We start from the raw sequence: 56278 nt of genomic DNA on the forward strand, positions 1-56278 counted from the left end.
GGTCAGGTTAGGGCGGTCAGGGTTTTGGCGTAGGGGGGCGGGACGAAGTTCGGGCCGGCGGGGGTGAACACGTCGGAAGTGGCGGCCGCCTGCCAGGCGGTGTCGGGCAGGGCCGCGACCAGGGCGCGTACCACCGGGGCGTCGCGCCACTGGTCCTGCTGGGCGAGCAGGCTCAGCGCGACCACCGACTCCTCCACCTCGCCGACGCACTCGAACGGCTTGTGCCCGTCGACGCCGAGCAGCTCCCGGTAGCCGGGCACCTGGGACTCGTCGGCCAGCAGGTCGCCGCCGAAGATGCCGGTCAGCCGTTCCCGGGGCATGAACGGGGCCATGGCGAGGAACACGAAGCGGCACTTCGGGCAGTCGCGGCACCAGCGCTCGCTCGCGTCGCGCAGCTTGAACGCGGCGTTGCAGCTGGTCACCACCGCGTCGTACCGGTCGATCTCGGCGAACAGCCGGGCGATGTGCAGCTCGGACAGGGAACGCAGCAGCGAGAAGTACGGCTCGGTGAGCCCGGCGTGCTCGGCCAGCGCCGCGCGCAGCAGCCCTTCCGCCTCGACGCCCTTGGACCACTGGTGGTTGATCTCGTGGCCGTTCCAGATCAGGTTCGGGTCGGACGCCGAGCGCTCGTTCGACATCACCACCGGGCCGAGCCCGTGCAGGACGGCGGTGGCCACGGCGATCAGCGAGTTGATCGCGGTGACCGGGATGTGCCCGTTGCGCGCGCCGGCCGCGTTCAGCTCGAACAGCACCGGGTCCAGCCGCCGCCGGGCGGCCAGCGGCACCAGGTCCGACGCCTCGTTCACCGCCACGATCACGTGGTTCGGGTTGACCGAGAAGGGCACCGGGTCGAGGCCGGCGCGGCGCAGCGCCTCCAGCGTGACGATGGAGTCCTTGCCGCCGCCCACGGCCGACAGCGGCGGCCGGTCGGAGTTGTCCAGCGCCGGCGCCGGATCCACCGTCCCGGCGGGCACCTCGGGACGCAGCTCCAGCACGTGCGGCAGCTCGTTGCGGTACGCGTACTCGGCGAGGCCCTTGGTGTAGACGGCGGTGACCAGCTCGACGGCGGCGGCGCCCAGCGGCGCGGGCAGCACCAGCCGGGGTGGCGCGGCGGCCTTGTAGTAGCTGACACCGGCGACCACGTGCAGCAGCTCCAGCACCCGCGCCAGGGTGGCCGCCGTGGTGTCGGAGACCGGCTCGGCCGGCAGCGGGAGCGTGATCACCTCGGTGAATCGCTGCTCGCCGTCGGGACCGGTCAGGGCGTAGTCGAACAGGACCTCGCCGGTGGCGAAGTCGATCGAGTAGGACGGGAAGGTGAAGGCGTCCATCCGCCGCAGCTGCTCGTTGGGCACACGCCATACTAGGCCCTGGTTCGTCCGCCCGTGTCCGGCTGGGCCGACCCCCACCGCCGTGCACCGACCGAGTCCGAGGAGAGCCCGTGCGCCTGTCTGATCTGCGCGGACGTCATGTCGCCGTCTGGGGCGCCGGCCGCGAGGGCCGGGCCGCGGTGACCGCGATCGCCGCGCACGGGCCGGCCGGCCTGGTCGTCGTCGACGACAGCGCCAACTTCCTCACGCTGCCCTGGGAGGGTCCGCTGGCCGACGCGGCGCCGCTGGTGACCGGCGAGGCGGGCTTCGACCGGCTGGCCGCCGCGGACGTGGTGGTCCGCTCGCCGGGCGTGCCGAACACGCACCCGTGGATGGTGGAGCTGCGCCGCCGGTCCGTGCCCGTCACGCAGGGCAGCGCGCTGTGGATGGCCGACCACGCGGACCGGACCGTCGGGGTGACCGGCAGCAAGGGCAAGAGCACCACGTCCAGCCTGATCAGCCACCTGCTCACCGCGATGGACCGGCCGAACGTGTTCGGCGGCAACATCGGGGTGCCGCTGCTGGACCTGCCGGAGGCGGAGCTGTACGTGCTGGAGCTGTCCAGCTACCAGTGCGCCGACCTGACCGACTCGCCCCGGGTGGCGGTGGTGACCGCGCTGTTCCCCGAGCACCTGGACGCGCACGGCGGTGAGCGGGAGTACTACCGGGACAAGCTGAACCTGGTCGCGCACGGCCCGCACGCCGTGGTGGTCAACGGCGCCGACCCGCGCCTGGCCGCGGAGCTGGGCGACCGGGCCGCGATCCGGGCCGGCTCGCCGGACACCACGCACGTGTCCTCCGGCCCGGACGGCACGCAGTGGTTCCACCTGCGGGACACGCCGCTGTTCCCGCGCGCGGTGCTGCCGCTGGTCGGGCGGCACAACGAGGGCAACCTCTGCGTCGCGCTCGCCGTGCTGGACGCGCTCGGCGTCGACGTGGTGGCGCGCAAGGACAGCCTCGCCGTCGCGGTCGCCGAGTTCCAGGGCCTGGCGCACCGGCTCACCGAGATCGCCGACCCGTCCGGGCTCACGTTCGTCGACGACACGCTCGCCACCAGCCCGTACGCGGCCATGCACGCGATCGACGCGTACGAGGGGCGGCCGTTGACGGTGATCGTCGGCGGCGCCGACCGGGGGCTGGACTACAGCCCGCTGCGCGCGCACCTGGCCGACCGGGAGATCACCGTGATCGGCGTGCCGGACAGCGGCCCCCGCATCGTGGAGGCGCTGTCCGGGCTGCCGTCGGTGCGTACCGAGCTGGCCGACGACCTGGTCGCCGCCGTCGGGCTGTCCCGCAAGCTCACCCCGGCCGGCGGGGTGGTGCTGCTGTCCCCGGCCGCGCCGAGCTACGGCCGGTTCCGCAACTTCGAGCACCGCTCCGAGGTGTTCGCGCAGGCGGTGGCGGACACCGCCCGCTGAGTCAGCCGCGTTCCGCCCGGGCGTCCCGCGACGGCCCCGGCTCGGCCGACAGGAGCGCGTCGAGCGACTCGGTGGGCGCCGAGCTGTCCACCGGTCCACGCGGCCCGGGCGCGGTGGCGGCGACCGCCGTGCCGGCGGCGGGTGTCGCCTCGGCGCGGGCCGGCCGCTGCTTGACCGGGGTCCAGGCGAACGCGAGCGCCCCGCCCACCAGCGCCAGCAGCATGCCGACCAGGAACCCGCCCAGGTTCGAGGTCAGCCAGGAGACCAGCCCGAGCACCAGGGAGAGCACCGCGTAGAAGACCCGTTGCTGCGGGGTGGTGATCAGCAGCACGCCGCAGATCACCAGGATCGCCGGGACCAGGTACGCGGCCAGGCCCTGCGGCCCGACGTGCAGCAGGACGCCGAGCGGCGCGCGCAGCGTCACCAGCATCTCCGCGCCGCCGAGCGCGATGAGCAGCCCGGCGGTGAACGGTCGCGCGCGCCGCCAGCGCCGCCAGCGTGCGCGGACGCCGGCAGCCGTGTGCTGTCCCGGGCTCATGTCAGCACCCGTCGGAGCTGAAGCCCATGCGCAGGTTGGGCAGCGTGAAGATCGCGGCGGTGGTGGCGTAGTTGTTCTGCCGCAGGTTGGTGATGGTCACCGTGTCGGCCTGCTGGGCGAACACGCCCGGGTTGCCCTTGACCCCGGGGACCTTGTCGACGGTGCTGGCGTCCTGCCCGACGTCGATGTTCTTGAAGGAGGCGTTGCCGGCGATCTCGTCGCCGTCGACCACGAGCGTGCGGGCGGTCACCGGCTTGCCGGAATTGCCGGCGGTGATCCGCAGGTTGGTTCCGCCGAGGTTGATGCTCTGGCAGAGGTTGGTCAGTTCGGCCTTGTCGATGGCCGAGACGATCACGAGCACCTGCCCGCCGGTGTCGCCCTGGTTGGGGCTGTCCGGGATCATCTGGTCGAGCGTGGCGAACTGTTCGAACCCGGTCCCCTCCAGCTTGTCGGCGGTGACGGTGAACGGCATGCCCGAGATGGCGAACTGCGCGCCGAGGACACCCTGCGCGGTGAGCATCACCATGCCGGCCGCGCCGACGGTCACGGTGCCGAGCGTGACGGCGAACCGGCGCCAGCGTACGCCGCTTCTCGGTTGATCGATCTGCTCCGACATGCTGGCTCCCTTTCGAGATCAATTCATCCGCGACGATGTGAATTGGATTCGCGGGGCGTCCGCGCCGGGTGGGCGCAGGCCGAAGTTACCGCTGAGTAAAGGGCCGGTCAACTGCCTGTAGCAGATCATTGGACGGCATTTGCCAAAAGCGGCCAAAGTGAAAAACCGCTGCGGTTTCTGATCGGTCAGGGATGAGCGGGCGGCGCGCACGGCGCCGTGGCGGCCGGTCCGTCGTCCGGTCGGGCGGCCCGGGCGGCGCGCCGGGCGCCCTCGGGACCGAGGAACGGCGCGGTGGCCGCGTACGTGAGCACCGGCAGCAGCGCCGGCAGCTCGTCGGGCCGCCCCTGCGCCACCCGCTCACGGATGGTGGCGTGGATGCCGCCGACCACAGTGGACACCAGCGCGTCGCGATCGACCTCCGCCGGCTCCGGACCGGTGCCGGCGAAGAACCGGCGGAAGCTGCGCAGCAGCGCGTCGCGTTCCCGGCGCGCGTCCGGGCCGGCCGCGTCCACCTCGACGAGTGCCATCCGGGCGAACGCGGGCACGCTCGCCAGCACGTCGAGCAGCGTGCGCAGCGCCGCGCGTGCCGCGTCCGGCCAGGCCGGGCCGGCGTCGCGGTAGGCGTCCTCCATCAGGTGCGACACCACGGCGATGCCGTGCCGGTACGCGGCCAGGAACGCGTCCTGCTTGCCGTTGAACAGCGCGTAGAACGCGGGCCGGGTGACTCCGGCCGCGTGGCAGATGTCGCTGACCCGGGCGTTGTCGTACCCCCGGGCGGCGACCTCCCGGACCAGCCCGTCGAAGAGGCGGTCGCGCTGGGTCGCCGCCACCTCCTCGGCCGGCACCCGGCGCGGGCCGCGCTTGATGGCGCGGTCCGGGTCGCGGCCGTGGCGGGCGCCCGGCAGGGGTGCGGGTGCCGGTGACGGCGGGCTCGGGATGGTCACCTGTCGACCTCTCTCGATGCGTTGACTTTACGACCCTCCGGGGTTTATAACTTTCGACACGCTCAGTTCACGCCCCGTCACCGCTGGTGATCTCTCCTCGTCGGTCACCCCGTACGTGTCGAAGGAGGGCCGGATGGCTGCCATTATCGCCGCGCGCACCCGTCCCCCCAAGGCCGGAAAGACCGAGGTGACGCGGCGTCGCCGCACTGCGCCACGCCGCCCGGCCCGCTGAGGCCGCAACGGCGCACCACCACCATCGGCGGCCCGGCCGCCGCACCCACCGGCTCCGTCCATCCCGGACGCCGCCGGAACCGTTTCCTGTCCCACCGCCGGAAGGAACAACCATGCCCAGGTACGGACGCATCGGCGCGGGTCTCGCCGCCCTGGCGCTGCTGACCGGTCTGGTCGGCGCCGCCCCCGCCACCGCCGCACCCACCACCTCGCTGGCCAGCAACGTGCTGACCTACCCGACCGTCGCCGGCACCGCCGTGTCGGTGGGCGACGTCATCCAGGCCAGCCTGCGCAGCGGCACGAACGCCACGTTCTACTCCTCGTCCAGCGGCACCACCGGCATCAAGTGCGCCGCGTCCAGCTTCAGCGCCAAGGTGCTGACCAACCCGACCGCCCCCGGCACCGCGACCGAGAGCCTGACCGCGCAGTCGTTCTCCAGCTGCACCACGAACGTCTTCGGCACCACCGGCGTGCAGAGCATCACCGTCAACAACCTGCCCTACACCACGTCGGTGACCAGCGCCGGCGTGGTCACCATCGCCGGCACGGCGGCCGCGCCGATCCAGAGCACCGTCGTGCTCAACTCGCTGCTCGGCGCGATCACCTGCGTCTACCGCACCAGCACGAACACGCTGACCGGTACGGCGTCCAACGGCACCAACTCGATCACCTTCACCAACCAGACCCTGACCAAGTTCTCCGGCCCGTCGCTGTGCTTCGGCACCGCGTACTTCACCGCCTCGTACTCGCCGGTGAAGGACACCAGCAAGACCGGCAGCCCGGCGGTCTACGTCAACTGACACCCGCTCCCGGGCCGGTGCGCGGCGGTACGCCGGGCGCCGGCCCGCACGCCGGTTCAGCCGGCCGTCAACGTGGCGTGCAGCGCGCGCATCGACCGCAGCGCCGACCGGATCTCCTGCAGGTAGCGGCCCGGCGTCAGGGTCGGCTCCGGCACGTCGACAGCGGCCCGGGCGGCCGGGTCCACGCCGACTGTCTCGATGCCGCACCCGTACGGCACGGCGAGCGTCCGCAGCGCGTCGCAGTGCTGGAACGGCACGTAGATCGGTGCGGTCACCATCAGCACCTCGTCGCCCGCGCGCAGCCGCACGTGCTCGGCCCAGAACCGCTGCGTGTCGGCGGTGTGCGCGCGACGCCGGTCCGGCTCGCTCGACGGCGCGGCGAGCACCCGTACCGGGGGCAGCCCGGCCGGCCGGTAGGTGCGCGAGGACCAGGACCGGTGCGGATGACCGGCGGGCTCGCCGCGCTCGTCGTCCGGCTCGGCCACCCCGAACGCCAGCCGCACCCCGGCGTCGAGGACGTCGACCTCGGTGGCGCAGCCGGACACCCCGGCCGCGTCGAGCGTGCGGCACTCGGCCGCCGAGAGCGGCCGGAAACTGCCCAGCACCGCCACCTCGCCGGTCACCCCGGCCGCCGTCCGGGCCAGCATCGCCGCGTACGCGGTGCGCCGCAGGCAGGCGTGCGCCAGCCCGCCGAGCACCAGCAGGTGCGCGTACCCGGATCGGGCCGGCGCGACGGCGCGGACCAGGCCCAGCGTGGCGGCCGCGCGCAGCACCAGCCCGGCGGTGGCCGGGTCGAACGCCGGCTCCCGGGCGTCCGGGCGCTCCCGTCCCTGCCGGAAGTCCCAGCGGCGGGCGGAGAACACGTCCAGGCCGGCCAGCACCGCCGCGAGGTCGCCGTCGGGCCAGTCGCCGCCGAAGTGCGCCACCAGATCCCGCACCGGGGCGGACTCCACCCAGGACCGGATCCCGGCCAGGAGGTCCGCCCGCGTCGTCCCCGCCACGCCGCCCGGCAACGTCACCTGATCCGTCCGCACCCGCCGGATGCTACCGCCGGGCCGGCCCGCGAAGTGCCGGTTGTCCCGGCCCCGGTCGTGGTGGGAACGTGCGGGGATCCACCTCCGCTGAAGGGTGCGCCGATGACCTCCGACGACCTGCTGGCCCGGCACCGCGCCGTGCTCCCGTCCTGGATGCCGCTCTACTACGCCGAACCGCTGGAACTCGTCGCCGGGTCCGGTCGCCGGGTCACCGACGCGGCCGGCCGGACCTATCTGGACTTCTTCGGCGGCGTGCTGACCACGATGGTCGGCCACGACATCCCGGAGATCCGGGAGGCGGTCGAGCGGCAGCTGCGGACCGGGCTCGTGCACACCTCCACGCTCTACCTGATCCGCCGGCAGGTCGAGCTGGCCGAGAAGATCGCCCGGCTCTCCGGCATCCCGGACGCCCGCGTGTTCTTCACCAACTCCGGCACCGAGGCGAACGAGGCCGCGCTGCTGGTCGCCACGAACCACCGGCGCTCGCACCAGATCCTCGCGGTGCGCAACAGCTACCACGGCCGGTCGTACGCGACGATGGGCGTCACCGGCAACCGCGGCTGGTCGGCCAGCGCGCTGAACCCCTTGCAGGTGGCCTGGCTGCACTCGGGGGAGCGGCTGCGCGGGCTGCTGGCCCGGCTCGACGCCGCCGACCGGGTCGACGCGGCGGTCGAGGACCTGCGCGAGGTGCTCGCCACCCAGACCGCCGGCGAGGTGGCCTGCCTGATCGCCGAGCCGGTCCAGGGTGTCGGCGGCTTCGTGCACGGCCCGGACGGGCTCTTCGCCGCCTGGAAGAAGGTGCTCGACGAGCACGGCATCCTGCTGATCAGCGACGAGGTGCAGACCGGGTGGGGCCGTACCGGCGAGCACTTCTGGGGCTACCAGGCGCACGGCGTGACCCCGGACCTGCTCACCTTCGCCAAGGGCATCGGCAACGGCTTCGCGCTCGCCGGGGTGGTCGGCCGGGCCGAGGTGCTGGAGTCGGTGCCGGCGATCAGCTTCTCCACGTTCGGCGGCAACCCGGTCTCCACCGCGGCCGGCAACGCGGTGCTCGACTACCTGCTCGACCACGACCTCCAGGGCAACGCCGCCCGGGTCGGCGCGATCCTCGGCGACGGCCTGCGCGCGGCCACCGCCGGTCTGGACCGGGTCGCCGAGGTACGCGGCAAGGGCCTGATGCTCGCCGTCGAGTTCGTCCACCCGGGCACCGTCGAGCCGGACGCGGCGCTGACCACCCGCGTGTTCGAGGCGTGCCGGGCCGGCGGCCTGCTGGTGGGCAAGGGCGGCCTGTACGGCAACGTGATCCGGATGGGCCCGCCGCTGACGCTCACCGAGGACGAGGCCCGGGAGGGCCTGGCGATCCTGGTCGACGCGATCCGCGCCTCGATCGAGGCGTGACCATCAGCCCGGCCGGTCCCGTCCGGACCTGAGCAGCCGCAGCAGACCCGCCCCGGCCAGGTACGCCACCAGCGCCGGGGCGGGCAGGCCCAGCGGCTCTGGTCCCTCTTTGGGCGTGAGGCTGTTCAGCAGCAGGCCGACGAGCACGCCCGCGTACCCGGCGAGGGCCAGCCCGGCGCGCAGCCGCCGCCTCCCGACGCCGGCCGGGCCGGTCGCGGCCGGACGGCGGGTCCGGGCCTCGACCGGGCCGAAGACGGCGACCAGCACGGCCAGCACCGCGGCCAGCGCGAGCAGCCACGGTACGCGCCACGCCCACCAGGCCGCCGAGCCGACCGGGGGAGTGGGCAGCACGCCGAGCGCGTCCAGCAGGCCGACCAGCAGCACCGCGGCGGTCAGGTGCCAGAGGAACAGGGTGAGCACCACGGCGTTGACCGCGAGCACCGCCTGCCAGGGGCCGGACCGGCGCAGCCAGCGCCCGGCCGGGCGCCGCAGCAGCAGGATCAGGCCGAGCTGGGCGGCCGCGGCGGCCATCAGCGCCAGGCTCGGCGGCGCCGCGTTGTCCAGCCGCTCGCCGGGGACGTGGAGCATCGCCACCGGGTACGGTCCGGCCACCGTGAGCAGAACCAGCGCGACCAGGCCGCCGCCGAGCAGTACCGCCCCGGCCCGGCCGGACAGCGGCAGCCGGCGGCGGAACAGGCCACGCGGCGCGGCGTGTCCGGCGCGGGTGTCCGGCCGGGCGGCGTCGTACCAGGCGAACCCGACCTGGTGCACGGCCAGCCAGCCCAGCAGGTAGTTGCCGTCGGCGAGCACGGCCGGGCCGAGGAGCCGGCCGAGGTCGCCGAGCGCGACCAGGGCCACGAGCGCCACCGGCACGGCGAGCCCGAACCGGCGGTGCAGCGCGTACATCGGCGGGGTCAGCGCCACCACCGCGACGTAGGCGACCAGGAACCACAGCGGGATGGTGGCGAACCAGATCACTTCGCGCACCTGCGCCGCGTCGGCGCCGCGCAGCGTGGCGATCCCCGCTCCCGCCGCCAGGACCAGCAGCAACACGGTGGTGGGGCGGATCAGCCGGGCGCTGCGGTCGACCAGCCAGCCCGTCGCCGAGCCGCCCCGGCGGCGGCGTGAGGTGAGCGAGGCGGCGTTGGCGTAGCCGCCGACCAGGAAGAACACCGGCATCACCTGGGCCACCCAGGTCAGCGGCCAGGCCCAGCGCAGGTCCGCCAGCGCGGAGTGGCCGGCGGGGCGGCCGTTGTCGTACCCGATCACCGTGACGCCCCAGTGGCCGAGCACGACCATGGTGATGGCCAGCGCCCGGAGCAGGTCGATGTAGCGCTCCCGCCCCGGCGGCGTGCGTTGCGCGAGCTGCCGCAGGCGGCGCATGAAGTCAGGCTAGGCCAGCGCGCCGCGACCGGTACGGATAACGGATCGGTCGAGAGGGGTTGTGGTCCCCGTCGCACTGTCGTAGAAATTCTTCAGTGGAAATGCCTTATGTGAAGACAAGCGACAGATCGTTCACCGGGCGTACCCGAACCGAGGAGATGCGATGAACAGGCGTGAGATCCTTCGGCGCAGCGCCGCCGCCGGCCTGCTGGCCACCCCTGCCGCCGGCCTGCTCGCCGGCTGCGCCACCTCCGGTGGCGGCGACGAGGGCGACGGCGGCGCGTACAAGGGCACGAAGAGCGAGCAGAACCCGCTCGGCGTGGCCGAGGACGCCCCGCTGGAGGTGGTGATCTTCAACGGCGGCTTCGGGGAGGACTATGCCAAGGCCCACGAGGCCATGTACAAGGAGCGGTACCCGAAGGCGGAGATCAAGCACTCGGCCACCGCGGAGATCAGCAAGACGCTCCAGCCCCGCTTCGTCGACGGCAGCCCGCCCGACGTGGTGAACAACTCCGGCGCCGGCCAGATCGACTTCAACGGCCTGGTCTCCCAGAACGCGCTCGCCGACCTGGGCGAGCTGCTCGCCGCCCCCAGCCTCGACACGCCCGGCAAGACGGTCAAGGACACGCTGCTGCCCGGCACCGTGGAGGTCGGCTCCTACGACGGCCGGTTCCTGGTCCTCAACTACACCTACACGGTGTACGGCATCTGGCACTCCACCAAGCTGTTCGCCGACCGTGGCTGGGAGGACGCCAAGACCTGGGACGACCACATCGCGCTCTGCCGCCGGATCAAGGCCGCCGGCATCGCCCCCTGGACGTACGCCGGTGTGCACCCCCGCTACATGAGCTGGCCGCTGATCTCCACCGCGATCAAGCTCGGCGGCCCGTCCGTCGCGCTGGCGATCGACAACCTGGAGCCGAACGCCTGGAAGTCGGACGCGATGAAGACCGCCGCCGACGCCTGGCACCAGATCGTCAAGGACAAGTTCATCCTCGCCGGCTCCCCGGGCCTGGACCACAAGCAGTCGCAGACCGCCTGGTGCCAGGGCAAGGCCGCGTTCATCTCCTGCGGCTCCTGGCTGGAGAGCGAGCAGAAGGACGTCACCCCGCCCGGCTTCAACATGACGGTCGCGCCCACGCCGAGCCTGGGCAGCGGCGACAAGCTGCCGTACGAGGCGATCCGCGGCACCGCGGGCGAGCCGTTCATGGTGCCGGCGAAGGCGAAGAACGTAGCCGGTGGCCTGGAGTACTTCCGGACCATGCTGTCCCGCAAGGGCGCGCAGGACTTCACCAAGAAGGTCGCCAGCCTGCCCGTGGTCGCCGGCGCCACCGAGGGCGTCGACCTGCCGTATGGGCTCAGCACCGTGGTCAAGGCGCTCGACGCGTCCGGGTCCAACGGCTTCAACTGGGTCTACAACAACTACTATCGCAAGCTGGAGCGCAACCTCGTCGACGCGGCCTGCGGCGAGTTCTTCAGCGGCCGGATCGGCCCGGCCGAGTTCCTCGACCAGTGCCAGAAGGGCGCCGACTCGATCGCCGGAGACAGCTCGGTCAAGAAGTACAAGCGGTCGGCGTGATGCGACAGGGCCGCCTCCCCCTGATCCTCACGTTCCTGCTGCCCCCGCTGGCGCTGTACGGCATCTTCGTGCTCTCGCCGTACCTCCAGGCTTTTCAGATCTCCACCACCGACTGGATGGGCTACTCCGCGCAGGCCGACCCGGTCGGCATGGCGAACTTCCGCACGCTGCTGCACGACGGGTACGTGTGGAACGCCCTGAAGAACAACGCGATCCTGCTCGCCGTGGTGCCGGTGGTGACGATCGGGCTGGGCCTGTTCTTCGCCAGCATGCTCACCATGGGCGGCCGCCGGGGCCGGGCCGGGGTGACCGGGGTGCGGGGCACCTCGGTCTACCGGCTCGTCTACTTCTTCCCGCAGGTGCTCTCCGTGGTGATCATCGCGCTGCTCTGGAAGGAGATCTACAGTCCGACGAGTGGCCTGCTCAACGGCGCCCTGCGCGCCGTCGGGCTGGCCACTCCGGCCTGGCTCGGCGACCCGCGCTTCGCGTTCTGGTGCGTGCTGGCGGTGATGGTGTGGAGCAACGTCGGCTTCTACGTGGTGCTCTTCGGCGCCGCCATGCAGGCCATCCCGCGTGACATCTACGAGGCGGTGCTGCTCGACGGCGCGTCCCGCACCACGATGCTGCGGAAGATCACCATTCCGCTGCTCTGGGACACCATCCAGGTCGCGTGGATCTACCTGGCCATCGCGGCGCTGGACGGCTTCATCCTGGTCCAGCTCATGACCAACGGCGGGCCGAACTTCTCCTCCGACGTGATCGGGCTGCGGATGTACGACACGTCGTTCGGCAGCGAGAACAAGTTCGGGTACGCCTCGGCGATCGGTGTGGCGATGTTCTTCCTGACCCTCTCGGTGGCGGTGCTGGCGCTGCGCACCGCCCGGCGCGATCGGATCGAGTACTCGTGACCACCGTGGACACCGGCGCCCCGGGCGCCGAGGCGACCCGCGCGGCGACCCCGGCCGACCGTCCGCCCCGGCGTGAGCTGGGCGTGGCGAACGTCTTCTCGCACGGCTTCCTCATGCTCTGGGCGGCCATGACGGTGCTGCCGCTGGCCTGGATGGTGCTCAGCTCGCTGAAGAGCAACGGCGAGATCATCGCCGAGCCGTGGGGGCTGCCCGAGGCGCTGCGCTTCGACAACTGGGCGCGGGCCTGGAGCACCGCGCACATCGGCCGGTTCTTCTTCAACAGCCTGGTGGTGGTGTCCGGCTCGCTGAGTCTGACCATGCTGCTCGGCGCCACCGCCGCGTACGTCTTCGCGCGCTACGAGTTCCGCGGCCGGCAGGTGGTCTACTACCTGTTCGTCGGCGGCATGATGTTCCCGGTGTTCCTGGCCCTGGTGCCGCTGTTCTTCGTGGTCCGCAGCGTCGGCCTGCTCGGCACCTGGCCCGGCCTGATCCTGGTCTACACCGCCTACTCGCTGCCGTTCACGGTGTTCTTCCTGACCGCGTTCTTCCGGACGCTGCCGACCTCGGTGGCGGAGGCCGCGCTGATCGACGGGTGCGGGCACTTTCGGCTGTTCTTCCGGGTGATGCTGCCGATGGCGCGACCGGGACTGATCAGTGTCGGGATCTTCAACTTCCTGAGCCACTGGAACCAGTTCCTGCTGCCCCAGGTGCTCATCCCCGGCGACGGGCAGGACCGGATGCTCGCCCAGGGCCTGAGTTCGCTCGCGGTCAGCCAGGGCTACGCCGGTGACTACGCCCAGTTGTTCGCCGGCCTGACCATCGCGGTGCTGCCGGTCCTCGTGGTGTACGTGGCGTTCCAGCGTCAGGTCCAGTCCGGACTGACCGCGGGGCAGCTCAAGTGAGGTGGTTGCCACAGGCAACGGGGCAGTGGGGAAGATCGAACTGACCTAGTGTGGGCCGGCACGCTCATCTATCGACAGGAATCTCATGTTCTTCCTCATCTACACGCTGTTGCTGCTGCTCGGCGGCATCGCGATGGTCGCGGTAGGCGTGGCCGTCAAGGAACAGGGGACCGGCTCCCGCATCCTCAACGTAGTCGTCGGCCTGGCCTTCTTCGGGTACGGCTTCTACCTGCTGTTCCTCTTCGACGGCGACAGCTACCGGATCTTCTTCTACGTCTTCGTCCTGCCGATCCTGCTGATCGTGCGCGCGGTGAAGGCGCGCAAGGAGGCACGCGAGCAGGCGGCGGCGCAGCAGTTCGCGGGCGCGCCGCAGCAGCCGGGGATGTACCCGGCGGGACAGGGCCAGCCCGCGCCGTACGGCGCGCCGCAGGGTCAGCCGGCGCAGTACGGCGCGCCGCCGCAGGGGTATCCCGGTCAGGCGCCGCAGCAGCACGCGGCGTACCCGCCGCACGCCGGGCAGCCGGCGCCGCAGGGCTGGCAGCCGGGGCAGCCGGGCGGTCCGAACGCCTGAGCGGGTGGCGGAGGCCGGTCGGCAGATCCCGGCCGGCCTTCGTTCCGCTTGACCGGTAGGAAATTTCCTACCTATGCTGGCGGGCATGTCCGTCACTCACGCGCAGATCGTCTCCGTCCCCGTCGGCGACCAGGACCGGGCCCGCGACTTCTACGTCGACGTCCTCGGCTTCGACCTGGTCCGGGACAACCCGATGCCGGACGGCCGCTGGGTCCAGGTGGCGCCCCGGGGCGCGGTGACCACGCTGACGCTCGTCACCTGGTTCGACAGCATGCCGGCCGGCTCGCTGCGCGGGCTGGTGCTGGAGAGCGACGACCTCGACGCGGACGTGGCCCGGCTGCGCGAGCGGGGGGTGGCGTTCGCCGAGGACAGCGTCCAGGTCGTGCCCTGGGGGCGCTATGTCACCTTCGCCGACCCGGACGGCAACGGGCTCGTCCTGCAGGAGACCCGTGTCTGAGCCGGACGTGTTCGCGGCGCTGGCCAACCCGACCCGGCGGGAGGTGCTGCGGCTGCTCCGCGACGAGGGGGAGCAGCCGGTGCAGCGGCTCGCCGACCGCTTCGAGATGCGGCGTCCCAGCCTGTCGGAGCACCTGCGGGTGCTCAAGGACGCCGGGCTGGTGACCGAGCGGCCCGTCGGCCGGCAGCGGGTCTACGCGCTGCGCCCCGAGCCGCTGCGGGAGGTGGCCGACTGGCTCACCCCGTACGAGCGGTTCTGGCGGCAGCGGCTGGCCGGCCTGGGCGACGTGCTGGACGCGATGCCGGATGAGTGAGCCGACCCGCATCGCGGTGGACCAGTTCCTGCCGCACCCGCCCGCCAAGGTGTGGCGCGCGCTGACCGATTCCGATCTGATCGGACGCTGGCTCATGCCGAACGACTTCCGGCCCGTACGCGGGCACCGGTTCACGTTCCGGACCGACGCGCGACCCGGCCAGCGGTTCGACGGGACGGTCCACTGCGAGGTGCTGGAACTGGACGAGCCGCGCCGGATGCGGTGGGCCTGGCGCGGCGGCACGCTCGACACGGTGGTCACCTGGACGCTTGTGCCCGAGGGGCGGGGCACCCGGCTGTTCCTGGAGCACGCCGGGTTCGATCCGGACGATCCGCTTCAGCGGCGTACCTTCACGCTGCTCGACGGCGGCTGGCGTACCCACGTCTGGGCGCGCCTCGCCGCCGCGCTGACCGCGCTGCCCTGACCCGCCGCAGCGCGGGTCAGGCGGGTGGGGGCACGAGGCGGGCGTGCAGCGCCGCCGGGTCGGTCACCTCGGGCAGGTCCCGGGCGGCGAGCCAGGCCGCGGCGGCGGCCCCGTCCCCGGCGCTGAGCAGCGGCGCGTCCGGCCAGCGGCCGGCCAGCTCCGCGCGTACCGCGCCGGCCAGCGGGGTGTCGCCGGTGAGCAGCCCGCCGCCGAGCACCACGGGGTCGGCCGCTCCCGGCGGGCGGATCCGGGACACGCTCTGCGCCAGCGCCGCGGCGGCCTCGGCGATCAGCGCGACCGCCGTGGGCTCCCCGTCGCGGGCCGACGACACCACGAGCGGCGCGAGCCGGGCCAGTTCCACCGGCGGTCGCCGGGTCACCGCCTGCACCACGGCGTCGACCGTCGCGCGCGGTCGGTCGTCCACAGCGGTCGCGCCGGTCAGTTCCGACAGCACCCGTCGGCCCAGGTCGCCGGGGGCTTGTGCGCGGTCCAGACCGGTCAGCAGCCGGCGGACCGCCTCGCGGCCGAGCCAGAACCCCGAGCCGGCGTCGCCGAGCAGCCAGCCGTGGCCGTCGGCGACACGGTCCAGCCGCAGGTCGCGTACCTGGGCGGCGATCGCGCCGGTGCCGGCGATGAGCACCGTGCCGTCCGGGGCGGCGGTGCCGGAGGCGTAGGCGACCAGCGCGTCGCCGTGCACCGCGTACGGGCAGCGCAGTCCCGCCTCGGCCCAGGCGCTGGCGAACGCGTCGCGGCCGTTCGGGTCGGCCAGGAGGCGGCCGGCCCCGGCGAGGCCGATGACGCCGGCGCGTACCCGGGTCGGGTCGATGCCGGCGAGCGCCGCGCGCAGGGCGGCGAGCAGCTCGGCGGCGGCCCGGTCGGCGCCGTGACTGGTCGGGTTGCCGCCGCCGGCCCGGCCTTCGCCCAGGCGGGCGCCGTCGAGGCTGAGCGCTGCCGCGCGGGTCGACGTACCCCCGACGTCGAGGCCGACCACGACGGTGTCCGACATGGTCCCCATGCTGGTCGGCCGCGTCGCCGGACGCAAGATCGCGGTCGTGCGCCAGGTAACAGTTTGAAAACTTCGCCCACGGCCTTGACACGGAGGGGCCTTCAGTAAGAACTTTTACCACTAACAGTTAACACTCTTTTCCGAAAGGCGCCCGCCGATGGTCGAGCACGAGGTGGAGACTTCCGCGGCGACCGCGGTGGTCGATGCCGGTCCGGCCGACCGGCTGGGCGCCGACGGTGTGCTGGCCCGGGTCCGGGCCGGCGCGGGGGAGTTGACCGGCGCGCTGCGCCGGGTCGCCGAGCACGTGCTCAGCGACCCGGAGGCGGCGGCCCGGGCCACCATCGTCGAACTGGCCGAGCGCAGCGGCACGTCACCGGCGACCATCACCCGGTTCTGCCGGGCGATGGGCTTCGAGGGGTACGCCGACCTGCGGCTCGGCATCGCCGCCGAGACCGGACGGGCCCGTTCCGCCGGCTGGACCGTCGACATCGGACGCGAGATCCAGCCCGGCGACCCGCTCTCCCGGGTGCTCGACCAGATCATGGCCGCCGACACGCGGGCCATGCACGACACCGCCGCGCTGCTGGACCTGGCCGAGGTGGAACGCGCAGCGGTCGCCATCGCCGGGGCCAGCCGGGTGAACATCTTCGGGGCCAGCGGCAGCGCGCTGGTCGGCGAGGAGATGCAGTTCAGCCTGCACCGCATCGGGGTCGCGGCGTGGGCCTGGAACGACGTGCACGAGGGGCTGGCCAGTGCCGCGCTGCTGGGCGCCGGGGACGTCGCGCTCGGCATCTCGCACACCGGGCAGACCCGGGAGACGATCGAGCTGCTCGCCGAGGCCGGCAGCCGCGGCGCGACCACAGTCGCGCTGACCGGCTTCCCCCGCTCGCCGCTGGCCGAGCTGGCCGACATCGTGCTGGTCACCGCCAGTCAGGCGACCACGTTCCGGCCGGACGCGCTCTCCGCCCGGCATCCCCAGCTCGTCGTGCTCGACCTGCTCTACATCGCGGTGGCGCAGCGTACCCACGACCGCGCCCACGCGGCCTTCCGGCGTACCGCCCAGGCCGTCGACGGGCACAAGGCCGCGAAGGGGTCCCTCTCATGATCAGTGCCCAGCGGTACGCCGACGCGGTCCGCCCGGTGCTCGACCGGCTGGTCGACACCCAGGCGGTCGCGGTGGACCGGGCGGCCGACCTGATCGCCTCCGGCCTGCGCGCCGGCGGCGTCCTCCAGGCGTTCGGCGCCGGTCACTCCGAGGCGTTCGCCGCCGAGCTGGTCGCCCGGGCCGGCGGCCTGGTCCCCGCCAACCGGCTCTCCCTGCACGACCTCGTGCTGCACGGCGACGCGCCCCGCGACGTGCTCGCCGATCCGAAACTGGAACGCGACCCGGCCGTGGCGCACCAGCTCTACGCGCTGGCGGCGCCGCAGCCGGAGGACGTGTTCGTGGTCGCCTCGCAGTCCGGCATCAACGGCTCGGTGGTCGAGCTGGCGACGCTCGTCAAGCGCGGCGGCCACCAGCTGATCGCTGTCACCTCGGTCGAGCACACCGCCCGGGTAGCTCCTCGGCACCCGTCCGGGCACCGGCTCGCCGACCTCGCCGACGTCGTGCTGGACAACGGCGCGCCGTACGGCGACGCACTGCTGCCGCTCGAGGGCGGCGGCGCGGTCTGTGCGGTCTCCTCGGTCACCGCGGCGCTGCTGGCGCAGCTGCTGACCGCCGAGGTCGTACGACGGTTCCACCAGGCCGGAGAGGTACCCCCTGTCTACCTCTCCGCCAACGTCCCCGGTGGGGACGAGCACAACCTCGCCCTCGAGTCGCGGTACGCCGGGCGCCTCCGGCGGACCGCCTGACCCGACACCACAAGGAGAGACAAGATGTCGGTTACTCCCGAGAAGTTCGGCGACGTCAGCCGTCGGACCCTGCTGCAGCGTGCCGCGGCAGCCGGTCTGCTGGCCGTACCGGCGGCGGGTCTGCTGAGCGCGTGCGCCGGCAGCGAGCCGAGCAAGTCCGACGGCGGCGGCGCGGCCAAGAGCAAGGACAACCCGTTCGGCGTCAAGGACGGCAGCGCGGTCAAGGTGGTGGTCTTCAACGGCGGCCTGGGCGACCAGTGGGCCAAGGAAGACAAGGTCATCTTCAACGCCAAGCACCCGAACATCACGGTCAACATGTCTTCCACCCAGAAGATCAAGACCGAAGAGCAGCCCAAGATGGCGACGCAGCCGAGCGACCTGGTGATGAACTCGGGCGCCGACATGATGGACCGCAGCACGCTGATCAACGAGGGCGCGATCGAGCCGCTGGACGACCTGCTCACCGCGCCGGCCTGGGACAGCGAGGGGACCGTCGCCGACAGCCTGCTGCCCGGCACGGTCGCCGACGGTACGCAGAACGGCAAGTTCTACGTCGTCAACGTGGCGTACACGGTCTGGGGCAACTGGTACAACGCGGCCCTGTTCAAGAAGGAGGGGTGGACGGCGCCGACCACCTGGGACGAGTTCTTCGCGCTCGCGCCGAAGATCAAGGCCAAGGGCATGGCGCCGTACGTGCACGACGCGGTGCACGGCTACTACCCGCGCTGGGCGCTGTTCGCCAGCATCTGGAAGGCGGTCGGCAAGCAGGCAGTCGTCGACATCGACAACCTGAAGGACGGCGCCTGGAAGGCCGACGGCATCGTCGCGGCGCTGGAGCCGTGGGAGAAGCTGGTCAAGGACAAGCTGCTGCTGCCGGGCAAGCTCGACCACACCCAGTCGCAGCAGGCGTTCCTGGACGGCAAGGCGGCCTTCATCCAGGTCGGCACCTGGCTGAAGAACGAGATGGCCGCGACCATCCCGCCGGGCTTCGAGATGACCATCTCCGACTACTGGAGCAAGAGCGGGGACAAGGCCGCCAAGGACGTCTTCGCCTCCTCCGGCGAGGGGTTCGTGGTGCCGAGCAAGGCGCCGAACAAGGAGGCCGCGAAGGAGTTCCTGCGGGCCATCCTCTCCAAGGCCGGCTCGGCGAAGTTCGCCGAGCTGACCAAGTCGCTGGCCTCCACCAAGGGCTCCGGCGACAACGTCCAGGACACCGCGCTGGCGTCGGCGAACTCGCTGATGAAGAACGGCAGCTCGGACCTGATCTCGGTGAAGTTCCCGGACTTCTACGCCGACCTGGACAAGGAGAGCCAGAACCTCTCCGAGGAGCTGATGGCCGGCCGCCTGACCGCGCAGCAGTTCGTCGACAAGATGCAGGCGGCCGCCGACAAGGTCGCCAAGGACTCGTCGATCAAGAAGCAGACCCGCACCGCCTGATCACCGCGAGGAAGTGAGTCCAATGCGGCACGGAGTCGCGCGTTTCGTCACGGGCTTCCTGGCCCTGCCCGTCGCGCTGTACCTGTTCTACGTGGTGTGGCCGTTCGCCCAGGCGGCGGGATACTCGCTGACCGACTGGGGCGGGTACTCCGATTCCCAGCGCTTCGTCGGGCTGGACAACTACGTCCGGCTGTTCTCCGACGAGCTGATCCGGAAGGCGTTCTGGCACAACGTGTTCTTCCTGGTCACCGTGCCGCTGTTCACGATCGCGCTGGCCCTGTTCCTCGCGTTCCTGCTCAACGTGGGCGGACGCGAGGACAGGGCCGGCATCCGCGGAGTCTTCGGCTCCGGGATCTACAAGGTCATCTTCTTCTTCCCGCAGGTGCTGTCGCTGGTGGTCATCGCCGTCATGTGGCAGCAGATCTACCGCACCGACGGGCAGGGCCTGATCAACGGCCTGCTCATCAAGATCGGGCTGGTCGACGCGGACAACCCGATCGCCTTCACCGCCGACCCGGAGCCGTTCCTCGGCGTGCCGGCGGTGCTCTGGTGGCTGCTGTTCATCGCGGTGTGGAGCGGCGCCGGCTTCTACATGGTGCTGTTCTCCGCCGCGATGCAGTCGATCCCGAAGGACATCTACGAGGCCGCCATCCTCGACGGCGCCGGCCGGTTCCACACGTTCTTCAAGGTGACGCTGCCGCTGCTGCGGGACAGCATCTCGGTCGCCTGGGTCTATCTGGGTTTCATCGCGCTGGACATGTACGCGCTGGTCTTCGTCATGACGCCGAGCCAGGGCGGACCGAACCACGCCAGCGAGATCTTCGCCTCGGTGATCCAGTTCAACGCCTTCCAGAAGGGCCAGTTCGGTTACGCCTGCGCGATCGCCGTCGCGCTGGCCATCTTCACCATCCTGCTGGCCGCGCTCCAGCTGAGGATCACCCGCCGCGAGCGGATCGAGTTCTGAGGAGGTCTGGACGATGAGTACGGTGACGCACCCCTCCGGTCCGGCCCGGTCCGACACGGCGCCGCCGGCCCGCCCGCCCGCGGCCCGGCGGGACGTCGGCAACGGCTTCGGCGGCCGGATCTTCAACGGCTTCTCGCACCTGTTCCTCGCGGTCTGGGCGATCATGGTGGTCTACCCGCTGCTGTGGGTGGTGATGTCGGCGCTCAAGACCGACTCCGAGGTGATCCGCGAACCGCTGTCGCTGATCCCCGACGCGCTGCAGTGGGACAACTTCGCCCGGGCCTGGACCGCCGGGATCGACAGCTTCTTCCTGAACACGCTGCTCGTGCTCGTGTTCAGCGTGACGCTGACGATGCTGCTCGGCTCGATGGCCGCGTACGCGCTGGCGCGCTACGAGTTCCGCGGCAACCGGCTGATCTACTGGATGTTCCTGTCCGGGCTGACGCTGCCGATCTACCTGGCCGCGGTGCCGCTGTTCAAGGGCGTCTACAACACCGGGGTGAGTCTTCCGCTGCTCGGCCCGAACAAGCACCTCATGCTGATCCTGGTCTACGTGGCCTGGTCGCTGTCGTTCACGATCTTCTTCATGCACTCGTTCTTCCGGACGCTGCCCGACTCGATCGCCGAGGCGGCCCAGGTCGACGGGGCGTCGCACACCCGCACCTTCTTCAGCGTGATGCTGCCGATGGCCAAGCCGGGCCTGATCAGCATCGGCATCTTCAACGTGCTCGGCCAGTGGAACCAGTGGTACCTGCCGACGCTGCTCATGCAGTCGGTCTCCGGCGAGCCGAAGAACCAGGTGATCGCCCAGGGGCTGATCGAGCTGTCGGTCAACCAGGGCTACAAGTCGGACTGGAGCGGACTCTTCGCCGGTGTCACCATGGCGATGCTGCCGGTGCTGATCGTGTACATCGTCTTCCAGCGCCAGGTGCAGTCCGGCCTCACCGCCGGCGTCGGCAAGTAGCCCTCCGGACGCAAGGAAGGGCCCCTTGTTAACGCTCAGCGTTAAGAAGGGGCCCTTCCTCTACCGCAGGCGTTAAGAGGGGGCCCTTCCTTACACGCGGAGCGTGTCGGGGGGAGGGGGCAGAATGCGTCCGTGCTGATGGCGGTGGTGGCGGACGAGCGGGGCGGCGGCGTGCTGCAACCGCTGCACGCCGACGGCACCCCGGCCGGCCCGGCCGAGGAGGTCACCGACCTGGCCGCCGCGGTGGCCGCCCGCGAGGCCGCCGAGCACCCCCGCTGGCTCTGGGCCGCCTGGGCGGGCGTCTACCCGGCGCTGCTGCGCGCCGGGGTGCGCCTCGACCGCTGCCACGACGTCGAGCTGACCGAGGCGCTGCTGCTCGGGCACGCCGGCCGTTGGGGCGAGCCCCGCGCGCTGCCGGCCGCCTGGGCCCGGCTGACCGGCGCGCCGGTACCGCCGGACCCGGCGCCCCGCCCGCCCGAGCCGCCGGGCCAGGCCCAGGCCGCGCTCTTCGAGCCGCCGTCGGGCCCGCCCGGTCCGGGCGTCACGGCGTTGACCCGGGTGTACGCCGACCAGCTCGCCCGGATCGCCGCGACCACCCATCCCGGCCGGTTCCGGCTGCTGGTGGCCGCCGAGTCGGCGGGCGCGCTGGTCGCCGCCGAGATGGGCGCGGCCGGTCTGCCGTGGCGCGTCGACGTGCACGACGCGATCCTGGCCGACCTGCTCGGTGAGGCGTCACCGGTGGGCGGGCCGCCGCGTCGGCTGGCCGAGTTGCAGGCCCGGATCGCCGACGCGTTCGGCGTACGCCAGGTGCACGCCGACTCGCCGGCGGAGCTGTTGCGGGCGTTCGCCCGCGCGGGCGTGGACCTGCCGAACACGCGGGCCTGGGTGCTGCGCGGGGTGGAGCATCCGGCGGCGCCGCTGGTCCTGGAGTACAAGGAGCTGTACCGGATCTGGACGGCGCACGGCTGGGCCTGGCGCGACGCCTGGGTCGCCGGCGGCCGGTTCCATCCGGAGTACGTGCCGGGCGGCGTGGTCTCCGGCCGGTGGGCGACCCGGGGCGGTGGGGCGTTGCAGATGCCGAAGGTGATCCGGCAGGCAGTGGTGGCGGACCCGGGCTGGACGTTCGTGGTCGCCGACGCGGGCCAGCTCGAACCGCGCGTGCTCGCGGCGGTCTCCGGTGACGAGCGGCTCGCCGCGGCGGGTGGGGCCGGTGACCTGTATGCCGCGCTGGCCCGGGACGCGTTCGCCGGTGACCGGGCGAGGGCCAAGGTGGCCCTGCTCGGGGCGATGTACGGGCAGACCGGCGGCGCGGCGGTGCCGGCGCTGGCGGTGCTGCGGAAGAACTATCCGACCGCGTTCGGCTACGTCGAGGCGGCGGCGCGCACCGGTGAGGCGGGCGGGCTGGTCCGGTCCTGGCTGGGGCGTACCTGCCCGCCGGGGTCGGCGGGGTTCGCCGAGGGTGAGGAGGCGCTGCCCGACGGCGAGGCCGACCCGCACAGCCCGTCGGCCCGGGCGGCCCGGTCGCGTGGCCGTTTCACCCGCAACTTCGTCATCCAGGCCACCGCCGCCGAGTGGGCCTCCACGCTGCTGGCGACGCTGCGCACCGAGCTGGCGGGCACGACGGCGGAGCTGGTGTTCTTCCAGCACGACGAGGTGGTGGTGCACTGTCCGGCCGGGCGGGCGGCGGCGGTCGCGGAGGCGGTGACCGCGACCGGCGCGCGGGCCACCCGGCTGCTGTTCGGCGACACTCCGGTCCGGTTCCCGCTCGACCTGTCCACTGTCGACTGCTACGCAGACGCGGCATAGTCACGCAAATTTCCGTTTTGCCCCGCTACCCGCTCCCGGTGGCGCTCGTTGGGCCCGGTGTGCGTACGACGGGACGGACCGGGCGGCTGTGCCCGGTCCGTCCCCTGATCGAGGGGGCACAGCTGAACCGGATCGCTGCAATGATCATCGCCGCCGGTGGCGGCCGCCGCATCGGCGGACCCGAAGCGCTGCTGCACCAGGGAGAGAAGCCGCTGGTCAGCCAGATGATCGACACGATGGCCGAGGCAGGCTGCGCGCAGGTCGTGGTCGTCCTGGGCGCGGCGGCCGAGCAGGTGCGGCAGACCACCGACCTGACCGGCGCCACGGTCGTGGTCAACCGCGCGTGGGGCACCGGCGTGGGCTCCTCGATCCGGGCCGGGCTCGCCGCGCTCACCGACGACGACATCGAGGCCGTCGTCGTGGTGCCGGTGGACATGCCCGGGCTCACCGCGGCGGCGGTCCGCCGGGTGACCGCGCTGCCGTACCCGGACGTGCTGGTCTGCGCCACCTATGACGGGCTGCGCGGTTACCCGATGCTGTTCGGCCGCCGCCACTGGTCCGGCATCGCCACGCTCGCCAGCGCCGACGTCGGCGCGCGGCCGTACCTGCTGGCGCACAAGGACCAGATCGTCGACATCGCCTGCGACTCGGTGGCCGACGGCAGCCGGATCGACAGCCCGGAACTGATGGCGCTGTACGGCCTGTCCATCCCCGAACAGCGCGTCGGCGCCTGAGGCGCGCCCGCCTGTCGGACCCGGGTGCCAGGATCGGACCGTGGCCTACGACGAGGACCTGGCGAACCGCGTACGCGAACGCCTCGGGGGTGAGCCCGGCATCACCGAGCGGCGCATGTTCGGCGGCCTGGCGATGATGCTGCGGGGCAACATGGCGGTGGTGGTGCGCGGCGCGGGCGGCCTGATGGTCCGGGTCGACCCGGCCGAGGCCGACCGAGCGCTCGCCGAGCCCGGCGCCGAGGCGACAGTCATGCGGGACTGGGTGATGCGCGGCTGGGTCACCGTGTCGCCCGCCGCCTGCGAGCGCGACGCCGACCTGGCCCGCTGGGTCGACCGGGGGGTCCGCTTCGCGCGTACGCTGCCGGCGAAGTAGCCCGCCGGATATCCGGGTGCGCGCCCGGCCCGGCCCGTCCTACGCTGCGGCCAGTCGGCAGCGGGGGATCGGAGACGACGGATGGCGGTTCACCTCTACGCGGTCAGCATGGACGCGGGCGACCCGCGGCGGCTCGCGCGGTTCTGGTCCGGGGTGCTCGGCCGGGAGATCCTCGACGACCCGCGCGAGGGCGTGGCGCTCGGCGGCGACGCCCACAGCGACGTCCGCATCCGGTTCCTGCCCAGCGACGCGCCGAAGACCGTGCAGAACCGGATCCACTTCGACCTGACCAGCGCGTCGCCGCAGGCCCAGCGGGACACCGTCGACCGGGCGCTGACGCTGGGCGGGCGGCACATCGACATCGGCCAGGGGCCGGACGACGACCAGGTGGTGCTCGCCGACCCGGAGGGCAACGAGTTCTGCGTCATCGGGGCGGGCAACACCTTCCTCGCCGGCTGCGGCCCGGTCGGCGCTGTCAACTGCGACGGCACCCGGGCGGCCGGCCTGTTCTGGACCGAGGCGCTGGGCTGGCCGCTGGTCTGGGACCACGGCGAGGAGACCGCGATCCAGTCGCCGCGCGGGGGCGCGAAGGTCACCTGGAGCGGCCCGCCACTGATGCCCAGCGGCGGGCGGGACCGCGTACACCTGGATCTGGTCGCGGACGGCGACCGGGACGCGGAGATCGACCGGCTGCTGGCGCTCGGCGCGACCCGGGCCGGTACGGGCCGGCACACCGCCGGCGACGTGGTGCTGGCCGACCCGGACGGCACCGAGTTCTGCCTGCTGACGCCCCGCTGAGGCGGGTGCGGCCCGGGGGACCGCACCCGCACCGGTCAGCGCAGCCGCAGGCTCGGCTCCAGCGTGACCTCGAACAGCCGGTCCCATGGCAGCTCGACCCGCACCGCCGTGACCCGGTCCAGCGTCGCGGTGAAGGTCTTACGTCCGCGTATCCCGAGCACCAGCTCGTGCCCGGCGAAGTGGTCGGCGAAGTACCGCTCGGTCAGCGGCACCAGCCGGTCGCGTACCCAGCCGTCGAAGTAGCGCTTCTGCTCGGCGGTCAGCGCCAGCGGATCCCAGCCCTGCGCGCGGGCGTGCGCGTACGCCTCGACCTGCACCACGTTCTTCCACGGGTCGTCCTTGACGAACCGGTAGAGCAGGTACTCGGCGTGCGCCTGGGCCGGCCCGCGCAGCTCCGGTACGCCGAAGCCGCTGCCGGACGACCGCAGGTACGCCCACCGCGCGGTGCCGTGCGCGAGCGCCAGCCCGAGCGCGTTGCCGCCGGTGTTCCACCCCGAGTACGACAGCAGCGCCGGCAGGTCCAGCCGGGACTCCATCCGGGACACCAGGTCGTGGTCGCCCTTGTTGACGATCAGCGGGTCCACCACGATCACCTGGGTGCCGGCGGCCAGCAGTTCACCGATGCGGCCGACGAACGCGTCCAGGTCGGCGGCCCGCTGCCCGGCAGCCGCCGACGGGGTGTTCACCGCGAGGACGATGTCCGCGTCGCCGGTCACCACCCGGCCGCCCACCGAGGTGACGTGCCGGCGGATGTTCTCCGCGAACGGGATGCCCTCCAGCGCGGCGGTCCACCCCTCGCCGGACACCCCGGCGTACTCCACCCGGTAGGTGGGCGCGGCGCCGGCCGCGACGACGCGCGCGACGAGCAGCGCGTTGACCTCGTCGGCGCCGGGGAAGATCTCCACCCGGTCGCCGACGCCGAGCCGCGCCACCAGCGCCTCCAGCTCGACCCGCTCGGCGCGGGCCAGGCCGACCGGCGCGGTGTCGTCCTCGGAGAGCACCAGGTGGCTGATCGTCCCGTCCGCGACCCACTCCACCATCAGCCGGTTGACCTGGTGGTTGCGTGCCCGGGCGGCCAGGTAGTCCTCGACCACGGCGTCCGGGATGCGCGCCCGCACGGCGTCGAGCTGGCCCCGCAGCGCCTCCTGGCCCAGGTTGACCACCTGGTCGTACAGCTTGGCCCACTGGACCAGCAGGTCACGGTAGTTGTCCAGGTCGGTGCCGGTGCTGGTGATGGCGAGCCGCTGGATCGTGTCGTGCACCTCGATCACCGCGTCGGACCGGCGTGCGCGCAGCCGCCGGATCGCCTCCAGGTTGCGCAACGCGTCGGCCAGGGCCGGAGCGGCGGTACGCGAGGCGATCAGGCCCCCGTACGCGAGCATGCTCACCGAGATCACGTACCCGTCGACGCGGTCGGTGCCGTCGAGCCAGCGGGCGATGCCGGCGCCGTCACCGGGGGTGAAGAAACGGCCCAGCAGGTTCCGCGGCGGCAGCAGCACCTCGGCGTCGGCGCTCGCACCGGTCATCTCCGCGCAGTACGTGTTGACCGGCCGGTCGTCCAGCGGCACCAGCGCCACGCTGGGTCGCCGGCCGGCGGGCCGGGCGAACGCGGGGCCGCCGAGGGCGACGGTGGCCAGGCCGGCCGCGCCGGTGGCCGCAAGAAGGGTTCTTCTCTTCATCGATGCTCCCTTTTCTCCGGCGCGCTCGCCGCCCGGGGGGTGGCCGGTACCAGCCGGCGGGTGATCCACAGCGGTGAGGTGACGGCGTTGCCCATCACCACCGCGTGGGCGCCCGCCTCGAAGGCCCGGCTGATCTGCTCCGTGGTCCGGTAGCGCCCTTCGGCGATCACCGGCACGGGCAGCAGCGCGGCGAGTCGCGCCACGAGCCCGAGGTCGGGCCCGTCGATCGGTGGGCCGGCCGGCGTGTAGCCGGACAGCGTGGTGGCGACCGCGTCCGCGCCGGCCTCGACGGCGGCGACGCCCTCGGCCACCGTGGCGACGTCGGCCAGGACCAACGCGTCGCTCTGTTCGTGGACCGCGCGGACGGTGTCGGCGAAGGTCCGGCCGTCGGGCCGGGGACGGTCGGTGGCGTCCACCGCGACGACGTGCGACCCGGCCCGCGCCGCTTCGAGGGCGTGCCCGGCGGTCGGGGTGATGAACACGCCCTGCGTGCCGTGCTTGTACAACCCGATCACCGGCACGTCGACGGCGGCGCGTACGGCCCGCACGTCGTCGGGGCCGTTGACCCGGACCGCCACCGCGCCGCCACGCACCACTGCGGCCGCCACGCGGGCCTGGACGTACGGGTCGCGCATCGGGTCGTCCGGGTCGTCGGGCAGGGGCTGGCAGGACACGACCAGCCCGCCGGCGAGTTCGTCCAGGACACTCACGTGCTTGTTCCTCCGTCGTGGTGGATCGGTGCGGTGGCGAGCCGGGCGGCGCCGACCACCACCGCGTCGGCGCCCAGCGCCGCCGGAAGCAGCGGCACGTGCGCCCAGCCGCCGGGTAGCTCCGCCCGGTAGGCGGCCGTGGCGGCGGGAAGCAGCGTGGCGGCGGCGCCGCCGGCGACCACCACCGCATCCGGGTCGAGCAGGGCGACCAGCCCGGCCAGGGCCGCGCCGAGCGCGGCGCCGGCCCGCTCGACGACCTGCCGGGCGGTCGCGTCACCGGCCGCCGCGCGCCGCGCCACCTCCCAGCCGGTGACCGGGTCACCGCCGGTGAGCGCGTACGCGGCGGCCAGGCCGGTGCCGGAGGCGATCGCCTCCAGGTGCCCGTACCGGCCGCAGCCGCAGCGCAGCCGGTGGGCGCCCGGTGCCGGCAGGTGCCCGAGCTGTCCGGCCGCGCCCCGGGCGCCGCCCTCGACCCGCCCGTCGTTGACGATCGCGCCGCCCAGCCCGGTGCCGACGGCGGCCAGCAGCACGTGCCCCCGGCCCCGTCCGGCGCCGGCCCAGCACTCGCCCAGCGCCGCCGCGGCGACGTCGTTGGTGACGCGCACCGGCCGGCCCAGCCGCGCGGCCAGCTCGTCGGCCACCGGGGTGCCGGCCCACCCGGGCAGGCTGTCGGTGGCGTACCGGATGGCGCCGGTCGCCGGGTCGACGGTGCCCGCGGTGCCCACCCCGACCGGTCCGGGGCCGGCGGCGGCGAGCAGGTCCGCGGCCAGGCCGGCGGCGGTGTCCAGCACCGCGGCCGGCCCGCCGCGCGCGGGGGTGGGCGCCTCGCGGCGGTCGAGCACCCGCGCACCGGGACCGACGAGGGCGGCGGCGGTCTTGGTGCCGCCGATGTCGATCCCGACGACCGGCTCGGTCATCCCTTCAGACCGGTGTGCGCGAGGCCCTCGACGAACTGCTTCTGCGCGATGACGAACACCGCCAGCACCGGCAGCGCGGTCATCGACGCCGCCGCGAGCTGGACGTCCCACATCGGACCGCCGTACGCGTCGACGAACTGGGTGAGCGCCTGCGGCAGGGTGAACTTGTCCGGCGAGGAGAGGAACACGATCGGTTCCAGGTACAGGTTCCAGCTGTGCAGGAACGTGAAGATGGCCACCGCGCCGAGCGCGGGCCGGGACAGCGGCAGCGCGATCTTCCAGAACGTGGCGAAGCGTCCCAGCCCGTCGACCCGCGCCGCCTCCTCCAGCTCACCGGGGAGGCTGATGAAGAACTGCCGCATGATGAACGTGGCCAGCACGCTCGGCGCCCCGAAGATCGGCACCAGGATCAACGGCCAGTGGGTGTCGATCAGGTCGAGCTTGAAGAACATCTGGAACAGCGGCACGATCGTCACCTCGCTCGGGATGAGCAGGCCCGCGAGGACGACCAGGAACAGCACGTTCTGTCCCCGGAACCGGATCCGCGCGAACGCGTACCCGGCCAGCGACGCCACGGCGAGCGTGCCGACGGTGACCAGCAGCGCGATGTAGAGGCTGTTCAGGTACTGCTGCCCGAACGGCTGCAGCTCGAACACCCGCCGGTACGCGTCCAGCCGCGGATCGGTCGGCAGCAGCTGCGGCGGGAAGGAGAAGATGTCCGCCACCGGCTTCAGCGACGAGGTGACCATCCACCAGGTGGGGAACACGAACGGGACGGCCAGGACCATCAGCACCCCGTAGAGCACCAGCTTGGTCCGCCGGGACAGGTCACGATTCATGGAAGACCCACCTCTTGCGCATCTGCCACTGCAGCACCGTCAGCGCGAGCACGATGACGAACAGCAGGATCGACAGCGTGGCGCCGTAGCCGAAGTGATGGAACTGGAAGGCCTGCTGGTAGAGGTAGTAGACGAGCACCGTGGTCGAGGTGCCGGGTCCACCCTGGGTCAGCACCGCGATCTGCGCGAACACCTGCAGCGAGCCGACCACCGTGATGATCGACGTGAGCATGATCGTCGGGCTGATCAGCGGCACGGTGATCCGCCAGAACTGGCGCAGCCGGCTCGCGCCGTCGACCTCGGCGGCCTCGTACAGCTCGGCCGGCACGCCCTGGAGGGCGGCCAGGAACAGCACCATGTTCAGGCCGACGTTCTTGAACACCTGCACGACGATCACCGACAGCATCGCCGTGCCCTCGCCGCGCAGCCAGTTGGGGCCGTCGACGCCGATCGTGTCGAGCAGGCCGTTGATGCCGCCGTTGTCCTGCAGCAGGAAGCCCCAGACGATGGTCCACGCGACGAGCGAGACCACCACGGGGGAGAAGAACAGGGTGCGGAACACGATGGTCCCGCGCAGCTTCTGGTTGAGCAGGACGGCCAGCAGCAACGCCAGGCCGAGGTTGAACACGACCAGGCCGACCGAGAACAGGCCGGTCGACCGCAGCACCGGGCCCAGGTTGGGGTCGTCGGCCAGCGCGGCGTAGTTGTCGGTGCCGATGTAGTCGAAGCTGCCGGCCAGCACGTTCCACTCGTGCAGGCTGTACCAGACCACGAGGACCAGCGGCAGGATCACGAAGACCACGCTGCCGAGCAACTGCGGGGTGATGAACAGGTATCCGGTGAGCTGGTCCCGGCGGCGGGTGGTCCAGAACGGCCGGGCCCGGCCCGGGGCGGGCCCGGCAGCAGCCGGGCCCACCCTGGTGTCCGTCTGGGTCATGATCCTCGGCCCTACTTCGCCAGCAGCGGCTGGATCTTGGAGCAGACGCCGTCGAGTACGCCCTTGACGTCCGCGTCCGCCTTCCACAGCGGGTCGAGCGCGGCGCGCACCTGCTGGCTCAGCTCGGCCTGCCCGGAGTGGCTGGGCTTGACAGTGCCGTTGGTGATGCCGTCGATGACGACCTTCTGCAGCTGCTCCGGCTTGAGCTTCGGGTTCGTCTTCGCCAGCGTCTCGGCGGTCAGCTGGGACTGCCGCGGCGGCGGGAAGAACTGGGCCAGCTTCGCCGAGTTGGTGGGGTTGGTGAAGAAGGCCAGGAAGTCGGCGGCCTGCTCGGCGTGCGGGCTCTTCTTCATCACGCCGATGCCGGCCTGGCCGACCACCGCGTACGGGCCCTTCGGGCCGGCCGGCAGCGGGACCAGGTCCCAGTCGAAGCCGTTCTCCTTCAGCAGCGAGGCGCGGGAGATCTGGGTGACGGTCATGGCGGCGTCACCGGCGAAGAAGTCGGCGGTCGTGCCCGGACCGGGCAGCGCCTTGCCGGTGAAGATCGCCTTGTGCAGCGTGGTCATCGCCTCGACCATCTCCGGGCTGTTGAACCCGCAGCTGCGGCCGTCCTCGCTCCACGCCTGGGCGCCCCAGCCGGTCCAGAACGTGGCCAGGTTGTCCCAGCCCTTGTAGTCGAAGTCGCGGACCACGAGCCCGGCCTTGCCGGACTTCGCGGCGGTGGCGCCGGCCGCGGCGAGCGCGGTGTCCCAGTTCCACTGCCCGGCCGCGATCAGCTCGGCCGGGGTCTTCTGCCCGGCCTTCTTGAGCATGTCGTTGTTGACGAACACGCCGAACGGCGAGGTCGAGAACGGGTACGCGAAGAGCTTCCCGTCGTTGCGCCAGAGCTTCAGCGTGGCGGGGGACAGGTCGTCGTACTGGTAGCCGTCGGCCTTCTTCAGCGTGTCGTCGAGCGGGCTCAGCGCGCCGGAGGCGACGAAGTCCGGAGCCGAGTTCTCGAAGATCCACGCGAGGTCCGGCGCGTTGCCGCCGGCGATCTGCGTGGTGAGCGTCGTGGTGTAGTTCTCGAACGGCAGCGGATCGAACTTGATCTCCGCGACGTCCGGGTTGTTCTTGCGGTACTCGTCGGCGATCTCGTTGAACAGCTTGAGGTGCGCCTCGTTCGCCGACCAGACGGTCATCCGCAGGCTCGCCGGACCGTCGTCCTTGGCGTCGCCGCCACCGCCGCAGGCGGTCAGGGCGAGCACACCGGTCATGGTCGCCGCGACCAGGCCGGACAGTCTTCCGTATCTCACTTTCCTTCTCCTCACCGGGGGTTCAGTAGCCCGCGATCTGCGGCCAGCGGCATTCCACGCCGGCGGCCGAGATGCGGTCCGTGAATTCGGCCAGCAGGCGGGGGGTGCCGCGGACCGCGCGCGGGGACTCGCCCCGCGCAAGGCAGAAGTCGGCCAGCAGGCCGGCGACCTCACCGACGTTCCACTCGACCGGGTGCAGTCGGTAGCTGCCGTTGGTGATGTGCGTGGTACCGATGTTCTTGCCGGCCGGCAGCAGGTTCTCCATCCGCTGCGGGATGAGCGCGCCGAGCGGGATCTCGAACGGGCAGGAGCCGACGTCGATGTAGTTGTCGCCGCCGGTCGACGGGTGCAGGTCGATGCGGTACATGCCGACGCCGATCGAGTCGGGGTAGCTCACCGCGCCGTGCTCGCCGCGTACCGCCAGGGAGAGGTCCTGCTCGACCACCGTGTACTCGGCGCGGATGCGGCGCGACTCCCGGATGTAGGGCGCCTGCGCCAGCCCGTCGGGGCTGCCGGTCACGTCGCCGCGCAGCCGCAGCCCCGGGTAGCCGGTGCCGCCGTCGGGACGGGGAGCCTCGGTCTGCAGCCAGTACAGGACGGAGTACGACAGCTCGCGTGCCTGGGACAGGTGCCAGGACGCGTTCGGCACGTCGATGACCGGGCCCTCGAAGTAGTCGATCATCGGCCAGTTGACGAGCGTGATGTCGCTGCCGTACGCGCCGTCGACGAAGTTGCGCCGCGCCGCGATGCGCCGGAACGTCCACAGGTTGCCGTCGCCCGGGTTGAGCCGCTGGTCGGCGTTGACGCCCAGCGGGTCGTCGTCCGGGTTCGGCGTGAAGCTGCGCTCGACGATCTCCAGCGTGCGCGGGTGGGGTGACCGCCAGGACAGCAGCCGGTCACCCCAGAAGTCCGGCTTGTAGTCGCGCCAGAAGTCGTACCCGGCGGGCCGGTCGATGGTGTGGTCGCCGTCGACGTGGTCCAGCGCGAAGCAGACGGACACCGCCTGCATGTTCAGCGGCTGCGCCTGCGCCGGCGCGCTCGGCTCACCGGTCTGCGCCTGCGACTCGAACCCGGTCACGTACTCGGTGCCGGTCAGTGGCAGCAGCTCACCGGTCTCGGTGGCGTCCAGGACGTACGGCGCCTCCACCTCGATCCGCTCGTCGCGGTCCCGGTGGGCGAGCGTGACGCCGGTGACCCGGTCGCCGTCGGTCTCGGCCGCGACCGGCCGGTACGGCTGCAGCACCGTCAGCCGCCCGGACCCCCGGTACGGCGCGAGCATCTGCTCCAGGACCGCGACCGCCACGCGGGGCTCGTGGCAGAGCCGGCTCACCCAGCCCGCGCCCGGGTTCAGGTCGGTCCACGCCCGGGACCGCTCGGTCAGCGGGTAGTGGCGGCGGTAGTAGTCGCGGATGCCGTCGCGCAACTCCCGGTAGCTCGCGGTGGCGCCGAACTGCTCGATCCAGGAATGCTCGTCCGGCGGGACCGCCTGGCTGGTGAGCTGCCCGCCGAGCCAGTCGAACTCCTCGGTCAGGATGACGGACCGGCCGGCACGGGCCGCGGCCAGCGCCGCGGCGACACCGCCCAGTCCGCCCCCGACGACGAGGACGTCCGCACGCATTAGTACCACTTGCTTCCTTCCAGTTGCGCGGCCGGGCGTGTCAGCGCCGGTCGGCCGCCGATCCAGGGACGCCGAGGGTGTCGCCCTCGACGAGTTCGCAGGGCAGGAGCCGTTGCTGGAGGCCGCCGGCGCTGCCGTCGATGACGCCGGTCAGCACCTCGACGGCCTGGCGGCCCATCTCCTCGCGCGGGATGCGGAACCCGGTGAACGTGATGTCCGTGGGCACCGGGACGGTCGGGTCGCCGAGGGTCACGACGGACAGGTCACCGGGCACCGTGAGCCCCTTGCGGCGGGCGGCCGTCTCCAGCGCCACGGCGGTGGCGAAGTCCTCCACGAAGGCGACGGTGCTGCCGTCGGCCCGCAGGTCGTCCACTGTGGCGTCGGTGGTCTCCGCCGTCGCGGTGATCTGGCGGGCGCTGTCCGCGCCGGTCGCGCCGGCGTGGAAACCGCTGCGCCGGTCGTGCGAGGACTCGGCCGAGGTGCCCATGCCCACGTACGTCAGGCGCCGGTGTCCCAGCTCCACCGCCCGCTCGGCCAGCCGGTGGACCGCGCTGGTGTAGTCGGCGCCGACGTAGGGCACCGGGCCGCCGGCGTCGTCGCGGCGTCCGACGGCGACGTAGGGGAACCCGTCGCGGTTGAGCCGGAGCAGCTCCGCGCCGTCGATCTCCCGGCCGAGCAGGATGCAGCCGTCGGCCAGCCGCAGCCGGTTGTCCTGGTGGAAGATGCGCCGCCGGCCGTCCACCACCGGGGCGCTGGTGAACAGCAGCAGGTCGCAGCCGACCCGTTCGGCGTACTCCTCGATGCCGAGCAGGAACGGGTGGAAGAAGTCTCGGCTGCCGCTGGGGAAGGCCGGCTCGTAGGTGAAGACGCCGATGATCCGGTTGAACCCGGAGGCGAGGCGGCGGGCGGCCGGGTCGGCGGCGTATCCCGTCTCGGCGATGACCTGCAAGACCCGGTCCCGTGTCTCCGGCGCGATCCGGACGTCGGCGTCGGTGCGGTTGTTGAGCACCAGCGACACGGTCGCCTGGCTGACGCCGGCCATGCGTGCGATGTCACGCTGGGTGACACGCCTGGGGGGAGGGGTCACATCGGTCCTTCCACTTCCGCTAATGCGTATTAGCGATCGGGTCGGGATGGAGCCTCTCTGCTCTCCCGGCGTCCTGTCAAGGGGTGGCCGGAAGATTTCCGTTCGATGAACTCCCTGATGTAATGCGGATTAGCAACCGCGCCCGCCGCTGCCCTGCGGTTGTTCGGGCGGGAATCTTGACAAGGGCCGACCGGGCGCGCGACAGTAGGCGGGCCTCCACGCTAATGCGCATTAGCGTGTCGTCGATCGTCCGCACGGATGATCGACGACGCTTGCTTCCCTACCCAGAGTGATGCCGGGTGCGGCCTCTGCCCGCCGCCACCCCGGGCATTACCGTTCTCATCGGACGGTCGTGGCGCCGTCGCGGCGTGGGCTGGACGGCCCGGCTGATCCGGGCCCGGGCGGCCACCGCCCGCCCGGTACGCGCCGAGGCGGGCTGACCTACACCTGGATGTCGAAGCGCTGCAGCACCGAGGGCGCGACCAGCCCCACCGCGGCCAGGACGGACAGGATCGTCATCGCGGTGCGCAGCACCACCGTCTCGGCCTTGCTGCCGGTACGCAGAGCGATCTTGTTGGGCAGGCCGATCATCGTCCACATCCGGCGTTTGATCGGGATGGGCCACAGGATCGGCACCCCGGCCCGGGTGATCATGTCGCCGAGGATGTGCACGAAACAGCCCACCCCGACGGCGAGGCCGATCATCGGATAGCCCCGGTCGCCGGGCAGGTTGGCGAACGTGAACCAGGCCGCGGCGGCGGACACCAGCGTGACCACCACCCAGCCCGCGCGCTCGGCCCACTTGTCGAACAGCCCGCGCAGCGCCAGGCCGATCATGAAGAAGAGGATTCCGACGACGGCCCACTTGCCGTAGTGGGCGCAGAGCGCGGTGGTGCCCCAGCCGACGAGCACGGTGAACGGGATGGTGTGGGTGAGCGTGCGGTGCCCGTTGTTGCGGCGCGGATCCTTGCTGAGCTTGGTGGCGTAGTAGACGCCGAGTGAGATCTTCTCCACCACCTCGGCGACGAAGAGGCTGACCACGCCGAACGTACGGGCCACGGTGGCGCCGCCCTGGTTGCGGGTGACCTTCCCGGACAGGTCGAGGTCGGGGAAGAGCGCACCGCCCGCGCAGACCGCAGTGCCCACCGCCAGCGCCAGCGGTGTCTGGTGGTAGTCCGCGAACTGGGCCATGGCCCAGGAGCCGGTCAGCCACACCGCCGCGCCCGAGAGCGCGTGGGACGGTCCCATCATCTCGGCTCGCCCTTCCCGAAGATCTTGATCCACGAAACTACGCCACTGTAGTCAGCCCGTGCGACAGCGGGGCATCAGCCGGACGGTCCACTGAGGAAGGGGTGCCGCGGACGCGCGACGGCGTACCGCTGCCACCCGGAATTATGGCGGGCCGGGCAGCCGGCGCCACGCCGACTGTCGGTGATGGGACGGGGTGCGGCTCAGCCCGCGGTACGGGTGGGCCGGACCGTGCCGAGGCTCGCCCGGATGACCGCGAACTGCTTCGACGCGTCCGCCCAGTCGGCGTCGGACGTGGTCAGCCCGAGCGTCCACCCGGCCCGCTGACCGGGCAGTACGCGCAACGCGCGCATCCGCTCGCCGTACGGCGCGGTCCACCGGCACTCCCACTCCGCGCCCGGACCGTCGGCGGCCAGCCGGATCTTCTCGTATTGCGGCAGCCGACCGGCGGAGGTCAGATCCCGCTCGGACGAGCGCAGCCGGCCCACCGGATCCCCACCCGGATACGGCTCGACGCCGAGGATGCGCCGGGTGGCCGGGTCCTGGAAGCAGGTCGTGTCGCCGGAGCGCAGCTGCAGCCACCCGGCGGGCAGGGCGATGTGGAAGCCGCCGGTGTCGGCGGGCCAGACCCAGCCGGCCGGCACGTTCACCGCCGGGTCCTCGGGAGGTGGGCCCTTGCGGACCGGCGTGCCCGTCACGTCCGGCCGGACGCAGGGGAACGGGGGAGGGGGCACGCCCGGGCCGCCGGGCTGATGATCCCAGGGCCGGGCGACGGCCTCGCCGGACCGGCGCGCCTCCGGACGGTCGTCGGCGCCGTCGGTGACCGCCAGCGCGGTGCCGACGCCGGTCGCCACGGCGAGCAGCACCGCGCCCACGGCGAGCCCCCAGCGTCGCAGCCGCTTCTGATCCTCGGCGTCGAGCGGCCGGTCCGGGGGGCGCGGAACGCCGGTGGGCGGGGGCGGGCCGGCCCGCAGCGCACCGCTGTCGGCGGGGCCGCTGTGGGCGACCGGGGCCGGGCGGGCGACCGGCGCCGCGTCCGGGCCGGGGATGCGCACCGGGCTCAGCGCGTCGGCGCGGGGCGCGGACTCGGGGCCGGTCGGGCTCCCCGGGTCGACGAAGCTGGTGAGGACCGTCGGGCCGAGGCTGACCGGACCCGAGCGGTCCGGGGCCGCCCGGGGCGGCTCCGCCGGCGTGGTCGCGGGGGACTCCGCCCGCTTCAATTCGTCGGACCGGTCCCGCTGCGGCGGCTCCGGGCGGGGGCGCGGCGGTGGCTCGGGTCGGTCCGCCGCGCCCACGGGGCCGGACCGCTCGGCGCCGTCGCGCGGCGCGGGCCGGCCGGAGCGGGCGGCCGTGCCGGAAGGGCCGGACCGGCCGGACTCGCCGGAGCGCTCCGGCAGGTCGGCGGAGTCGGACGGACCGCCCGGCGGTGGCGCCCGGTCACCCTCGGCGGGCGGCGCCCACTCGCTGCGCTTCGCCGCCCGGCTCCAGGCGCGGGCGGCGGCGGCCGGCGGCATCAGGTCCGGGTACACGACGCCCGCCGCCGCAGCCGCCGGCTCGTCACCGGCGCCCGGGGGACGTCCCCGAGCGTCGCCCTCGCGCCCGGCGGCCGGCCGATCGGACGGTACGGCGGACCGGCCCGCGGACCCGCCGGCCGCCGTCGCGTCGGCGTCCGAAACCGCGGCCACGCCGAGCAGGCGGGCGGTCTCGTGGTGGCCGAGCCGGGCGCGCGGGTCTCGCCGCAGCAGCCCGGCCAGCACCGGCGTCAGCGGGCCGGCGTGCGGCGCCGGGTCGGGCGGCCGGGTGGCGAGCGCGGCGAGCGTGGCCATGGCGGTGCTGCGGGCGTACGGCGAGCGGCCCTCCACGGCGGCGTGCAGCGTGGCGCCGAGCGACCACATGTCCGCCTCGACGCTGGACACGCCCTCGGCGGCCCGCTCCGGCGCCACGTACTGGGGGGAGCCGAGGACCAGGCCGGGGCGGGTCATGGCGCCGTCGCCGCCCTGGAACACGGCCAGCCCGAAGTCGGTGAGCAGCACCCGGCCGTCCCGGGCGAGCAGCACGTTCGCGGGTTTCACGTCCCGGTGCAGCACCCCGGCGTCGTGCGCGGCGCGCAGCCCGGCGAGCACCGCCAGCCCGATCTCGGCGGCCCGCCCGGGCGGCAGCGGCCCGTCGGTCTCGATGATCTCCTGGAGGGAGCGGGACGGGACGTACTCCATGACCAGCCAGGGGTCGCCCTCGACCCGGACCACGTCGTAGACGCGGACCACGTTGGGATGGTTGAGCCGCGCGGACGTCCGCGCTTCGCGCAGCGTACGGGCGCGCAGCTCGTCCCGCTCGTTCTCGGCGAGCCAGTTCGGCGGCACGACCTGCTTCACCGCGACCTCGCGATGCAGCTCCTCGTCGCGCGCCCGCCAGACCTGGCCCATCCCGCCGCGGCCGACCAGGTCGAGCAGGCGGTACCGTCCGGCGATCACTACGTCCCGCACCGCACTCCTCACCGCTGGTCAGTGGTCCACAATAGCCAACGGATCGGACGGTACCTATCGCACGGCGAGACGTCATGCCCTAACTGGCCGTACCGGCGAGCAGATTCCCTTCCGGAATGGTGATCGCGGACCGGTCCCGGGCCAGCAGGGCGGTGGCCCGGCGGGCCTGGAACCCGTCGTGGTCGCGGCGCGCGGCGGCGTAGCTGCCCGCGGTGCGGGCGGCGATCGCGGACCAGGCGTACCGCTGCGTGACCATGGTCCGGGCCCGGCGCGCCACCCGGCGGGCGAACACCTCGTCGGCGAGCAGCCGGTCCACGGCGCCGGCCAGCGCGTCCGGGTCGCCGTGCGGGAACGTCACCCCGGTCACCCCCGGCTCGACGATCTCGGCCAGCCCGCCGGTACGCGCCACCGCCAGCGGCGCGCCGGCGGCTGCCGCCTCCAGCGCGATCATGCCGAACGGCTCGTAGAGGCTGGGGATCACGGTGGCGTCGGTGGCGGCGAGCACCGCGGGCAGCTGGGTGGAGTCCATGAAGCCGGCGAACCGGACCGTGTCGCCCAGCCGCAGCCGCCGCGCCTGGTCGACCAGCTCGTCCTTGTACGGCCCGTCCCCGGCGATCACCACGCGCAGGCCGGGGTGCCGGTCGGCCAGACGCGGCACCGCGTGCACCAGGTGCTGCACGCCCTTCTCGTAGACCAGGCGGCCGGCGTACCCGACCAGCGGCCCGTCCGCGGCGAAGCGGGCCCGGGCGGAGGCGACCGCCTGCGGCCGGGCCCGCCAGGCCCGGTCGTCGACGCCGTTGGCGACCACGTCGATGCGCCCGGACGGTACGCCGAACAGCCGGGCCACCTGCTCGCGCATGTACCCGGAGCAGGCGATCACCCGCCCGGAGGCGTTGCTCAGCCAGTGCTCGACGCCGTGGATGGTGCGGTTCATCTCCTCCGGCAGCCAGCCCTGGTGCCGGCCCGCCTCGGTGGCGTGGATGGTGGTCACCAGCGGCACGTCCAGGTGCTCGGCAAGCGTGACGGCGGTGTGCGCGACGAGCCAGTCGTGGGCGTGGATCACGTCGTAGGCGCCGGACGAGGCGGCGCGCAGCGCGGCCCGCGTCAGCGTGTGGTTGAACGCCATCGTCCAGGCCAGCAGCGAGCCGGTGGCGAGCGGGAACCGGACCGGATCCTCGGCGGCGCGGACGACGCGCACGCCCTCGGCGTACTCCTCCAGCGGGGCGCCCTCGGCGTGGCGGGTGACGACCGTGACCTCGTGCCCGGCGGCGGCCAGCGCCACGGACAGCGCGTGGACGTGGCGGCCGAGGCCACCGACGAGCACCGGCGGGTACTCCCAGGAGAGCAGCAGCACCCGCAGGCGCCGGGCGGGCTGGATGTCGATCACTTCGGCGTCAGCTGACACGCGGCCCCCTTTGAGTTGTGGCGTCCCCACCCCGGCGGCGGCGTCGCCGCGGTGTCCGGTGGGGTCGGTACCCATCCTGCCGAGGGGTCGATAACCGGCGGCGACGCGCCGGTTGCCGGTCTGTAACGCGTTACCGGCGTGTCCGCCGTGCGCGCAGCAGCTCGGCCACCGACCACGCCTGGAACGGGCAGCCGGTGGCCGCGTGCGGGGCGTCGCCGTCGGCGGTCTCGCTCACCGAGCCCAGGCCGTCCTCGGCGAGGTGGCCCTCCAGGCCGACCAGCAGGTCGTCGGTGGGCAGCCCGGCCCGGCGGTACGCGTCCAGCAGCGGACCGGTCAGCCACGGCCAGACGGTGCCCTGGTGGTAGGCGGAGTCCCGCTCGGCCGGCCCGCCCCGGTGCCGGCCGGTCCAGCCGGGGGAGCCCGGGGCGAGGCTGCGCGGGCCGAGCGGGGTGAACAGCGCCTCGGTGATCCGGCGCAGCGTGGCCTCGTCCGGCTCCAGCGGCGCGTACGGCAGCGACCAGGCCAGCAGCTGGTTGGGGCGCAGCAGGTCGTCGTCGTGGTGCGTGGCCCCGCCCAGCGGGTACGCCGGCGCCGGGGCGTCCACCACGTCGTACAGCCAGCCGGCCGGGGCGGGGAACCGCTCCCGGAACGCGGCGACGGCCCGCCGGTGCAGCGCGTGCAGCGCCGAGGCGTCGCGTCCGGCCAGCTCGGTCAGCTCGGCGAGCCCGGCCAGCCCGTTGATCCACAGCGCGTTCACCTCGACCGGCTTGCCGGTACGCGGGGTCACCGGCACCCCGTACACCCGGGCGTCCATCCAGGTGAGCGCCACGTCCGGCGGGCCGCCCTGGGTCAGCAGCCCGTCGGCCGGGTCGACGCCGATGCCGTACCGGGTGCCCGCCACGTGCGCCTCGACCACACCGTGCAGCGCGGGCAGCAGCTCGTCGCCGAGGTCGGTGTCGCCGGTGACGGTGACGTGCCGGCTGACCGCGTGCAGGAACCACAGCGTGCCGTCGACGGTGTTGTGCTCGACCCGGCCGGTGTCGGCGGTGTTCGCCAGCATCCCCTCGGACAGCGTCGCCGCGTACGCCCGCAGCAGGTCCCGGCCCTCGTCGGCCCGGTTCGTGCACAGGAACAGGCCCTCGTAGGAGATCATCGTGTCGCGCGACCAGGCCCCGAACCACGGGTAGCCGGCGACCACGTCCGGGCCGGTGGCGGTGCGTACCACGAACGCGTCGGCGGCGAGCGCGAGCGTCGCCTCGACCGCGTCGCCGGGCTTCGCCGCCGCCGTCACGGCCCGGTTGCGCCGCCGGGTCGACTCGACCACCGCGGTCGCCGGGGGCGGCTCCTCGGCCAGGTCGCCCGCCCAGGCCAGCACCGACACCGTCGCGCCGGGCTCGTCCAGCGCGCCGGTGAACCGGCCCGCGTACCAGAGGTCCTCGTCCGGGTGCAGGCCGCGCTCGGCCTCGGTCCGGTGGCGTACCCCGTGCCACCACTGGCCCTCCGGGGTCCAGTCCGGCCCGGCGAGCCGGTACGCGCCGTCGATCACCGCGCCGCCGGCCGCCGCCTCCAGCCGGGGCGCCGGACCGTCGGCGCGCCGCTCGCCGTGCGCGTCGCGCCACGTGCAGGCCGCCGCGAGGTCGAGCCGCACCGGGCCGCCGGAGATCAACCGGTGTACGACGGCGACGCAGGAGCGGCCGTACGTCATGGCGATCTCCCGTTCGATCACCACGTCGCCGACGCGCCACCGCCAGCGCGGCACCCCGTCGGTGAGGTCGAAGCGCTCCAGCAGCTCGAAGCCGCGCGGGTCGACCACGCCGGAGGACCACTCGTGCGCGCCGAGGCGGACCTGCCGCCCCGACGGCAGCGTCACCGCCGGGTCGAGGCTCGCCAGTCCCACCTTTCGGGACGCGGGCGTGTCGCCGGCCACCACGAGCAGCCCGTGATACCGGCGGGTACGCAGCCCGGCGACGGTGCCCATGGCGTATCCGCCGAGCCCGTCGGTGACCAGCCATTCCCGCGTGGCGGCGGCGGACAGCTCACCGCAGACGCGCGGCCCGAAACGGATGTCGATCAACTTTCCTCCACCGGCAGCGAGGTGTGACATGCCACGGCGACAATGGCCGCTGTGGAGAAGTACCCCGGCGGCGTCGAAGATGTGCCAGTGATCACCGACCGGTCGACCTCCGCGTCCCCCGACCCCGAGCGGCACCGGCTCGCCCAGGCCGACGCCGGGGAGCAGGACTGGCACGCATGGGGCCCCTATCTGTCCGAGCGGGCGTGGGGCACGGTACGTGAGGACTACAGCGAGCACGGCACGGCCTGGGACTACTTCCCCCACGATCACGCGCGGTCCCGAGCCTACCGGTGGAACGAGGACGGCATGGCGGGCGTCTGCGACGACCGGCAGACGTTCTGCTTCGCCCTGGCGCTGTGGAACGGGCGCGACCCGATCCTCAAGGAGCGGATGTTCGGCCTCGGCGGCGACGGCGGCAACCACGGCGAGGACGCCAAGGACTACTGGTGGTACCTCGACAGCACCCCCACGCACTCCTTCATGCGCTGGCGCTACCACTACCCGCAGGCCGCCTTCCCGTACGACGAGCTGGTCGCGGTGAACGCGCTGCGCGGCCGGGACGACACCGAGTACGAGCTGGTCGACACCGGCATCTTCGACGACGACAGGTACTGGGCGGTCACCGTCGACTACGCCAAGGCGTCCCCGACCGACATGTGCGTGGTGATCACCGTGGCGAACCGGGCGGACACCGACGAGACGCTGCACGTGCTGCCCACGCTCTGGTTCCGCAACACCTGGGCGTGGGGGCTGCCCGGCGCCGACCGGGTGCCGAAGCTGGTCGGCACGGGTTCCCGGCTCGTCGGTGAGCACTGGGTGCTCGGGCAGCTGCTGCTGGAAGGCGACGGCGACCCGGTGCCGCTGCTGTGCGACAACGACACGAACGCCGAGCGGCTGTGGGGGCTGCCGGGGCGGTCCGCGTACCCCAAGGACGGCATCAACGACCACGTGGTCAACGGCGCCGCCACCGTCAACCCGGAGCGCACCGGCACCAAGGGCGCGCTGCACTACGTGCTCGACGTGCCGGCCGGCGAGCAGCGGCAGATCCGGCTGCGGCTGACCCGCACCGCGCCGCCCCCGGCCGCCGCGCCGCCCGCCCCGGCCGACCTCGGTGACGGGTTCGACGCCGTGCTCTGGGCACGCCGGGCCGAGGCGAACCGGTTCTTCGACAGCGTGATCCCGGCCGCCGCCACCGCCGACGAGGCGCTGGTCGCCCGCCAGGCCATCGCCGGGCTGATGTGGGGCAAGCAGTTCTACCACTTCGACGTCGAGCGCTGGCTGACCGGCGACCCCGGCTCCACGCCGCCCGCCGGCCGCCGGCACGGGCGCAACAGCGCCTGGTGGCACATGAACAGCTTCGACGTGATCTCCATGCCGGACCCGTGGGAATATCCCTGGTACGCCGCATGGGACCTGGCCTTCCACTGCGTCACCATCGCCCGGGTCGACCCGGGCTTCGCCAAGGAACAGGTCCTCCTGCTGCTGCGCGAGTGGTACCTGCACCCCAACGGGCAGATCCCGGCGTACGAGTGGGCGTTCGGGGACGTGAACCCGCCGGTGCACGCCTGGGCGGCGCTGAAGGTCTTCGAGATCGACGGCTCCCGCGACCACGAGTTCCTCGCCCGGGTCATGCACAAGCTGCTGCTCAACTTCACCTGGTGGGTCAACCGCAAGGACACCGGCGGCAACAACGTCTTCGAGGGCGGCTTCCTCGGGCTGGACAACGTCGGCCCGTTCGACCGCTCGGCCGCGCTGCCGGTCGCCGGGGTGCTGGAGCAGTCCGACGGCACCGGCTGGATGGCCATGTACGCGCTCAACCTGCTCGACATGGCGATCGTGCTGGCCGAGCACGACCGCGCGTACACCGACACTGCCACCAAGTTCTTCGAGCACTTCGCGTACATCGCCGCGGCGGCGTACCACCAGGGGCTCTGGGACGCCGAGGACGCGTTCTTCTACGACGTGCTGCGCCTGGCCGACGGCACGAAGGTGCCGCTGAAGGTCCGCTCGGTGGTCGGGCTGCTGCCGCTCGCAGCCGTCACCCGGCTCACCGCCCGCACCATGCGCCGCCTGCCCGAGCTGGGCGCGCGGCTGCGCTGGTTCCTCACCAACCGCCCCGAGTACGCCGAGGTCATCGGCGGCCGCCGGATCGGGCCGGACGGCCGGCAGCAGCGGCTGCTGTCGATGGTCGCCCCGGACCAGGTGGTGCGGCTGCTGGCCCGGATGCTCGACACCGACGAGTTCCTCTCCGAGTACGGGCTGCGTACGCTGTCCCGCGCCCACCTGGACAAGCCGTTCACCGTCACGCTCGGCGGGCAGGAGTTCAGCGTCGGCTACGAGCCGGCCGAGTCGACCAGCGGCCTGTTCGGCGGCAACTCCAACTGGCGCGGCCCGATCTGGATGCCGACGAACTTCCTGCTGATCAGCGCGCTGCGCGACTACGCCGCGTTCTTCGGCGACGACCTGCAGGTCGAGTACCCGACCCGCTCCGGGGTCAAGCGGACGCTCGACGAGATCGCCGACGACCTGTCCGCGCGGCTGATCTCGCTGTTCACCCGCGACGGGTGGGGACGGCGGCCGATCTACGGCGCCGCGCAGCTGTTCCAGACCCACCCGGACTGGCGCGACCTGATCTGCTTCCCGGAGTACTTCCACGGCGACAACGGCGCCGGGCTGGGCGCCTGGCACCAGACCGGGTGGACCGCGCTGGTCGCCGACCTGATCCTCACGCTGCGCCGCTGACCGTGTGTGCGGGGCGCGACGGGAGAGCCCGCCGCGCCCCGCAGGGTCACGCCAGCGGCAGGAACGCCAGCCGGGCGTGGTACTCGCCGGCCACCGTCACGGTGTCGCTGCCGACCCACAGGCCCCGGTCGGTGGCGTACAGCTCGCCGGTGCCCACCCCGCGGTCCTTCGTCGGGTTCCACGGCAGCGCCTTGCCGGTGACCGGGTGGATCGCCCCGATGCCCGGCCGGGACACCGCGCCCGGCCCGGCCGAGTTGCGGCCCTGCGGGTTGTCCAGCCAGCGCTGGTGGCCTCCGACGTAGACGGCCGCGCCGGTCACCGCCACCGACAGCAGCGTGTCGCCGCCGGTGTAGTTGGCCCAGGTGGGCTGCTTGCCGCCGGTGGCCGCACCGAACTCGAAACGCGCCGCGGTGTCGCAGAGCGTGGCCGGGAACGGGCCGCCGGTGGTGACCACCGCGAACCAGGTGCCGTCCGGCGAGATGTCGACGCCGCGCATGTAGACCGGCATCGTCCGCGCGCACTGCGGCTGGTAGCGGTCGGTGGCCCAGCCGGAGAGCGTGGCGCCCGACGCGCTCAGGTCGGCGACGGCGATCTGGTGCCGCGCCACGCCCGCGACGCTGCTGAAGCCGCCGACGAACACCAGCCGCCGGCCGTCGGCGGAGACGTCCAGCGCCTCGATCTTCACCGGCGCGGTGGCGCCGGAGGTGGTCGTGCGCGGACCGGCCAGGTTCAGGTTGACCGACGGATCGGCGGCTCCGGTGGTGGCGTTCACCGCCGCCAGGGCGCGCCGGGTCACCCCGCCGACGGTCTGGAACGCGCCGCCGACGATCAGCCGGTTGCCGACCAGGCGCATGTCGTTGACCTGGTTGTTCAGCGCCGGCGTGGTGAAACCGGCGACCCGCGCGCCGGTGGCCGCGTCGATCCGGGCCAGCCGGGACGCCGCGGTGCCGTTGACAGTGGTGAACGCGCCGCCGATGTAGAGCGAGCGGCCGTCCGGCGCGGCGGCGAGAGCCTTCACCGCGCCGTTCACCTGCGGCCGGAACGCGGTGTCGATCCGGCCGGTGGTCGCGTCGAGCGCCACCAGGCGGGGCATCGCCAGCTGGGCCGACTGCCCGGCGTTGCGCACCTTGGTGAACGTGCCGGCGACGTACACGCGGTTGCCGATCTGGAGGATGCGGTGCACGGTGCCGTCCAGCGCGTGCGGCGTCCAGTCGACCGGGTTCGTGCCGACGACTGTGGTGTGTGCGGCGTTGACGGCGAGCGCCGGGGATCCCGGCAGCGCCGCGCCCGCGACGGCGAGCGCCGCGGCCACGGCGACGGCCGCGCCCCGTCTGCGCCCGGGTGGATGATCGGGTGAGATCGTCATGGCCGAAGCATGTCGCCCGACCAGGGATCGCGCAGTCGGGTAGCCGCCGGTAACCGCCCGCCGACCGGATAATCCGCGTGGTCCGTCCGGCGACCGGGCAGTACGGTGTGCGAGGTCCGTGAGGGAGGGAGCCCCATGCCGCCGCGCCGGGATGCCGCCGTGCTGGTCTTCGACGCCGACGACACGCTCTGGGAGAACAACGTCCTGTTCGAGCGGGTGATCGACGACTTCCTCACCTGGCTCGACCATCCCACGCTGGACCGGGCCCGCATCCGCGCGGTGCTCGACGACATCGAGCGGGCCAACGCCGTCGCGCACGGCTACGGCAGCAAGGTCTTCCTGCGCAGCCTCGGCGAGTGCCTGGAGAAGCTGCGCGAGCGTCCGGCCACCGACCGGGAACGCGCCGAGATCGATCAGCTCGCGGCGGCTCTGATCGGGCACCAGGTCGAGCTGATGCCGGGGGTGGCCGAGACGCTCGACGACCTGGCCGGCCGGCACGAGCTGCTGCTGCTCACCAAGGGCGAGCGCGAGGAGCAGCAGCGCAAGCTGGACGCCTGCGGGCTGCTGCACCACTTCCGCGCCGCGCACATCGTGCCGGAGAAGGACGCCGACACGTACCGCTGGCTGGCCCGCGAGCACGCCTTCGACCCGGCCGCCGCCTGGATGATCGGCAACTCCCCGCGCTCGGACATCCTGCCCGCCCGGGCCGCCGGGATGAACGCGGTCTTCATCCCGAACGAGAACACCTGGATCCTGGAGCACGACGAGCTGGACCCGTCCGACTCCCAGGTGATCCGGCTGGCGGCGTTTCCCGACCTGGTCCAGCACTTCTAGGCGGCCGGTAACGTCCGGGAGGTGCCACTCACCTTCCCGTCGCACCTGGCGCCGGTGCTGCCGCTGAAGCTGTGGCGGCCCCGCTGGTTCGACGGGGTGGCGCTGTGCGCCGGTGCGGTGGCGCCGGACGCCGCGTACCTGTTCACCGGCACGCCGCTGGCGCTCGGCATGCGTACACACACGCTCGGCGGGCTGCTCTGGTGGGGGCTGCCGGTCGCGCTCGCGTACGCCTGGGTGGCGCGCCGCGTGGTCGCCGGCGTCGTCGCGCACCTGCCGGGACGGCGGTTGTTCGGCTGGCCCTGGTACGCGACGCTGGCCGCGGTGCGGCATCCCTGGCAGGTGTCGGTCTGCTCGGCGCTCATCGGCGCGTTCAGTCACGTCGCGTGGGACCGGGTCAGCCACAGCGAGCGCCTGCCCCGGCTGTTCGGCGTCACCGACTTCCACGCCCTGACCGGCGTGTACTGGTACCAGTTCGTGGACGTGACGGCCGGGCTCGGCGGCGGGCTGCTGGTGGTCGTCCTGGCGGTGGGGGAGGCCCGCCGGGGACAGCCGGCCCGGGGCGTCGCGCCGCCGCTGCCGGCGGCGAACCCGGCCGTGTTCTGGCGGGTGGCGCTGGCGGTCACCGGGCTCGGCGCGCTGCTGCTGCCCGCGCTGCCGGCGGCGGACGTCGCCGCCCCGGCCGGCGTACGGGCGCTGCACGTGGCCGCGCTGGCGCTCGTCGCCGGGGCCGCCGCGGCCCGGAGCGTCCCGCCGGGGCAGGCCGGGCGCAGTCCGCGTCTCGAAGTCGAACAGCGCGAAACCGGCTGACCCCGTTACGCCGACATGCCGCAATTCCGCATAGACATCAATCACAGGCGCGGCCACCGGTCATCGCTTGTCCGGCCTGCGCGTACGCGCCTAACCTGAGCCGGCGTCCACGCCTCGTCGGGGTGAGACGGGGGCGCACCGGAGTCCGGTGGTAAGAGCACCGTGGAGCTGAGTGCGGGCATACCGGCTCGCCGCGCGGAGCCCGGCGAACGGCGTCGTGCCACGCCTGCCGTGTTCCCGCGGCGCAGACCGCTACCCAACCGGACGGCCGGGGTCAGGGCCGGGGAGTTGCGGACCCGGTCCTGACCCGTCCGGCCCCGGAAACAGGCGCCGGAATCGGGTGGGACGCCTCTGGTGCGCGGACCGGTCACGGAGCGACACTGAGTCATGACTCCTCAGCGCGTACCGCTGCTCGCCGGCCTGGTCGTGCTGCTCGCGGCGGCCTGCACGGCGACCGGCCACGACGGCGCGTCCACGGCGCCCACCCCGACGGCCGCGGCGGCCCCCGCGGCGACCGCGACGGAGGCCACGCCCACCCCGCCCGTGCCGACCGAAGCGGCCTCGACGGGCGGCTCGTGGCGTGTCACCTGGGACTGGGCCGTGCCCGGCCAGCCGGCCCGGGTCGCCCACCGGGTCCGGGTGCCGGTCACGCCGCCGCCGGGGGAGCCGCTGCCGGTCCTGGTGGCGGTGGACGTCGGCGACCATCCGGCGGAGGGCTTCAGCCGGATCACATTCGCGTTCCGCGGGCCCACCCCGTCCTATCAGGTCGCCTATGTGCCGCGGGTGGTGACCGAGGGCCGGGGCGCGCCGGTCGCGCTGCCCGGTACCGCGTACCTGTCGGTGCGGTTCGAGCCGGCCCAGGCGCACGACGCGCGCGGCGGCGGAACGGCGGACCTGCCGCCGGCGGCGATCCGCTTCCCGACGTTGCGTGGATGGGCGGTGGCCGGCGACTTCGAGGGGCACCTCAGTTTCGGGCTCGGCCTGCTGCCGCCGGACGGCGGCCGCCTACCGGTGCGGCTGGGGGAGTCCACCCGCCCGGACGGTACGCACGTCGTGGCCGTGGACGTGCGGCGCAGCTGACGCCGGCGTCAGCGGTCGATGATGTTGTTGTTCTCGTCGATGCCGTGGGTGCGCCAGTAGACGTCCCACTCGTCGTCGACGTGCTGCGGCACCTTGCCCTCCGGGTAGCGCACGTACGGCGGGGACGGCTCTTCCCCGTCCGGCACGCAGGAACTGCCGCCCTGCGGGCCGACCGCGATCACCGGGTACTCGTCGCTGCCGCAGATGCTCTGCCGCAGGGAACAGCCGGTGGTCGCCATCAGCCCGGCCAGTCCGAGCACGGCAAGAACGATCATGATTCGAGTTCGCACGGGGAGAATTCTCGCCGCCCCGGGCGGGCCTGCCATCGGTACGCGTACTCAATTCCAGGGGGCGGCCCGGGCTCAGGTCAGCTCGCCCCGCACGATCGCCACCGCCACCCGGCAGAACTCGTCCATGTCGGGCTGGAAGCCGGCCGCGATGTCCGGGTGCAGGCCGGAGCGGGTCTCGTCGAGCAGGCGGCGGCACACGTCCTCCACCGGCTCGCCCGCGTAGCCGGAGCGGACCCGGTCCGCGGCGGCCTGCAGGGCCGAGGTCAGCTGATCCTCCAGCGGGCCACGCAGCTTCTGCTGCACAGGGTCAAGCCCGCTCGGGTCGAGCGTGACATGTGGCTCCGACATCGGCGCTCCCTTCGTCGGCGTCCGCGGTACCCCACCGCGAACGTCGGTCAAACCATCGTCGGTACGGCCGACACCCGGACCAAATACGAGAACTCCTCCGCCGGCTCCTCGACGTACGACAGCCGGCGGATCTGCCGGTCGTCGGACCAGAGCGCGACGTCGACCAGCACCCCGAGGTGGGCGAGACCGATGTTGGCGACCCGCTTCTTGTCCTGGAGCACCGCGCACACGCCGCCCAGCAGCGTGCTGGCGTCGGAGGTGCGGTGCCCGGGCGGGCACCGCAGGGTGAGGTCCACCTCCACCGGGCCGGTGAGCGGCGTCCACCCGGTGCGCTGGGCCGCCGTGCAGGCGGCCTGGAGCAGGGTACGGACTCTCGTCGCCTGGCGGTGCCCGGCGGCGAAGATGGACAGGGCCTCGGTCTTGACCGGGGGCAGGCCGCTCACCTCGAACGTCAGGGCGAGAGCGCGGGTGTCCTGCACGACGGCACCTCCTCGGGGCGAATCCTGCCCAACCGGGGAACGAGCGGACGGCACTTTCCCGACAGAACCAACCGATCGGGCGGGCAGTGGGGGACGGCCGGAGGCGTATCGACGTCGACGGCGACGCGCCGGCTACGGAGCCAGCCCCACGCTAATGCACGACCGCTGACGCTCGGTAGCCTCGCCGTTTCACGACGTGGGACGGCGTGTCGGCCGTGCCCCGTCGTCGCGCTGCCGACGGTGTGCGCGCCGTCACCGTCACATGTCCGTGATGTTTCACTCCGTCGCAGGTCGGGCACGTTCAGCCGCACGACACGCCCGGGGCGTTCGGTGATCGGACCGAGAACCCCGCCGTCTCGCCGTGCGCCGGGGCACGGGTCACTCCCCGGTTCTTCGCCGAAGAGAGGGGGAGGGTGATGACGACAGTCCCCGACACGGCCGCACGACGGCCGGCCGGACGCGCGGTGGCGGCAGCCGCCGCGCTCGCGTTGGTGGCCCCGCTGGCAGCCTGCGGATCCGGCGGCGACGGCGGCGTCCCCACGATCAACCTGTACTACCCGCCGGAGCAGAACCTGCAGAAGGTCGTCGACACCTGCAACACGGCGGCGCAGGGCCGGTACCGCATCGACTACCGGGTGCTGCCGCGCGAGGCCGACGAGCAGCGGGTGCAGATGGTGCGGCGGCTCGCCGCGCAGGACAGCGGGATGGACGTGCTCGGCCTGGACGTCACGTGGACCCAGGAGTTCGCCAGCGCGAAGTGGATCCGGGAGTGGACCGGCGAGGACAAGGCCGAGGCGGAGCGGGGCACGCTGGCCGGCCCGCTGGACACCGCCCGGTACGAGGACAAGCTGTACGCCGCGCCCAAGAACACGAACGTGCAGCTGCTGTGGTACCGGTCGGACCTGGTGTCGCAGCCGCCGAAGACCTGGGACGAGATGATCTCCGCCGCCCAGCAGCTCAAGGAGCAGGGCAAGCCGTACCAGGTGCTCACCATGGGCGCCCAGTACGAGGGCCTGGTCGTCCTCTACAACACGCTCGCCGAGAGCGCCGGCGGCAAGATCCTCAGTGACGACGGCAAGAAGGCGGAGATGGACGCCGGCGCGGTACGCGCGCTCGACCAGCTCAAGAAGTTCGCCACGTCCGGCGTGACGTCGCCGTCGTTCAGCAACGCGCTGGAGGACCCGGTGCGGCTGGAGTTCCAGTCCGGCAAGGGCGCGTTCCAGGTGAACTGGCCGTTCGTCTATCCGGCGCTCCAGGAGGCCAACCCGGAGCTGGCGAAGAACGTGAAGTGGGCCCGGGTGCCGGGCATCGAACCGGGCACCCCCAGCAAGGTCACCATCGGCGGGGTCAACCTGGCGGTCAGCAGCTACTCGAAGCACCCGGAGGAGGCGTTCGAGGTGGCCCGCTGCCTGCGCAACGCCGAGAACCAGAAGTTCTCCGCCGTCAACGACGGCGTGCCGCCCACCATCGAGGCCGTCTACGACGACCCGGAGATGACCGAGGCGTACCCGATGAAGGAGACCATCCTGGAGGAGCTGAAGGAGCCGGCGGTGCGACCGCTGACCCCGGCGTACCAGAGCATCTCCACTGTGATGTCGGCGATCCTGTCGCCGCCGTCGGCGATCCGGCCCGAGCAGACCGCCGACGAGCTGCGCAAGGCGATCTCCGACGCGCTGGAGTCCAAGGGGGTTCTGCCATGAGCGTGAACGCCACTCCGGCCGGCGCGCAGGCCGCCGCCGAGGCCGAGTCCGAGCAGCCCGGCGGCCGGCACGCCGCAGTGCCGCAGCAGCGGTCGCGGCGCGGCTCCCGCGCCCCGCTGAGCGAGAACAAGCGGGCCGAACGGCGGCTCGGCTGGCTGCTGTGCGCACCGGCCGCGCTGGTCATGGTGCTGGTCACCGCGTACCCGATCCTGTACTCCGTCTGGTTGTCGCTGCAACGCTTCGACCTGCGCTTCCCCGACGAGCGGCAGTTCGTCGGGCTGGAGAACTACGTCACCGTGCTCACCAACGACTTCTGGTGGACCGCGTTCGGGGTGACCGCCCTGATCACCGTGGTCACCGTCGCGGTCGAGCTGGTGCTCGGCATGGGCCTGGCGCTGATCATGCACCGGACGCTCGTCGGCCGGGGGATCGTCCGCACCGCCGCGCTGATCCCGTACGGCATCGTCACTGTGGTCGCGGCGTTCTCCTGGCGGTACGCCTGGACGCCCGGCACCGGCTACCTGGCGAACCTGTTCGACGGCAGCGCCCCGCTCACCGAGCGGGCCAGCTCGCTGGCGATCATCATGCTGGCGGAGATCTGGAAGACCACCCCGTTCATGGCCCTGCTGCTGATGGCCGGGCTGGCGCTGGTGCCGGAGGACCTGCTCAAGGCGGCCTCCACCGACGGCGCGACGGCGTGGCAGCGGTTCACCAAGGTGATGCTGCCGGTGATGAAGCCGGCCATCCTGGTCGCGCTGCTGTTCCGCACGCTCGACGCGTTCCGGGTCTTCGACAACATCTTCGTGCTCACCAACGGCGGCAACGAGACGTCGTCGGTGTCGATGCTCGCCTACAACAACCTGATCCGGGGCCTGAACCTCGGCATCGGCTCCACGATGTCGGTGCTGATCTTCATCACCGTGGCGATCATCGCCTTCGTGTTCGTGAAGCTGTTCGGCACCGCTGCCCCGGGCAGCGACGATGGGGAGAGGCGCTGACATGGCAGTGGAATCCACCACGCGGGCGAAGGTGCGCTGGGGCCTGCTGGACGTCGTGGTCGTCGTCTTCGCGCTGGTCCCCGTGCTCTGGATCGCCTCGCTGTCGTTCAAGACCCCGGCCACGCTCACCGACGGCAAGTTCTGGCCGCGCGAGTGGACGCTGGACAACTACCGGACCATCTTCGACACCGACCAGTTCGTCCGGGCCCTGATCAACTCCATCGGCATCGCGCTGATCGCCACCACCATCGCGGTGGTGCTCGGGGCGATGGCCGCGTACGCGATCTCCCGCCTGGACTTCCCCGGCAAGAAGCTGCTGGTCGGCGTCTCGCTGCTGATCGCGATGTTCCCGCAGGTGTCGCTGGTGTCGCCGCTGTTCGAGATCGAGCGGCAGCTCGGCCTGTTCGACACCTGGCCGGGCCTGATCCTGCCCTACATCACGTTCGCGCTTCCCCTCGCCATTTACACCCTGTCGGCCTTCTTCAAGCAGATCCCGTGGGACCTGGAGAAGGCGGCGAAGATGGACGGCGCCACCCAGGCCCAGGCGTTCCGGCGGGTGATCGCGCCGTTGGCCGCGCCGGGCGTGTTCACCACCGCCATCCTGGTCTTCATCTTCTGCTGGAACGACTTCCTGTTCGCGATCACGCTCACCTCGACCGAGCGGTCCCGCACGGTCCCGGTGGCGCTGCAGTTCTTCACCGGCGAGTCGCAGTTCGAGGACCCGACCGGGGCGATCTGCGCCGCCGCCGTGGTGATCACCGTGCCGATCATCCTGTTCGTGCTCTTCTTCCAGCGCCGCATCGTCTCCGGTCTGACCTCCGGCGCAGTCAAGGGATAGGTGGTAGCAATGGCCGACATCGTGCTGGACAAGGTGAGCAAGCGGTTCCCGGACGGGACCACCGCCGTACAGGACGTCGACCTGGAGATCGCCGACGGCGAGTTCGTCATCCTGGTCGGTCCGTCCGGCTGCGGGAAGTCCACCACGCTCAACATGATCGCCGGGCTGGAGGACATCAGCTCCGGTGAGCTGCGCATCGGCGGCGAGCGGGTCAACGACAAGGCGCCCCGCGACCGCGACATCGCCATGGTCTTCCAGTCGTACGCGCTCTACCCGAACATGACCGTTCGGGAGAACATGGCGTTCCCGCTGCGGCTGGCGAAGCTGGACAAGGAGACCATCAACCAGAAGGTCGACGAGGCGGCGAAGGTGCTGGAGCTGACCGCGCTGCTGGACCGCAAGCCGGCCAACCTCTCCGGCGGCCAGCGGCAGCGGGTGGCGATGGGCCGGGCGATCGTCCGCCAGCCCAAGGCGTTCCTGATGGACGAGCCGCTGTCGAACCTGGACGCCAAGCTGCGGGTGCAGATGCGCACCGTGGTGTCGCGGCTGCAGAAGCAACTCGGCACCACCACCGTCTACGTCACCCACGACCAGACCGAGGCGATGACGCTCGGCGACCGGGTGGTCATCATGCGCGGCGGCGCGGTGCAGCAGGTCGGCCCGCCGCAGGAGCTGTACGACCACCCGCGCAACCTCTTCGTCGCCGGGTTCATCGGCTCGCCCTCGATGAACTTCGTGCACGCCGCGGTGGAGGACGGGAAGCTGCGGACCGCGCTCGGAGACGTGCCGGTCGGCGAGCGGGTCCGCCGCGAGCTGGAGGCCGGTGACGCGCCCCGCGAGCTGATCCTCGGCATCCGGCCGGAGCACTTCGAGGACGCCGCGTTGATCGACGACGAGACCCGCCGCCGGGGCATGGAGTTCGAGGCGCCGGTGGACATCGTCGAGTCGATGGGTTCGGACAAGTACGTCTACTTCACCGTCGAGGGGGAGCGGGCGACCGCCGCCGAACTGGAGGAGCTGGCCGCCGACGCGGGCGCGGCGGACTTCGCGGGCGGCGGCTCGAACCTGGTCACCCGCCTGTCGGCGGAGTCCCCGGTACGCGAGGGCGAGTCGCGCCGGGTGTGGTTCAACCTGGAGAAGATCCACCTGTTCGACCCGGGCAGCGGCCGTAACCTGACGCTGCACGAGGGCCGTTCGGCCGGCGCTCTGGCCGACTGACCCCGGACGCGCGAAGGGCCGGTGGCACGCGGTGCCGCCGGCCCTTCGGCCTTGTCCGGCCAGCTCACCCTCCCTCCGTAGTCGGCCATCGGCGTGAGTGGAACGCCACGGGTGTCTCGGCGCGGTTTTGACACCCATGGCGTTCCACCGAGCACGAGCGCGGCGACCCGATGCGCCGATGGCCGCAGAGCAGAGGGGATGCTCGGCAGCAGAGGAGAATGAGGTAGGGCAACGGCGGGAGCCGTCGCTCACCAGGAGTGACGCAGCTCCAGGCCGAGGAAGCGGGCGTAACCCGTCAGCGCGGCGTCCACCCGGGTGCGCAGCGCGGCGTCGAACGGCACGAGCTGGTGCGTTGTCACTGTCACCGCCCGCGCGCCGATCGTCCGCGTCCAGGTGCCGACCACGCGCCCGCCGCGCACCACGGTCGACCGGAACATCCCGTTGTTGCCGGGGACCACCGCTGCGGCGTGCGCCGGGTCGAGCATCAGCGACCGGTCCTTGAAGCCGAGCAGGTATTCGTCGAAGCCGGGCAGCGTGTGCACGTCGTCGACGGGCGCGCGGGGCGTGTCGAGCAGCGCGGCGTCGACCACCGCCGGCTCGCCGTCGACCTCGACCGGGGCGAGCAGGTCACCGGCCAGCGTGATCGCCCGGGTCGCGTCGGTGACGGTGAGGCCGGTCCACCGGGCCAGCTCGTGCCGGGTCACCGGGCCGTGGCCGCGCACGTAGCGGTGCGCCAGCAACGACAGCGCCTCGTCGCGCTCCGGGCGGCGCGGATCGGGCGCCCACTCGTCGAGCAGCACGAACGTCTGTTCGTTGCCGACGTGCGGGGCGATGCAGGTGACGCCGCGCTGGCTGGCGTACCAGAGCAGGTGATAGCCGCGTTGACCATCCGTGTCCAGCCCGGCGGCGCGCAGCGCGGCCAGGCACTCGGCGCGGGTGAGCCGGCCGCCGCCGGCCAGCGCCGCACCCAGCACGTCACCGGCCCGTTCACCGTCGGCGACCGTCAGCCCGAGCTGCCGCCACCGCGAGGCGATGCCGGCGAGCGTCCGCACCCCGGTCAGCTCCAGCAGCCACCGCGCGTCCCGCGCCGGCACCAGGTGCACGGTGCCGCGCATCGGCCAGGTGCGCAGGGCCTCCCGCCGCTCCAGCGCCGCGCGGACGTCGTTCTGGGTGGCGCCGGGAAGGCGTACGCCGAGCGACCACAACCCGCTCGCGGCGTCCTGGGCCTGCATGGCGCCGAACCACTCGACCACGTCGGCGACGCCCTCGGGACGGGCCGTCGGGTGCGGGCGCAGCAGCAGGCCGGTCATCCGTAGCGCGAGCGCCTCGGCGCGGCTGAGGCGAACGGTCACGGGCGTCAGCGTAGGCCCGGGGTCCGACAGCCCCTGATCGCGCTGCGCCGGCCGCGCTGCCGACGAAGCGCGATCCCCCGTTCAGGTTCCCGGCGCGGGGGCAGCCGACTTGGCTGGCGCCGGTCCGACCAGGATCCTCGCTGAGCTGGGCCGGGAAAGCGTTTTCGCGCGGAACTTGCGCAAATCTTGAGCCTCGGTCAGTCGAGCCGCCGGTGCATGACGAGCAGGTCGACGTACCCCCGGGTGGGGTGCCGGAAGCCCTCCGGCACCCGGCCGATCACCGCGAAGCCCAGCGACCGCCACAGCGCGACCGCCCGGGTGTTGGTGGCCACCACCGCGTTGAACTGCATGGCCCGGTAGCCGTCGGCCCGGGCCGCGGCGAGCACGTGCCCGGCCAGTGCCCGCCCGACGCCGTGCCCGGCGGCGGCCGGGGCGACCATGAACGAGGCGTTCGCCACGTGGTCGCCGGGGCCGCCCTGGTTGGGCGCGAGCTTCGCCGAGCCGAGCACCGCGCCGTCCGGCGCCACCGCGACCACCGTCCGCGCCGGTGGGCCCGGCATCCAGAGCCGCCGGGCCTGCTCCTGCGTGACGTCCGGGGGCCAGGTGTACGTCTCGCCGGCCGCGACGATCTCGCGCAGGAACGGCCAGATCAGTGGCCAGTCGGCGGGGGTGGCGGTGCGGATCTCCACCTGGCGAGCATGCCACGCCCGCCGTTTGACGCGACAAGTAACGGGTAGTCGCGGGAGTTGACCCCAAACGAGGAGGGATCGTCTGATGGATGGCCAGGTCAAGGTCGCGGTGATCTACTACAGCGCGACCGGCATCACCTACCAGATGGCGCAGTCGGCAGTCGAGGCGGCGGAGGAAGCCGGTGCCGAGGTGCGCCTGCGCAAGGTGCGTGAGCTGGCGCCCGACGAGGCGATCCGCTCCAACTCGGGCTGGCAGGCGCACCGGCTGGAGACCCAGGACGTGATGGAGGCCCAGCCGGACGACCTCTCCTGGGCCGACGTGGTGATCATGGGTTCGCCCACCCGGTACGGCATGGTCGCCGCACAGCTCAAGCAGTTCATCGACACCACCGGCCCGCTCTGGGCGGCCGGCGCGCTCGCCGACAAGGT

At 72.7% G+C, this 56278-nt stretch carries 54 protein-coding genes (1 of these 54 cut by a window edge); 29 read left to right on the forward strand and 25 right to left on the reverse strand.

The features are described from left to right. Window positions 1–2: 2 nt before the first annotated feature. On the reverse strand, window positions 3–1352 hold the full coding sequence (locus KBX43_RS25760) for a hypothetical protein (protein WP_210887544.1): 1350 nt from the start codon (window positions 1350–1352) through the stop codon (window positions 3–5). 86 nt (window positions 1353–1438) lie between these two features. Between KBX43_RS25760 and murD the strand changes: the two genes are divergently transcribed. Beyond that, window positions 1439–2785: a UDP-N-acetylmuramoyl-L-alanine--D-glutamate ligase gene (gene murD / locus KBX43_RS25765; protein ID WP_210887547.1), complete on the forward strand. Its 1347-nt coding sequence runs from the start codon at window positions 1439–1441 to the stop codon at window positions 2783–2785. A gap of 1 nt (window position 2786) precedes the next feature. On the opposite strand, the gene KBX43_RS25770 is transcribed toward murD, so the two are convergent. The 3 genes from KBX43_RS25770 to KBX43_RS25780 all read right to left on the reverse strand — a co-directional run bounded on the left by KBX43_RS25770 (window position 2787) and on the right by KBX43_RS25780 (window position 4883). Next, entirely contained in the window at window positions 2787–3323 is a 537-nt protein-coding gene (locus KBX43_RS25770) for a DUF6114 domain-containing protein (RefSeq protein ID WP_210887550.1), read from the reverse strand. Between the two features lies 1 nt (window position 3324). Next, window positions 3325–3939: a DUF6230 family protein gene (locus tag KBX43_RS25775; RefSeq protein WP_030500319.1), complete on the reverse strand. Its 615-nt coding sequence runs from the start codon at window positions 3937–3939 to the stop codon at window positions 3325–3327. Window positions 3940–4124: 185 nt separating this feature from the next. Continuing rightward, window positions 4125–4883: a TetR/AcrR family transcriptional regulator gene (locus KBX43_RS25780; protein ID WP_210887553.1), complete on the reverse strand. Its 759-nt coding sequence runs from the start codon at window positions 4881–4883 to the stop codon at window positions 4125–4127. A gap of 344 nt (window positions 4884–5227) precedes the next feature. Here KBX43_RS25780 and KBX43_RS25785 point away from each other — a divergent pair, with 344 nt between their 5' ends. After that, the gene (locus tag KBX43_RS25785) at window positions 5228–5914 is read left to right on the forward strand and encodes a hypothetical protein (RefSeq protein WP_030500321.1); all 687 of its coding nucleotides are present in this window, start codon (window positions 5228–5230) and stop codon (window positions 5912–5914) included. A 56-nt stretch (window positions 5915–5970) separates the two neighbouring features. On the opposite strand, the gene KBX43_RS25790 is transcribed toward KBX43_RS25785, so the two are convergent. Continuing rightward, window positions 5971–6933 (reverse strand): hypothetical protein, encoded by a 963-nt coding sequence (locus KBX43_RS25790; RefSeq protein ID WP_113972447.1) that lies wholly within the window; start codon window positions 6931–6933, stop codon window positions 5971–5973. Window positions 6934–7050: 117 nt separating this feature from the next. On the opposite strand from KBX43_RS25790, the gene KBX43_RS25795 reads away from it, so the two are divergent. Beyond that, window positions 7051–8346: an aspartate aminotransferase family protein gene (locus tag KBX43_RS25795; protein WP_069087724.1), complete on the forward strand. Its 1296-nt coding sequence runs from the start codon at window positions 7051–7053 to the stop codon at window positions 8344–8346. Between the two features lie 3 nt (window positions 8347–8349). Here the strand turns inward: KBX43_RS25795 and KBX43_RS25800 are convergent, their stop codons facing one another. Further along, the gene (locus tag KBX43_RS25800) at window positions 8350–9729 is read right to left on the reverse strand and encodes an acyltransferase (RefSeq protein WP_210887556.1); all 1380 of its coding nucleotides are present in this window, start codon (window positions 9727–9729) and stop codon (window positions 8350–8352) included. A 163-nt stretch (window positions 9730–9892) separates the two neighbouring features. Between KBX43_RS25800 and ngcE (KBX43_RS25805) the strand changes: the two genes are divergently transcribed. The 7 genes from ngcE (KBX43_RS25805) to KBX43_RS25835 all read left to right on the forward strand — a co-directional run bounded on the left by ngcE (KBX43_RS25805) (window position 9893) and on the right by KBX43_RS25835 (window position 14883). Then, a complete protein-coding gene (gene ngcE / locus KBX43_RS25805; protein ID WP_043329751.1) occupies window positions 9893–11308 on the forward strand; it encodes an N-acetylglucosamine/diacetylchitobiose ABC transporter substrate-binding protein in 1416 nt (471 codons plus the stop codon). Continuing rightward, the gene (locus KBX43_RS25810) at window positions 11308–12216 is read left to right on the forward strand and encodes a carbohydrate ABC transporter permease (protein ID WP_113972445.1); all 909 of its coding nucleotides are present in this window, start codon (window positions 11308–11310) and stop codon (window positions 12214–12216) included. The genes ngcE (KBX43_RS25805) and KBX43_RS25810 overlap by 1 nt, the downstream gene beginning before the upstream one ends. Continuing rightward, window positions 12213–13118: a carbohydrate ABC transporter permease gene (locus tag KBX43_RS25815; protein ID WP_051611443.1), complete on the forward strand. Its 906-nt coding sequence runs from the start codon at window positions 12213–12215 to the stop codon at window positions 13116–13118. Before KBX43_RS25810 ends, KBX43_RS25815 begins: the two co-directional genes overlap by 4 nt. Window positions 13119–13203: 85 nt before the next feature. Next, a complete protein-coding gene (locus KBX43_RS25820) occupies window positions 13204–13689 on the forward strand; it encodes a hypothetical protein (RefSeq protein WP_210887559.1) in 486 nt (161 codons plus the stop codon). Window positions 13690–13774: 85 nt separating this feature from the next. Further along, on the forward strand, window positions 13775–14146 hold the full coding sequence (locus KBX43_RS25825; protein ID WP_043331143.1) for a VOC family protein: 372 nt from the start codon (window positions 13775–13777) through the stop codon (window positions 14144–14146). Beyond that, on the forward strand, window positions 14139–14459 hold the full coding sequence (locus KBX43_RS25830; protein ID WP_030500330.1) for a helix-turn-helix transcriptional regulator: 321 nt from the start codon (window positions 14139–14141) through the stop codon (window positions 14457–14459). Before KBX43_RS25825 ends, KBX43_RS25830 begins: the two co-directional genes overlap by 8 nt. Further along, window positions 14452–14883, forward strand: a complete 432-nt coding sequence (locus tag KBX43_RS25835; RefSeq protein ID WP_113972443.1) for an SRPBCC domain-containing protein — start codon at window positions 14452–14454, stop codon at window positions 14881–14883. The genes KBX43_RS25830 and KBX43_RS25835 overlap by 8 nt, the downstream gene beginning before the upstream one ends. Window positions 14884–14899: 16 nt before the next feature. Here the strand turns inward: KBX43_RS25835 and KBX43_RS25840 are convergent, their stop codons facing one another. Beyond that, window positions 14900–15889 (reverse strand): N-acetylglucosamine kinase, encoded by a 990-nt coding sequence (locus KBX43_RS25840; RefSeq protein WP_210887562.1) that lies wholly within the window; start codon window positions 15887–15889, stop codon window positions 14900–14902. Window positions 15890–16046: 157 nt separating this feature from the next. Between KBX43_RS25840 and KBX43_RS25845 the strand changes: the two genes are divergently transcribed. The 9 genes from KBX43_RS25845 to KBX43_RS25885 all read left to right on the forward strand — a co-directional run bounded on the left by KBX43_RS25845 (window position 16047) and on the right by KBX43_RS25885 (window position 24816). Continuing rightward, window positions 16047–16994 carry a MurR/RpiR family transcriptional regulator gene (locus KBX43_RS25845; RefSeq protein ID WP_043329763.1) on the forward strand — a complete coding sequence of 316 codons (948 nt, stop codon included), beginning with the start codon at window positions 16047–16049 and terminating at the stop codon, window positions 16992–16994. Next, complete coding sequence (locus tag KBX43_RS25850) at window positions 16991–17740, forward strand: sugar isomerase domain-containing protein (protein ID WP_030500334.1); 750 nt, start codon at window positions 16991–16993, stop codon at window positions 17738–17740. The genes KBX43_RS25845 and KBX43_RS25850 overlap by 4 nt, the downstream gene beginning before the upstream one ends. A gap of 24 nt (window positions 17741–17764) precedes the next feature. After that, on the forward strand, window positions 17765–19177 hold the full coding sequence (gene ngcE, locus KBX43_RS25855) for an N-acetylglucosamine/diacetylchitobiose ABC transporter substrate-binding protein (RefSeq protein ID WP_043329765.1): 1413 nt from the start codon (window positions 17765–17767) through the stop codon (window positions 19175–19177). A 22-nt stretch (window positions 19178–19199) separates the two neighbouring features. Further along, window positions 19200–20141, forward strand: a complete 942-nt coding sequence (locus tag KBX43_RS25860) for a carbohydrate ABC transporter permease (RefSeq protein WP_043329767.1) — start codon at window positions 19200–19202, stop codon at window positions 20139–20141. Between the two features lie 13 nt (window positions 20142–20154). Further along, window positions 20155–21105: a carbohydrate ABC transporter permease gene (locus tag KBX43_RS25865; protein WP_043329769.1), complete on the forward strand. Its 951-nt coding sequence runs from the start codon at window positions 20155–20157 to the stop codon at window positions 21103–21105. Window positions 21106–21243: 138 nt separating this feature from the next. Next, window positions 21244–22911: a bifunctional 3'-5' exonuclease/DNA polymerase gene (locus tag KBX43_RS25870; RefSeq protein ID WP_247677740.1), complete on the forward strand. Its 1668-nt coding sequence runs from the start codon at window positions 21244–21246 to the stop codon at window positions 22909–22911. Window positions 22912–23051: 140 nt separating this feature from the next. Next, entirely contained in the window at window positions 23052–23645 is a 594-nt protein-coding gene (locus KBX43_RS25875) for an NTP transferase domain-containing protein (protein ID WP_030500339.1), read from the forward strand. 40 nt (window positions 23646–23685) lie between these two features. Beyond that, window positions 23686–24018 carry a TfoX/Sxy family protein gene (locus KBX43_RS25880; RefSeq protein WP_210887565.1) on the forward strand — a complete coding sequence of 111 codons (333 nt, stop codon included), beginning with the start codon at window positions 23686–23688 and terminating at the stop codon, window positions 24016–24018. A gap of 81 nt (window positions 24019–24099) precedes the next feature. Continuing rightward, window positions 24100–24816 (forward strand): VOC family protein, encoded by a 717-nt coding sequence (locus tag KBX43_RS25885; protein WP_210887567.1) that lies wholly within the window; start codon window positions 24100–24102, stop codon window positions 24814–24816. A 35-nt stretch (window positions 24817–24851) separates the two neighbouring features. Here the strand turns inward: KBX43_RS25885 and KBX43_RS25890 are convergent, their stop codons facing one another. The 8 genes from KBX43_RS25890 to KBX43_RS25925 are packed head-to-tail and all read right to left on the reverse strand — an operon-like array spanning window position 24852 to window position 33898. After that, a complete protein-coding gene (locus KBX43_RS25890) occupies window positions 24852–26495 on the reverse strand; it encodes a DUF4127 family protein (protein ID WP_210887570.1) in 1644 nt (547 codons plus the stop codon). Continuing rightward, a complete protein-coding gene (locus tag KBX43_RS25895) occupies window positions 26492–27205 on the reverse strand; it encodes an N-acetylmannosamine-6-phosphate 2-epimerase (protein WP_043329777.1) in 714 nt (237 codons plus the stop codon). The genes KBX43_RS25890 and KBX43_RS25895 overlap by 4 nt, the downstream gene beginning before the upstream one ends. Then, window positions 27202–28122 carry an ROK family protein gene (locus tag KBX43_RS25900; RefSeq protein WP_210873139.1) on the reverse strand — a complete coding sequence of 307 codons (921 nt, stop codon included), beginning with the start codon at window positions 28120–28122 and terminating at the stop codon, window positions 27202–27204. Before KBX43_RS25900 ends, KBX43_RS25895 begins: the two co-directional genes overlap by 4 nt. After that, window positions 28119–28961, reverse strand: a complete 843-nt coding sequence (locus KBX43_RS25905; protein WP_013475968.1) for a carbohydrate ABC transporter permease — start codon at window positions 28959–28961, stop codon at window positions 28119–28121. Before KBX43_RS25905 ends, KBX43_RS25900 begins: the two co-directional genes overlap by 4 nt. Then, window positions 28951–29898 (reverse strand): carbohydrate ABC transporter permease, encoded by a 948-nt coding sequence (locus KBX43_RS25910; RefSeq protein WP_043329779.1) that lies wholly within the window; start codon window positions 29896–29898, stop codon window positions 28951–28953. Before KBX43_RS25910 ends, KBX43_RS25905 begins: the two co-directional genes overlap by 11 nt. An 11-nt stretch (window positions 29899–29909) precedes the next feature. Next, window positions 29910–31193, reverse strand: a complete 1284-nt coding sequence (locus KBX43_RS25915; protein ID WP_043329780.1) for an ABC transporter substrate-binding protein — start codon at window positions 31191–31193, stop codon at window positions 29910–29912. A gap of 22 nt (window positions 31194–31215) precedes the next feature. Then, the gene (locus KBX43_RS25920; protein WP_043329781.1) at window positions 31216–32811 is read right to left on the reverse strand and encodes an FAD-dependent oxidoreductase; all 1596 of its coding nucleotides are present in this window, start codon (window positions 32809–32811) and stop codon (window positions 31216–31218) included. 40 nt (window positions 32812–32851) lie between these two features. Further along, on the reverse strand, window positions 32852–33898 hold the full coding sequence (locus tag KBX43_RS25925; RefSeq protein ID WP_210887573.1) for a LacI family DNA-binding transcriptional regulator: 1047 nt from the start codon (window positions 33896–33898) through the stop codon (window positions 32852–32854). A 299-nt stretch (window positions 33899–34197) separates the two neighbouring features. Between KBX43_RS25925 and KBX43_RS25930 the strand changes: the two genes are divergently transcribed. Then, window positions 34198–34338, forward strand: coding sequence for a hypothetical protein (locus KBX43_RS25930; RefSeq protein WP_157538970.1), 141 nt, complete (start codon window positions 34198–34200; stop codon window positions 34336–34338). 1 nt (window position 34339) lies between these two features. On the opposite strand, the gene KBX43_RS25935 is transcribed toward KBX43_RS25930, so the two are convergent. The 4 genes from KBX43_RS25935 to KBX43_RS25950 all read right to left on the reverse strand — a co-directional run bounded on the left by KBX43_RS25935 (window position 34340) and on the right by KBX43_RS25950 (window position 41108). Further along, on the reverse strand, window positions 34340–35149 hold the full coding sequence (locus tag KBX43_RS25935; RefSeq protein WP_043329783.1) for a metal-dependent hydrolase: 810 nt from the start codon (window positions 35147–35149) through the stop codon (window positions 34340–34342). Between the two features lie 200 nt (window positions 35150–35349). Continuing rightward, window positions 35350–37629, reverse strand: a complete 2280-nt coding sequence (locus KBX43_RS25940; protein WP_210887576.1) for a serine/threonine-protein kinase — start codon at window positions 37627–37629, stop codon at window positions 35350–35352. A gap of 79 nt (window positions 37630–37708) precedes the next feature. Continuing rightward, window positions 37709–39034, reverse strand: coding sequence for a glycosyltransferase family 4 protein (locus KBX43_RS25945; protein WP_199495974.1), 1326 nt, complete (start codon window positions 39032–39034; stop codon window positions 37709–37711). A gap of 130 nt (window positions 39035–39164) precedes the next feature. Next, window positions 39165–41108, reverse strand: a complete 1944-nt coding sequence (locus KBX43_RS25950; RefSeq protein ID WP_187692594.1) for an amylo-alpha-1,6-glucosidase — start codon at window positions 41106–41108, stop codon at window positions 39165–39167. 42 nt (window positions 41109–41150) lie between these two features. Between KBX43_RS25950 and KBX43_RS25955 the strand changes: the two genes are divergently transcribed. After that, window positions 41151–43850: a glucosidase gene (locus tag KBX43_RS25955; RefSeq protein ID WP_210887579.1), complete on the forward strand. Its 2700-nt coding sequence runs from the start codon at window positions 41151–41153 to the stop codon at window positions 43848–43850. 46 nt (window positions 43851–43896) lie between these two features. On the opposite strand, the gene KBX43_RS25960 is transcribed toward KBX43_RS25955, so the two are convergent. Then, complete coding sequence (locus KBX43_RS25960; RefSeq protein ID WP_247677735.1) at window positions 43897–45216, reverse strand: hypothetical protein; 1320 nt, start codon at window positions 45214–45216, stop codon at window positions 43897–43899. A gap of 135 nt (window positions 45217–45351) precedes the next feature. On the opposite strand from KBX43_RS25960, the gene KBX43_RS25965 reads away from it, so the two are divergent. The 3 genes from KBX43_RS25965 (at window position 45352) to KBX43_RS25975 (ending at window position 47937) form a co-directional block, all read left to right on the forward strand. Beyond that, entirely contained in the window at window positions 45352–46050 is a 699-nt protein-coding gene (locus tag KBX43_RS25965) for an HAD family hydrolase (protein WP_064445386.1), read from the forward strand. Between the two features lie 21 nt (window positions 46051–46071). Next, window positions 46072–46857, forward strand: coding sequence for a DUF4184 family protein (locus KBX43_RS25970; RefSeq protein WP_210887583.1), 786 nt, complete (start codon window positions 46072–46074; stop codon window positions 46855–46857). A 387-nt stretch (window positions 46858–47244) separates the two neighbouring features. Next, window positions 47245–47937, forward strand: a complete 693-nt coding sequence (locus KBX43_RS25975; protein WP_113972430.1) for a hypothetical protein — start codon at window positions 47245–47247, stop codon at window positions 47935–47937. Between the two features lie 8 nt (window positions 47938–47945). Here KBX43_RS25975 and KBX43_RS25980 read toward each other — a convergent pair whose 3' ends face one another. The 3 genes from KBX43_RS25980 to KBX43_RS25990 all read right to left on the reverse strand — a co-directional run bounded on the left by KBX43_RS25980 (window position 47946) and on the right by KBX43_RS25990 (window position 49054). After that, window positions 47946–48227, reverse strand: a complete 282-nt coding sequence (locus KBX43_RS25980) for an SCO0607 family lipoprotein (protein ID WP_223201390.1) — start codon at window positions 48225–48227, stop codon at window positions 47946–47948. 72 nt (window positions 48228–48299) lie between these two features. Next, on the reverse strand, window positions 48300–48575 hold the full coding sequence (locus KBX43_RS25985) for a hypothetical protein (protein WP_030500352.1): 276 nt from the start codon (window positions 48573–48575) through the stop codon (window positions 48300–48302). 47 nt (window positions 48576–48622) lie between these two features. Next, window positions 48623–49054 (reverse strand): hypothetical protein, encoded by a 432-nt coding sequence (locus KBX43_RS25990; protein WP_043329796.1) that lies wholly within the window; start codon window positions 49052–49054, stop codon window positions 48623–48625. Between the two features lie 416 nt (window positions 49055–49470). Between KBX43_RS25990 and KBX43_RS25995 the strand changes: the two genes are divergently transcribed. The 4 genes from KBX43_RS25995 to KBX43_RS26010 are packed head-to-tail and all read left to right on the forward strand — an operon-like array spanning window position 49471 to window position 53808. Then, entirely contained in the window at window positions 49471–50754 is a 1284-nt protein-coding gene (locus tag KBX43_RS25995) for an ABC transporter substrate-binding protein (RefSeq protein ID WP_043329798.1), read from the forward strand. After that, on the forward strand, window positions 50751–51752 hold the full coding sequence (locus KBX43_RS26000) for a carbohydrate ABC transporter permease (RefSeq protein ID WP_043329800.1): 1002 nt from the start codon (window positions 50751–50753) through the stop codon (window positions 51750–51752). The genes KBX43_RS25995 and KBX43_RS26000 overlap by 4 nt, the downstream gene beginning before the upstream one ends. 1 nt (window position 51753) lies before the next feature. Beyond that, entirely contained in the window at window positions 51754–52590 is an 837-nt protein-coding gene (locus KBX43_RS26005; protein WP_043329801.1) for a carbohydrate ABC transporter permease, read from the forward strand. Window positions 52591–52599: 9 nt separating this feature from the next. Beyond that, complete coding sequence (locus tag KBX43_RS26010; protein ID WP_043329803.1) at window positions 52600–53808, forward strand: ABC transporter ATP-binding protein; 1209 nt, start codon at window positions 52600–52602, stop codon at window positions 53806–53808. Window positions 53809–54056: 248 nt separating this feature from the next. On the opposite strand, the gene KBX43_RS26015 is transcribed toward KBX43_RS26010, so the two are convergent. Beyond that, window positions 54057–55160 (reverse strand): winged helix DNA-binding domain-containing protein, encoded by a 1104-nt coding sequence (locus tag KBX43_RS26015; protein WP_210887586.1) that lies wholly within the window; start codon window positions 55158–55160, stop codon window positions 54057–54059. A gap of 197 nt (window positions 55161–55357) precedes the next feature. After that, window positions 55358–55849: a GNAT family N-acetyltransferase gene (locus KBX43_RS26020; protein ID WP_064445393.1), complete on the reverse strand. Its 492-nt coding sequence runs from the start codon at window positions 55847–55849 to the stop codon at window positions 55358–55360. An 85-nt stretch (window positions 55850–55934) separates the two neighbouring features. On the opposite strand from KBX43_RS26020, the gene wrbA reads away from it, so the two are divergent. Next, window positions 55935–56278, forward strand: partial view of an NAD(P)H:quinone oxidoreductase gene (gene wrbA / locus KBX43_RS26025; protein WP_043329810.1) — the 5' portion only. 274 nt of this gene lie beyond the right edge of the window; the window shows 344 of its 618 coding nt (coding positions 1–344); its start codon is at window positions 55935–55937; its stop codon lies off the right edge, out of view.

Origin of the sequence: Micromonospora sp. C41 (assembly GCF_018070485.1) — a bacterium.
In the GTDB taxonomy this organism is placed as follows: Bacteria; Actinomycetota; Actinomycetes; order Mycobacteriales; family Micromonosporaceae; genus Micromonospora; species Micromonospora chalcea.

Coding starts and splice junctions, on each gene's coding strand:
- ngcE (WP_043329751.1), top strand. CDS start 9,893: ATGAACAGGCGTGAGATCCTTCGGCGCAGCGCCGCCGCCGGCCTGCTG.
- KBX43_RS25910 (WP_043329779.1), bottom strand. CDS start 29,898: ATGACCCAGACGGACACCAGGGTGGGCCCGGCTGCTGCCGGGCCCGCC.
- KBX43_RS25935 (WP_043329783.1), bottom strand. CDS start 35,149: ATGATGGGACCGTCCCACGCGCTCTCGGGCGCGGCGGTGTGGCTGACC.
- KBX43_RS25875 (WP_030500339.1), top strand. CDS start 23,052: ATGATCATCGCCGCCGGTGGCGGCCGCCGCATCGGCGGACCCGAAGCG.
- KBX43_RS26005 (WP_043329801.1), top strand. CDS start 51,754: ATGGCAGTGGAATCCACCACGCGGGCGAAGGTGCGCTGGGGCCTGCTG.
- KBX43_RS25985 (WP_030500352.1), bottom strand. CDS start 48,575: ATGTCGGAGCCACATGTCACGCTCGACCCGAGCGGGCTTGACCCTGTG.
- KBX43_RS25865 (WP_043329769.1), top strand. CDS start 20,155: ATGAGTACGGTGACGCACCCCTCCGGTCCGGCCCGGTCCGACACGGCG.
- KBX43_RS25840 (WP_210887562.1), bottom strand. CDS start 15,889: ATGTCGGACACCGTCGTGGTCGGCCTCGACGTCGGGGGTACGTCGACC.
- KBX43_RS25955 (WP_210887579.1), top strand. CDS start 41,151: ATGGCCGCTGTGGAGAAGTACCCCGGCGGCGTCGAAGATGTGCCAGTG.
- KBX43_RS25850 (WP_030500334.1), top strand. CDS start 16,991: ATGATCAGTGCCCAGCGGTACGCCGACGCGGTCCGCCCGGTGCTCGAC.
- ngcE (WP_043329765.1), top strand. CDS start 17,765: ATGTCGGTTACTCCCGAGAAGTTCGGCGACGTCAGCCGTCGGACCCTG.
- KBX43_RS25960 (WP_247677735.1), bottom strand. CDS start 45,216: ATGACGATCTCACCCGATCATCCACCCGGGCGCAGACGGGGCGCGGCC.
- KBX43_RS25890 (WP_210887570.1), bottom strand. CDS start 26,495: ATGAAGAGAAGAACCCTTCTTGCGGCCACCGGCGCGGCCGGCCTGGCC.
- KBX43_RS25975 (WP_113972430.1), top strand. CDS start 47,245: ATGACTCCTCAGCGCGTACCGCTGCTCGCCGGCCTGGTCGTGCTGCTC.
- KBX43_RS25795 (WP_069087724.1), top strand. CDS start 7,051: ATGACCTCCGACGACCTGCTGGCCCGGCACCGCGCCGTGCTCCCGTCC.
- KBX43_RS25835 (WP_113972443.1), top strand. CDS start 14,452: ATGAGTGAGCCGACCCGCATCGCGGTGGACCAGTTCCTGCCGCACCCG.
- KBX43_RS25775 (WP_030500319.1), bottom strand. CDS start 3,939: ATGTCGGAGCAGATCGATCAACCGAGAAGCGGCGTACGCTGGCGCCGG.
- KBX43_RS25905 (WP_013475968.1), bottom strand. CDS start 28,961: ATGAATCGTGACCTGTCCCGGCGGACCAAGCTGGTGCTCTACGGGGTG.
- KBX43_RS25995 (WP_043329798.1), top strand. CDS start 49,471: ATGACGACAGTCCCCGACACGGCCGCACGACGGCCGGCCGGACGCGCG.
- KBX43_RS26010 (WP_043329803.1), top strand. CDS start 52,600: ATGGCCGACATCGTGCTGGACAAGGTGAGCAAGCGGTTCCCGGACGGG.
- KBX43_RS25825 (WP_043331143.1), top strand. CDS start 13,775: ATGTCCGTCACTCACGCGCAGATCGTCTCCGTCCCCGTCGGCGACCAG.
- KBX43_RS25885 (WP_210887567.1), top strand. CDS start 24,100: ATGGCGGTTCACCTCTACGCGGTCAGCATGGACGCGGGCGACCCGCGG.
- KBX43_RS25845 (WP_043329763.1), top strand. CDS start 16,047: ATGGTCGAGCACGAGGTGGAGACTTCCGCGGCGACCGCGGTGGTCGAT.
- KBX43_RS25785 (WP_030500321.1), top strand. CDS start 5,228: ATGCCCAGGTACGGACGCATCGGCGCGGGTCTCGCCGCCCTGGCGCTG.
- KBX43_RS25920 (WP_043329781.1), bottom strand. CDS start 32,811: ATGCGTGCGGACGTCCTCGTCGTCGGGGGCGGACTGGGCGGTGTCGCC.
- KBX43_RS25900 (WP_210873139.1), bottom strand. CDS start 28,122: ATGACCGAGCCGGTCGTCGGGATCGACATCGGCGGCACCAAGACCGCC.
- KBX43_RS25965 (WP_064445386.1), top strand. CDS start 45,352: ATGCCGCCGCGCCGGGATGCCGCCGTGCTGGTCTTCGACGCCGACGAC.
- KBX43_RS26000 (WP_043329800.1), top strand. CDS start 50,751: ATGAGCGTGAACGCCACTCCGGCCGGCGCGCAGGCCGCCGCCGAGGCC.
- KBX43_RS25820 (WP_210887559.1), top strand. CDS start 13,204: ATGTTCTTCCTCATCTACACGCTGTTGCTGCTGCTCGGCGGCATCGCG.
- KBX43_RS25860 (WP_043329767.1), top strand. CDS start 19,200: ATGCGGCACGGAGTCGCGCGTTTCGTCACGGGCTTCCTGGCCCTGCCC.
- KBX43_RS25870 (WP_247677740.1), top strand. CDS start 21,244: ATGGCGGTGGTGGCGGACGAGCGGGGCGGCGGCGTGCTGCAACCGCTG.
- KBX43_RS25800 (WP_210887556.1), bottom strand. CDS start 9,729: ATGCGCCGCCTGCGGCAGCTCGCGCAACGCACGCCGCCGGGGCGGGAG.
- KBX43_RS25810 (WP_113972445.1), top strand. CDS start 11,308: ATGCGACAGGGCCGCCTCCCCCTGATCCTCACGTTCCTGCTGCCCCCG.
- KBX43_RS25770 (WP_210887550.1), bottom strand. CDS start 3,323: ATGAGCCCGGGACAGCACACGGCTGCCGGCGTCCGCGCACGCTGGCGG.